This is a genomic window from Kordia zhangzhouensis (assembly GCF_001005305.1).
Lineage (GTDB): Bacteria > Bacteroidota > Bacteroidia > Flavobacteriales > Flavobacteriaceae > Kordia > Kordia zhangzhouensis.
Window position 1 is genome coordinate 57,672 of record NZ_LBMH01000010.1, and the last position, 57,671, is coordinate 115,342.

General features: G+C 33.9%; 48 protein-coding genes (2 of these 48 cut by a window edge). 31 read left to right on the plus strand and 17 right to left on the minus strand.

What is annotated here, in order from left to right; translation table 11 throughout:
- Positions 1-186: the final stretch of an FAD-dependent oxidoreductase gene (locus AA088_RS14195; protein WP_174442406.1), read on the plus strand. The gene continues 417 nt to the left of window position 1, outside the view; 186 of the gene's 603 nt are visible here — the last part of the coding sequence; its start codon lies beyond the left edge, outside the window; it ends in the stop codon at positions 184-186.
- Positions 187-198: 12 nt separating this feature from the next.
- On the opposite strand, the gene AA088_RS14200 is transcribed toward AA088_RS14195, so the two are convergent.
- The 5 genes from AA088_RS14200 to AA088_RS14220 form a co-directional block, all read right to left on the minus strand.
- Positions 199-1,797 carry a S41 family peptidase gene (locus AA088_RS14200; RefSeq protein WP_046745695.1) on the minus strand — a complete coding sequence of 533 codons (1,599 nt, stop codon included), beginning with the start codon at positions 1,795-1,797 and terminating at the stop codon, positions 199-201.
- A 10-nt stretch (positions 1,798-1,807) separates the two neighbouring features.
- The gene (locus tag AA088_RS14205; RefSeq protein ID WP_046745696.1) at positions 1,808-2,242 is read right to left on the minus strand and encodes a deoxycytidylate deaminase; all 435 of its coding nucleotides are present in this window, start codon (positions 2,240-2,242) and stop codon (positions 1,808-1,810) included.
- Positions 2,243-2,378: 136 nt separating this feature from the next.
- Positions 2,379-2,570, minus strand: a complete 192-nt coding sequence (locus tag AA088_RS14210; RefSeq protein WP_046745697.1) for a hypothetical protein — start codon at positions 2,568-2,570, stop codon at positions 2,379-2,381.
- Between the two features lie 53 nt (positions 2,571-2,623).
- Positions 2,624-3,208, minus strand: coding sequence for a HupE/UreJ family protein (locus AA088_RS14215; protein WP_046745698.1), 585 nt, complete (start codon positions 3,206-3,208; stop codon positions 2,624-2,626).
- Positions 3,209-3,264: 56 nt separating this feature from the next.
- Positions 3,265-4,074, minus strand: a complete 810-nt coding sequence (locus AA088_RS14220) for a tellurite resistance TerB family protein (protein ID WP_046745742.1) — start codon at positions 4,072-4,074, stop codon at positions 3,265-3,267.
- A 184-nt stretch (positions 4,075-4,258) separates the two neighbouring features.
- On the opposite strand from AA088_RS14220, the gene AA088_RS14225 reads away from it, so the two are divergent.
- The 3 genes from AA088_RS14225 (at position 4,259) to AA088_RS14235 (ending at position 6,140) form a co-directional block, all read left to right on the plus strand.
- Complete coding sequence (locus AA088_RS14225) at positions 4,259-4,669, plus strand: BrxA/BrxB family bacilliredoxin (RefSeq protein ID WP_046745699.1); 411 nt, start codon at positions 4,259-4,261, stop codon at positions 4,667-4,669.
- Between the two features lie 67 nt (positions 4,670-4,736).
- The gene (locus tag AA088_RS14230; protein ID WP_046745700.1) at positions 4,737-5,483 is read left to right on the plus strand and encodes a 1-acyl-sn-glycerol-3-phosphate acyltransferase; all 747 of its coding nucleotides are present in this window, start codon (positions 4,737-4,739) and stop codon (positions 5,481-5,483) included.
- A 3-nt stretch (positions 5,484-5,486) separates the two neighbouring features.
- Positions 5,487-6,140 (plus strand): HD domain-containing protein, encoded by a 654-nt coding sequence (locus tag AA088_RS14235; RefSeq protein WP_046745701.1) that lies wholly within the window; start codon positions 5,487-5,489, stop codon positions 6,138-6,140.
- Between the two features lie 4 nt (positions 6,141-6,144).
- Here AA088_RS14235 and AA088_RS14240 read toward each other — a convergent pair whose 3' ends face one another.
- Positions 6,145-7,014 (minus strand): AraC family transcriptional regulator, encoded by an 870-nt coding sequence (locus AA088_RS14240; RefSeq protein WP_046745702.1) that lies wholly within the window; start codon positions 7,012-7,014, stop codon positions 6,145-6,147.
- A 204-nt stretch (positions 7,015-7,218) separates the two neighbouring features.
- Between AA088_RS14240 and AA088_RS17765 the strand changes: the two genes are divergently transcribed.
- The gene (locus tag AA088_RS17765; protein WP_052752918.1) at positions 7,219-7,815 is read left to right on the plus strand and encodes a hypothetical protein; all 597 of its coding nucleotides are present in this window, start codon (positions 7,219-7,221) and stop codon (positions 7,813-7,815) included.
- A 65-nt stretch (positions 7,816-7,880) separates the two neighbouring features.
- Here AA088_RS17765 and AA088_RS14250 read toward each other — a convergent pair whose 3' ends face one another.
- On the minus strand, positions 7,881-8,954 hold the full coding sequence (locus AA088_RS14250; protein WP_046745703.1) for a PA0069 family radical SAM protein: 1,074 nt from the start codon (positions 8,952-8,954) through the stop codon (positions 7,881-7,883).
- 165 nt (positions 8,955-9,119) lie between these two features.
- Here AA088_RS14250 and AA088_RS14255 point away from each other — a divergent pair, with 165 nt between their 5' ends.
- Entirely contained in the window at positions 9,120-11,267 is a 2,148-nt protein-coding gene (locus AA088_RS14255; RefSeq protein ID WP_046745704.1) for a S46 family peptidase, read from the plus strand.
- A gap of 274 nt (positions 11,268-11,541) precedes the next feature.
- Positions 11,542-13,221 carry a hypothetical protein gene (locus tag AA088_RS14260; RefSeq protein ID WP_157547242.1) on the plus strand — a complete coding sequence of 560 codons (1,680 nt, stop codon included), beginning with the start codon at positions 11,542-11,544 and terminating at the stop codon, positions 13,219-13,221.
- Positions 13,222-13,314: 93 nt separating this feature from the next.
- Here AA088_RS14260 and AA088_RS14265 read toward each other — a convergent pair whose 3' ends face one another.
- From AA088_RS14265 to AA088_RS14280, 4 genes are read right to left on the minus strand one after another with little or no spacing between them, the layout of a single operon-like run.
- Positions 13,315-14,097: an enoyl-CoA hydratase/isomerase family protein gene (locus AA088_RS14265; protein ID WP_046745706.1), complete on the minus strand. Its 783-nt coding sequence runs from the start codon at positions 14,095-14,097 to the stop codon at positions 13,315-13,317.
- The gene (locus AA088_RS14270) at positions 14,094-15,557 is read right to left on the minus strand and encodes a sensor histidine kinase (RefSeq protein WP_082106774.1); all 1,464 of its coding nucleotides are present in this window, start codon (positions 15,555-15,557) and stop codon (positions 14,094-14,096) included. Before AA088_RS14270 ends, AA088_RS14265 begins: the two co-directional genes overlap by 4 nt.
- 46 nt (positions 15,558-15,603) lie before the next feature.
- Positions 15,604-16,155, minus strand: a complete 552-nt coding sequence (locus tag AA088_RS14275) for a CopD family protein (protein ID WP_046745708.1) — start codon at positions 16,153-16,155, stop codon at positions 15,604-15,606.
- Positions 16,156-19,263 carry a VPS10 domain-containing protein gene (locus AA088_RS14280; RefSeq protein WP_046745709.1) on the minus strand — a complete coding sequence of 1,036 codons (3,108 nt, stop codon included), beginning with the start codon at positions 19,261-19,263 and terminating at the stop codon, positions 16,156-16,158.
- 209 nt (positions 19,264-19,472) lie between these two features.
- Between AA088_RS14280 and AA088_RS17770 the strand changes: the two genes are divergently transcribed.
- Complete coding sequence (locus AA088_RS17770) at positions 19,473-22,937, plus strand: zinc-dependent metalloprotease (protein ID WP_052752919.1); 3,465 nt, start codon at positions 19,473-19,475, stop codon at positions 22,935-22,937.
- Positions 22,938-23,054: 117 nt separating this feature from the next.
- Here AA088_RS17770 and AA088_RS14290 read toward each other — a convergent pair whose 3' ends face one another.
- Together AA088_RS14290 and hemH are read right to left on the minus strand one after the other, a co-directional pair.
- Positions 23,055-24,395 (minus strand): MATE family efflux transporter, encoded by a 1,341-nt coding sequence (locus tag AA088_RS14290; protein ID WP_046745710.1) that lies wholly within the window; start codon positions 24,393-24,395, stop codon positions 23,055-23,057.
- Between the two features lie 4 nt (positions 24,396-24,399).
- Complete coding sequence (gene hemH, locus AA088_RS14295) at positions 24,400-25,437, minus strand: ferrochelatase (RefSeq protein WP_174442407.1); 1,038 nt, start codon at positions 25,435-25,437, stop codon at positions 24,400-24,402.
- Positions 25,438-25,662: 225 nt separating this feature from the next.
- Between hemH and AA088_RS14300 the strand changes: the two genes are divergently transcribed.
- A complete protein-coding gene (locus AA088_RS14300; protein WP_046745711.1) occupies positions 25,663-29,103 on the plus strand; it encodes a TraB/GumN family protein in 3,441 nt (1,146 codons plus the stop codon).
- Positions 29,104-29,119: 16 nt separating this feature from the next.
- Here AA088_RS14300 and AA088_RS14305 read toward each other — a convergent pair whose 3' ends face one another.
- Complete coding sequence (locus AA088_RS14305; protein ID WP_046745712.1) at positions 29,120-30,007, minus strand: helix-turn-helix domain-containing protein; 888 nt, start codon at positions 30,005-30,007, stop codon at positions 29,120-29,122.
- Between the two features lie 204 nt (positions 30,008-30,211).
- Here AA088_RS14305 and hemA point away from each other — a divergent pair, with 204 nt between their 5' ends.
- The 19 genes from hemA to AA088_RS14395 all read left to right on the plus strand — a co-directional run bounded on the left by hemA (position 30,212) and on the right by AA088_RS14395 (position 47,897).
- Complete coding sequence (gene hemA / locus AA088_RS14310; protein WP_046745713.1) at positions 30,212-31,471, plus strand: glutamyl-tRNA reductase; 1,260 nt, start codon at positions 30,212-30,214, stop codon at positions 31,469-31,471.
- Positions 31,468-33,045, plus strand: a complete 1,578-nt coding sequence (gene hemC / locus AA088_RS14315; protein WP_046745714.1) for a hydroxymethylbilane synthase — start codon at positions 31,468-31,470, stop codon at positions 33,043-33,045. Before hemA ends, hemC begins: the two co-directional genes overlap by 4 nt.
- 178 nt (positions 33,046-33,223) lie before the next feature.
- Positions 33,224-34,249 (plus strand): uroporphyrinogen decarboxylase, encoded by a 1,026-nt coding sequence (gene hemE, locus AA088_RS14320; RefSeq protein WP_046745715.1) that lies wholly within the window; start codon positions 33,224-33,226, stop codon positions 34,247-34,249.
- Between the two features lie 256 nt (positions 34,250-34,505).
- Positions 34,506-35,102 (plus strand): porin family protein, encoded by a 597-nt coding sequence (locus AA088_RS14325; RefSeq protein WP_046745716.1) that lies wholly within the window; start codon positions 34,506-34,508, stop codon positions 35,100-35,102.
- A 153-nt stretch (positions 35,103-35,255) separates the two neighbouring features.
- Positions 35,256-35,999: an EI24 domain-containing protein gene (locus AA088_RS14330; RefSeq protein WP_046745717.1), complete on the plus strand. Its 744-nt coding sequence runs from the start codon at positions 35,256-35,258 to the stop codon at positions 35,997-35,999.
- Positions 36,000-36,081: 82 nt separating this feature from the next.
- The gene (locus tag AA088_RS14335; RefSeq protein ID WP_046745718.1) at positions 36,082-36,261 is read left to right on the plus strand and encodes a hypothetical protein; all 180 of its coding nucleotides are present in this window, start codon (positions 36,082-36,084) and stop codon (positions 36,259-36,261) included.
- 99 nt (positions 36,262-36,360) lie between these two features.
- Positions 36,361-37,263, plus strand: coding sequence for an oxygen-dependent coproporphyrinogen oxidase (gene hemF / locus AA088_RS14340; protein ID WP_046745719.1), 903 nt, complete (start codon positions 36,361-36,363; stop codon positions 37,261-37,263).
- 73 nt (positions 37,264-37,336) lie between these two features.
- Positions 37,337-37,768 (plus strand): PaaI family thioesterase, encoded by a 432-nt coding sequence (locus tag AA088_RS14345; protein ID WP_046745720.1) that lies wholly within the window; start codon positions 37,337-37,339, stop codon positions 37,766-37,768.
- A gap of 29 nt (positions 37,769-37,797) precedes the next feature.
- Positions 37,798-39,090, plus strand: coding sequence for an ATP-binding protein (locus AA088_RS14350; protein WP_046745721.1), 1,293 nt, complete (start codon positions 37,798-37,800; stop codon positions 39,088-39,090).
- Positions 39,090-40,316, plus strand: coding sequence for a tetratricopeptide repeat protein (locus AA088_RS14355; RefSeq protein ID WP_046745722.1), 1,227 nt, complete (start codon positions 39,090-39,092; stop codon positions 40,314-40,316). The genes AA088_RS14350 and AA088_RS14355 overlap by 1 nt, the downstream gene beginning before the upstream one ends.
- A 167-nt stretch (positions 40,317-40,483) precedes the next feature.
- Positions 40,484-41,461 carry a porphobilinogen synthase gene (gene hemB, locus AA088_RS14360; RefSeq protein ID WP_046745723.1) on the plus strand — a complete coding sequence of 326 codons (978 nt, stop codon included), beginning with the start codon at positions 40,484-40,486 and terminating at the stop codon, positions 41,459-41,461.
- Between the two features lie 5 nt (positions 41,462-41,466).
- Positions 41,467-41,973, plus strand: coding sequence for a DinB family protein (locus AA088_RS14365; RefSeq protein ID WP_046745724.1), 507 nt, complete (start codon positions 41,467-41,469; stop codon positions 41,971-41,973).
- A 101-nt stretch (positions 41,974-42,074) separates the two neighbouring features.
- Entirely contained in the window at positions 42,075-43,151 is a 1,077-nt protein-coding gene (locus AA088_RS14370; RefSeq protein WP_046745725.1) for a CNNM domain-containing protein, read from the plus strand.
- 181 nt (positions 43,152-43,332) lie between these two features.
- Positions 43,333-43,818, plus strand: coding sequence for a methylated-DNA--[protein]-cysteine S-methyltransferase (locus tag AA088_RS14375; protein WP_046745726.1), 486 nt, complete (start codon positions 43,333-43,335; stop codon positions 43,816-43,818).
- An 89-nt stretch (positions 43,819-43,907) separates the two neighbouring features.
- On the plus strand, positions 43,908-45,596 hold the full coding sequence (locus tag AA088_RS14380) for an AraC family transcriptional regulator (protein WP_162199693.1): 1,689 nt from the start codon (positions 43,908-43,910) through the stop codon (positions 45,594-45,596).
- A gap of 250 nt (positions 45,597-45,846) precedes the next feature.
- Positions 45,847-46,008 (plus strand): hypothetical protein, encoded by a 162-nt coding sequence (locus tag AA088_RS18425; RefSeq protein ID WP_157547244.1) that lies wholly within the window; start codon positions 45,847-45,849, stop codon positions 46,006-46,008.
- 342 nt (positions 46,009-46,350) lie between these two features.
- The gene (locus tag AA088_RS18430) at positions 46,351-46,521 is read left to right on the plus strand and encodes a hypothetical protein (protein ID WP_157547246.1); all 171 of its coding nucleotides are present in this window, start codon (positions 46,351-46,353) and stop codon (positions 46,519-46,521) included.
- Between the two features lie 88 nt (positions 46,522-46,609).
- A complete protein-coding gene (locus AA088_RS14390) occupies positions 46,610-47,134 on the plus strand; it encodes a DUF4442 domain-containing protein (protein WP_046745729.1) in 525 nt (174 codons plus the stop codon).
- Between the two features lie 49 nt (positions 47,135-47,183).
- Positions 47,184-47,897 carry a 3'-5' exonuclease gene (locus AA088_RS14395; RefSeq protein WP_046745730.1) on the plus strand — a complete coding sequence of 238 codons (714 nt, stop codon included), beginning with the start codon at positions 47,184-47,186 and terminating at the stop codon, positions 47,895-47,897.
- 48 nt (positions 47,898-47,945) lie between these two features.
- On the opposite strand, the gene AA088_RS14400 is transcribed toward AA088_RS14395, so the two are convergent.
- The 3 genes from AA088_RS14400 to AA088_RS14410 all read right to left on the minus strand — a co-directional run bounded on the left by AA088_RS14400 (position 47,946) and on the right by AA088_RS14410 (position 54,360).
- Complete coding sequence (locus tag AA088_RS14400; protein ID WP_046745731.1) at positions 47,946-48,674, minus strand: glycosyltransferase family 2 protein; 729 nt, start codon at positions 48,672-48,674, stop codon at positions 47,946-47,948.
- Positions 48,658-50,490: a glycosyltransferase family 39 protein gene (locus AA088_RS14405; RefSeq protein ID WP_046745732.1), complete on the minus strand. Its 1,833-nt coding sequence runs from the start codon at positions 50,488-50,490 to the stop codon at positions 48,658-48,660. Before AA088_RS14405 ends, AA088_RS14400 begins: the two co-directional genes overlap by 17 nt.
- A 117-nt stretch (positions 50,491-50,607) precedes the next feature.
- Positions 50,608-54,360: a S8 family serine peptidase gene (locus tag AA088_RS14410; RefSeq protein ID WP_046745733.1), complete on the minus strand. Its 3,753-nt coding sequence runs from the start codon at positions 54,358-54,360 to the stop codon at positions 50,608-50,610.
- A 254-nt stretch (positions 54,361-54,614) separates the two neighbouring features.
- Here AA088_RS14410 and AA088_RS14415 point away from each other — a divergent pair, with 254 nt between their 5' ends.
- The 3 genes from AA088_RS14415 to AA088_RS14425 form a co-directional block, all read left to right on the plus strand.
- Complete coding sequence (locus AA088_RS14415) at positions 54,615-56,285, plus strand: ABC transporter ATP-binding protein (RefSeq protein WP_046745734.1); 1,671 nt, start codon at positions 54,615-54,617, stop codon at positions 56,283-56,285.
- Positions 56,286-56,394: 109 nt separating this feature from the next.
- On the plus strand, positions 56,395-56,586 hold the full coding sequence (locus AA088_RS14420) for a hypothetical protein (RefSeq protein ID WP_046745735.1): 192 nt from the start codon (positions 56,395-56,397) through the stop codon (positions 56,584-56,586).
- Between the two features lie 102 nt (positions 56,587-56,688).
- On the plus strand, positions 56,689-57,671 hold the 5' portion of the coding sequence (locus AA088_RS14425; RefSeq protein ID WP_046745736.1) for a class I SAM-dependent methyltransferase. It continues 577 nt past the right edge of the window; 983 of the gene's 1,560 nt are visible here — the first part of the coding sequence; its start codon is at positions 56,689-56,691; the stop codon falls past the right edge of the window.

The window sequence follows — 57,671 nt, forward strand, 5'->3', positions numbered from 1 at the left end:
GAAAAGGATCGTGTGTATTTAAAAAACCAAGATCATTTGATTAAAAAAGGGTTGTATGTTTGCGGAACTATTGCTGGTTGGAGGAGTCAATTTGCCATTGCTGCTGGTAGTGGTGCACAAGTAGCTACAGATATTTTAACTCTTTGGAACGATGGAAATCACACGAAAGTACACGATAAAGTGTGATTATTATAAACATTATTTTTCGTGTAATTCTAACACTTTTTTAATCATTTCATCTCCTATGTTGAGCTGTTGTTGATATCCATTGACACCATATAATTGTTCAATATAGATAGCCTTGATATGTCTTTTGATTTGCTCTTCATATTTTTCAATATACATTCTTTGTCCGCGCATTTCACTAAGAAAATCTATATATTCTCTAAGTAACTCGTCACTTATCTCAAAGTTTTCCATAAACTCTTCTTGTGACATATTTTTGTATGTTTTTCGATCTTTATCTAACTTTTGAAAAACAAAATCATCAATATAACCTACGATTTTAGTTCGCAATCCTTTTTCCAACGAAATTTCTTCAGGTGTTTTAGATAGAGGAACAAAAACGTCAGGAATAATTCCGCCACCACCATACACAATTTTTCCTTTAGGTGTTACAAATTTTAGAGAATCTGCTACCTTAATGCTATCAATAGAACGTAACTCTCCAGAGTTGAAACGTTCATAATATTCATCAAAATAGTCTTTATTGCCATTTTTATATGAACGTTGAATTGAACGCCCTGTAGGCGTGTAATAGCGAGAGATTGTTAGTCGGACGACAGAACCATCTCCTAATGGCATAGGACGTTGTACTAATCCCTTTCCAAATGAACGTCTTCCAACAATAACTCCTTTGTCATTATCTTGTAAAGCTCCTGCGATGATTTCACTTGCTGAAGCAGATTTTTCATTGATTAGTACATATATTTCTCCCGATTCGAAATTTCCTTTTTCAGAAGCATAGTATTTTTCAACTTCTCCTTTTTTGTTTTTAGTAAATAGAATAAGTTTTCCATCTTCTAAAAATTCATCTGCTATACTTCTCGTTACATCTAAAATTCCTCCTGGGTTATTGCGTAAATCTAATGTTAAGTTCTTAGCTCCTTTTTGTTGTAATTCTTGTAAAGCTTCATGAAATTCATCGTATGTAGTTTCTGCAAAACGATTAATTTTTATGTACCCTAAATCATCTGTCAGCATATATGCAGCAACCACACTTTTAATAGGTACTTTGGCTCTTTTTAGATTAATTGTAAAGATTTCATCAGTTTGTTTTCGGTAGATTTTTAGATGAACCGAGGTGTTTTGATTTCCTTTTAATTTGGAGATAATTTGTGTATTTCGAAGATGTTTACCATACAACGTATCAGTATCAGCCATCAAAATTCGATCACCTGCTTTGATTCCAGCTGCAATACTTGGACCACCTTCTAACGTTCTAATCACCGTAAGTGTATCATTGACCATATCAAATCGAATACCAACACCCACAAAATCTCCTTGCATATTCTCAGCTACTCTTTTTTCTTCTTCTGAAGGAATATAAACTGAATGCGGATCGAGATTTTCAAGAATATTATTTACCGTAACATCAACAATACTATCTACATCTACATCATCAACATATTCATAGTCAATATAATCTATAAGACGATTGAGTTTGTCTTTACTCGTATTGGATGAAAACAACGTTTCTGGAGTTGCGCTAAAATTTAATTTACCGCCAATAAATACACCTATCGCTACAGCGGCAGCGATAATTACAGGTAATAAATATTGCGTTGTTTTATTCAATTTATATTTTTTATGGACTTTGAAGTATTGGAATGTGTTCTACCTCAACGCCTGCTCTTTTTAAAAATTGTATTCCAGAGTCATCTTTGTATGCATCCACATACACCACTCGTGTAATTCCTGCTTGATGAATCAATTTACTACATTCTTTGCATGGCGACATGGTAATGTACAGCGTAGCTCCAACACATGATTGTGTAGAGGCAGCCACTTTTAAGATTGCATTGGCTTCTGCATGCAATACATACCATTTTGTATAGCCTTCTTCATCTTCACAGAAGTTTTCAAATCCTGAAGGAGTTCCATTATATCCGTCAGAAATAATCATTCTATCTTTTACAATAATCGCACCAACTTGCTTTCGTTGGCAATAGGAGAGTTTTCCCCATTCTTTTGCCATGCGTAAATACGCATGATCGTATTTTACTTGTTTTTGTTTAGGCATGTACAAATTTAACCTTTTTGGAGCGAAAAAAAGCAACCATTATAGTTGCTTCTTATCTCTTCTAGCGAAGATATTGGGTTTCTAATCGATTCACAACCACTTTGCTGTTAATTTTTTACCAAAATTTGAGTGTTTATTATTTAGAATGGCATGGCAAGCAATCTGATTCTTCAGTATCACAATCACATGTATTAAGTCCAGAACAGTCACAAGTTTCTTCACAATCTGAAACAGCAGCTGCTAACCTTCCGCCACGGATATTGTAAAAATTTAACGTTGAGATTTGCTTTTTGTTTAAGCTTAGTTTTAAGATTTCTCTTTTTTTCATGATTTTTAATTTAATGTTTCGTACACTTCTAAACTATTAAAAATCATCGCGAATTACAAAAAGTTTACATCTACAATGTGAATAGCCACACCAAGTACTATCGATGAAATTACCATAATCCAATCTCTTTTTGAGAAGCGAAATACAGTTTGAAATACAAACGACAATACCAACATGACTAGCACTATAATAATTTGCGCAGCTTCTACGCCCAACGCAAACTCTAGCATAGGAAGTAATTTACTTTGTACACCAGAAGTTATGGTTTTGAAATAGTTGGAAAATGCCAGTCCGTGAATTAATCCAAAGAACAACGCTGCAACCAACAATAAAACAAGTTTGGTTTTATTATTACTGTGTTTTCCGGCAGTAAAAATATTGAACAAAGCCGTAACTATGATTGTTATATATACTAATAACTCTGCCAAATTTGCTTTCACAGAAATAACGGCGTAAGTAGATAAAATTAAAGAAATAGTGTGACCTATTGTAAAAATAGTAACTAGCCAAAAAACACGTTTCCAATCTTTGAAAGTGTAGGCTACTGTTAGGACAATTAAGAACAAAATATGATCATATCCGTTTAAGTCTAAAACGTGATTGAGTCCTAATTTAAAATATATCCAAAATTCATTCATTAAGTATAGGTTTAGGTTGGGGTTTGGGTGTTAAACTTACGTTTTATTTATCTTTTTTAAAAACCTCGCTCTTTTTGTAGCTCTTCATAGGCTTTTTGTACTTTTTGAAACTTTGCTTCAGCTCCTTTCACGTGTTCTTCTCCTAAGTGCTGTACTTTGTCAGGATGGTATTTTTTTGCCATTTTACGATACGCTTTTTTTATTTCATTGTTTGTAGCCGATTTGTCAATTTCTAAAATCTTGTATGCGCTATCTACAGGATTGTAAAACATTGCTTTGATTGATTGGAAATCACGATCATTGATATATAAATATCCTGCAATTTTCTCAATTAACTCTACCTCTACCTCATCAACAACTCCATCTGCTTTGGTTACACCAAATAGATAATGTAGTAATTGTAAACGTGATGAGTGATCCATGTACATTTGGATTTGCTGGCAAACTTCACGCGTAGAGATATCTTCCTTTTTTAGCAACCCATTAAACAATTGAAATGCATGATTGGCACGTTCTTTACCGTACATTTTCACAAAATAATCACGCACATAATTTTTTTCGGCTTCTGAAACAACACCATCAGCTTTCATCACAATAGCAGAAAGCACTAATAGACTTACTTCAAAATCACCTGATTTGGTTTGTGAACGTTTCTGTGAAGAAGACACTCGTTTTTTTCTAGTGTCGTATTTAGGTTCGCTACGTTGGTAACGACGTTGTTTGTCTTTTTTTGGCGGTTCGAGTAATAATCCTTTTTCTGTTGCTTTATCAACGGCCGCACCAATGGCAAATCCAATTGCGGCTCCAATCGGTCCTCCTAGTGTCCATCCTAATGCGCCTCCGATCCAGCTTGCAAATCCACTCATATTCTTGTTTTTTACCAAAGATACATTTTCCAAAGAAAAAAATATTCTCGCTCCACATATTTTATAGAAATTATGGCATATACTTTTAAATTTCTTTAACAAAAATCAAAAGCAAATCGTATCATCAAAAAAATTAATAATCCGTATCTTTGCCTCATTAGTAATGAATTAATACAGAAAGATTATGTATCCACCAGAATTGGTAAAACCAATGCGTGAAGACCTCACAGCAGTAGGTTTTGAAGAATTACATACGGTTGAAGCAGTTGAAAACGCTTTAGCAAAAGAAGGAACTACATTGGTAGTTGTAAATTCTGTTTGCGGTTGTGCTGCTGCAAATGCACGACCTGGCGCACGAATGTCTTTAGATAACGATAAAAAACCTGATCATTTAGTGACTGTTTTTGCTGGAGTTGATAGAGAAGCTACAGATAAAGCAAGAAGTTACATGATTCCTTTTCCTCCTTCTTCTCCAAGCATGGCTTTGTTTAAGGACGGACAGTTGGTTCATATGCTGGAACGCCACCATATTGAAGGAAGACCTGCAGAAATGATTGCAGAAAATCTAAAAGATGCGTACAACGAAAATTGTTAAGTCGTACTTTTAAAAATTAATATAAAACCACGCATTGTCGTGGTTTTGTTTTTTACTTTTGTAGTATATGGCAAAGTTTTTTTCATACATTTTAACTCCTATTTATTTTTTATTTTTTGGGCTTTTGTTAGTAATTTTTCATGGAGTTCAATGGCTCTTTTTAAAAATAGGAGGCCGTAAAGGGCATCAAATAAGTGTCAATGCGTTGCAATATTCTTTGATGCGTTGTCACAATATTTTAGGAACGCGTCACACTTTAAGAAACCCTTATAAATTAGACAAGAATCGTCCGGTAATTATTGTTTCCAATCATCAAAGCATGAATGATATTCCGCCACTTATTTGGCTATTTAGGAGGCACTATCCCAAATTTATTAGCAAAAAAGAGTTAGGTAAAGGAATTCCAAGTATTTCTTTTAATTTACGACATAGCGGTGCAGCGCTGATTGATCGAAAAGATGCCAGACAAGCCATTGCTGAGATTACACGTTTTGCTAAGCTGATTCATGAAAACAACTATGCAGGTATTATTTTTCCAGAAGGTACACGTAGCCGAACTGGCATTCCAAAACCCTTTAAAACAAAAGGATTGGAAGTGCTTTTTAAGTACATTCCAGACGCACAAATTGTTCCTGTAACTATCAATAATTCATGGAAAACAACCAAATATGGCAAATTTCCATTCGGGTTGGGTGCACACATTAAAGTAGAAGCACACAAACCTCTACAGCTTCGTGATTATCCTAAGGAAAAACGCACTGAACTTATCCAACAACTTGAAAAAACTATTACAGAACACGTAGTGATTGATTAGCAAATGAAAAAAACTCAAATTATTGACAAAACGATTGCTTTTGTCAAAGAAACTTTGAAAAATGCAGAAGGTGGTCACGATTGGTTTCACATTGAACGCGTGTATAAAAACGCATTGTTGATTGCGAAAGAGGAAGATGTGGACGAGTTTATTGTTAGTTTGGGTGCATTATTACACGATATTGCTGATGCTAAATTTCATAACGGTGACGAAACTGTCGGACCGAAAGTAGCTCGTGAATTTTTGGAAAGTATTGATGTTTCTGAAAAAGTGATTTTACACGTAAAAAACATCATAGAGAATATTTCTTTTAAAGGAGGAAATTTTGACCAAGCATTTCGTTCAACTGAATTGGATGTTATTCAAGATGCAGATCGTTTGGATGCACTTGGCGCTATTGGAATTGCACGTTGTTTTAATTATGGCGGATTTAAAGATCGTAAAATCTATGATCCTCAAATTGCACCAAAACTGAACATGACCAAAGAAGAATATAAAGCTTCTACAGCTCCTACTATCAATCATTTTTACGAAAAATTATTGTTACTGAAAGACAAAATGAATACGAAAACTGGTCGAAAAATTGCCCTAGAGCGTCATGAGTTTATGGAACAGTTTCTTGCTCAGTTTTATGCAGAATGGAATGGTGAAAAGTAACTTGTTATTGAATCATTAGCTTCATTTCGCTGCGGTATTTGGACGCGCTTTTTCCTGTAATCTCTTTAAAGAGTTTGTTAAAATGTGAAAAATTATTGAATCCGCTTTCATAGCAAATATCTGTAATACTACTTTGACTTTCTAACAACAATTTAGTTGCATATACTACTCTATATTCATTAACGAGTTTGGTAAATGTTTTTCCTGTTACTCTTTTAAAATAACGGCAAAACGCCGGAACCGTCATATTTACTTCTTCTGCAATTTCATCCAACGTAATAGCTCGTTGAAAATTATTATTGATGTATTTAAAAATCGTATCAATCTTTATACTGTCTTGTGCTTGAGTTTCAAAAGCAAACCCATCTGCGTTAAGCAATTCATAATCTTCTGCCAATGCAAGCATATGAAGAATTTCTAGCAATTTAATAACACGTTTAAAACCTGCATGTTTGGGTAATTTTTCTATTTTAGGACCTACAATTCGTTTTGTTTCTGGTTTAAATCGAATTCCTTTTTTAGCTTTTTCCAAAAGCAAAACAATATCTTTCATTTCAGGCAAATCGTAGAATTCTTTTCCTAAAAAATCTGCTTTAAACTGAATTAATGTTTCTTTTCCTTTAGAAGTCAATCGATCTGCAAAACCATTGTGTGGCAAATTTGCTCCAATAAGAATTAATTGACTGTTATTGAAATATGACAAATGATTCCCTATGTGACACTTTCCTTTTCCTTTATTGACATACACCAACTCTAATTCGGGATGAAAATGCCAAAATGCCAATCCTCGTTTTCGTTTCTTGGTGTTTTGTGCTACAAAAATTGAATTGCCAAATTCAGGTGTAATTTTTTCGTATGTAGGTTTGGTATGCATCGTTACTTATTCTCTATACAAAAATACTGTAATATAAAACTGAAAATCTATATTCAATTACCCTAATTGTATAGTATATTAACAATATATGGCGCACAATATTTAATAACAGTTAAAATACTATACAAATTAGCCAAAATAGCTGTTTTTATCTTTTTTACACTACCGTAGATTTGTTTCGTGAACTTTTTAAAACAAAATGTCATGAAAAAAAGAATTCAAAAACTAGTATGCTTGCTACTTTTGGCAATAAACATGGTAAGTTATGCAAGCCATTCGTATGTACCAAGCACTAAAAAGACACCTACCATTGTTTCATTTAACAATGTTAAAAAAGGACATCAATTAATTATTAAAGATGCAAATCTATTAATTCTTTACAAAGAGTCTATTCAGAAAAACGGAGACTATTCTAAAGGATTCGATTTGACATCTCTACCAGATGGCACTTATTATTTTGAATTGGATAAAGATGTAGAAATTTGCGTAATTCCATTTACAGTCAATGCAAATCAAGTGACTTTTGAAAAGGAAAAGGAAACAATTATTTACAAACCAACCGTTCGATTGGATGGTCGTTATTTATATGTTTCAAGACTTTCATTAGATACACAACCTCTAAAGGTTGAATTGCATTATCGTGAATCATCGCAATACGAAAAAACCTTACTTTTTTCAGAAGAAATAAAAAATAAAAAGATTTTTGAACGCATTTATGAACTCTCCAAAGAGAAAAAAGGAGAGTACATTTTACTATTTAAAAGTCAAGGAAGAGAGTTTATCAATAAATTAACGTATTAGTCTATTCAGCTAATTAATTGGGGAAAAGCGCAGTTATCTTGAAAAAGATGCTGCGTTTTTTAATTTTAAAACAAAGAATATTGTCCACTTTTGTATTGTTCATGCAAAGATGTATTGAGAGAAGGCATTTTTGCATTTTTAAAATATTTGAGCCGAGCAATATGAATTAAATTCCGAATCTGTTCTGCAATTTTTCCTTCACCTCGCATTCGATATCCATAACGACTGTCATTTAGTGTTCCTCCGTGACAACTTTCTATTTGATGTAACACTTTTTCAGCACGATCAGGCATCGTTTTCCGAATCCAATCTGCAAAGATTTCTCCTATTGCACCATTTAACCGAACAATTGTAAAAGCTATAGAAGTTGCTCCTAATTCTGAAACTTTTTTAGCCAACGGTAAAATTTCATGACTATTAATTGACGGGATAATTGGTGCTAACATCACATTTACAGGAATTCCATTGTTTGCTAGTATTTCGACTGCTTCTAGCCGTTTTTGAATGGTTGTCGTTCTTGGTTCAAGTACACGACGTGTTTCTTCTGATAGGGAAGTAATTGAAATATTAACTCCTACCAAATTATCTTTTGCCAATTCCTTTAAAATATCCAAGTCTCGAAGAATCAATGCATTTTTTGTAATGATTGCTACTGGATGTTTGTAAGCAAGAAATATTTGAAGTAAACTTCGTGTAATTTTTAATTCCTTTTCTAGCGGTTGATAACAATCGGTATTTCCTGAAAGTACAATTGGGCAAGCTTTCCAATTCTTATTTTTGAGTTTTTCTTCTAATAATTGGGCTGCGTTTTGTTTGATTAAAATTGTTCGTTCAAAATCCAACCCTGCACTAAAGCCCCAATATTCATGACTATTTCTTGCATAACAATAAATACAACCATGTTCACAACCTTGATAAGGGTTGAGAGAATATTCCATTCCCACATCAGGACTTGTTACTTTATTAACAATTGTTTTAGGAAATACATTGATATAATTCGTTTTATTTTTATCAGCCGTTTCCCCTTCTTTCCGACAATATTCTAAAAAATCTGAACGCACTTCATGAGTATGCTCCAAAAAACGATTGTGCACATTTTTTTGTGCACCTCTTCCATTTATTTTTATAGAATCTTTCAATTTTAATTACTCCTTTTCAGCAAAAATAAATTTCATTAAAGTCGCCAATGGTAAATCAATAAACTTTATACTGCAACTACGGGAAAATCTCAAGTGTACATCTCTCCTCATTAACTATTAAAAAGAAGCAATTTTTAATATCTTTAGCCTCAAAATATTTTATCAATGAAGAAAATCTTTCTAAGTATGATTGTATGCATTTTCATGATGCCTACAAGTTCTAAAGCCAATGAAGGCATGTGGTTCTTAATGTTTATTGACAGACTGAATCACAGAGATATGCAAAAAATGGGGTTACAATTAACCGCCGAAGAAATTTATAGCATTAATAACAATAGTTTAAAGGATGCAATTGTACAGTTTAATGGTGGCTGTACTGCAAGTATCATTTCCAATCAAGGATTAGTACTTACAAACCACCACTGTGGATATGACGCCATTGCAGAGTTGTCTACAGAAGAGAAAAATCTATTAAAAAATGGTTTTTGGGCGAAAAATTTTGAAGAAGAATTAAAACCAGAAAGTCTATACGTTCGTTTTTTTGTTCGAATGGATGATGTAAGTGAGCGAATTTTATCAAAAGTAAATGATAGTATGACTGAAAAAGATCGTGAAGCAGCGATCAACAAGGAAATTGCCTTAATTGAACAAGAAAATAACGAAGGAGGAAAATATACTGTTTCTGTCCGTTCATTCTTTCAAGGAAATGAGTTTTACTATTTTGTGTATGAAGATTATAAAGATGTTCGCTTGGTTGGAACGCCAACCGAAAGTATAGGAAAGTTTGGTGGCGATACTGACAATTGGGAATGGCCACGTCACACAGGAGATTTCTCATTATTTAGAGTGTATACCGACAAAGACGGAAATGCCGCAAATTACTCTAAAGAAAATATCCCAATGAAGCCTAAAAAGCACTTAGCTGTCAATTTAGAAGGTGTAAAAGAAAATGATTTTGCCATGATTTTAGGATATCCTGGAAGAACCAATCGTTGGATGCCTGCAGAAGGAATTGCGCAAAATGTAAACTACGCATATCCTGCATGGGTTGAAGCTTCAAAAACAAGCATGGATGCCATGAAAAAACATATGAATAAAAGTGAAGATGTAAACTTAAAATATGCTTCTGATTATGCTGGAATTGCCAACTATTGGAAAAACAGGCAAGGAATGATTGATGCTTTGACCAAACACAAAACTGCTGATAAAAAACGTGCCTTGGAGAAGAAGTTTGAACGATGGGCAAATAAAAAAGCAAATCGTGCTGAGTATGGAAATGTTATTAAAGACATTAACAATTACTATGCATTGACTAATGATAAATCACGCCACGATAATTATTTAATAGGAATCTTGCGCGGAAGTAACTTTGCAGTTTCGCCTCTACGAATTGGAAGAAATTTACAATACTATATAGAACAAAATAAAGCTAAGCGTGAAGAAATACGCCCAAGAATTCAAGGGTTAATTGATGAGACATTCAAAAATGCGTATATGCCTTTAGAAAAAGATGTACTTGCAGCTCAATTAAAATTATATGTTGAAAAAGCTGGGTATGAATTGCCTGAATTGGTAAAGCAAATTAGCGCAGAAACTAACAATGACTTTGATTCATATGTAGATGCAATTTTTGAATTAAGTTTATTCACATCTAAAGAACGTTTGGAAGCATTTTTACAATATCCAAACAAAGCTCTTTTAGAAAATGATCCATTATTCTTGTTGTCTTCAGTGTTAATTGCGAGGTATAGAGAACAACCTGAGGCAATTGCTGAAGCTAAGGAAGCTTATGACAAAGCTTACAGAAAACTTGTAAAAGGATTGCGAGAATCGAAACTAAGTAAAATTCAATATCCTGATGCAAACTCTACGTTGCGCTTAACATACGGAAAAGTGGTGGCGCTCCCAAAAGATGACAGAAACGATGCTAAAATTAACAATTATACAACCATGAAGGGTATGATTGCTAAATACAAGCCAAACGATGATGAATTTGATTTGCCAACAGAGATTTTAGACTTGTATAAAAAGAAAGATTTTGGTCAATATGCTGACAAACAAGGATACATGCCAGTAAACTTTTTGACAAATAATGATATTACTGGAGGAAACTCTGGGTCACCTGTCCTAAATGGAAAAGGAGAATTAATTGGATTAGCCTTTGATGGTAACATTGAAGCTATGGCTGGAGATGTAATTTTTGACGACCAGTTGCAACGTACAATCAATGTAGACATTCGCTATGTACTTTGGTTAGTTGATAAATTATCTGGCGCAGAAAATATTGTAAAGGAATTGACTATTAAAAAATAATTACTACTTGGTTAATCCTAATGTAAGTTAGGGTTTTTAACTAAAAGAATAGATCCAGAGAGTTTGACTCTCTGGATTTTTTTTGTTTATAAATTACCTAAACTTCTCTTTTTTCAAAAAAAACTTCAAAACTGGGTAATGAAACTTCAATACAAACCCATACTTATAAAATCGATTTTTTTACAGCTCTTACTTGATCATTTTGAGCTACAATCATGAAACCAAAAAGTAAATTAATTAAATCAAAAAAATTATGCCAATAAAAAACAAAATCTTGTCAATTTTAATAATAAGTCTACTACTGTTCACAGGCTGTAAAAACGATGACTACATCGAGGAACAATCTGAAAATTCGGGACTTGTTCAAAAATCAGGTGGAAGCAGTTATACCTTGTGTGGAAAATCAATTCTAAAGTTTAATACTCTAGATCAAGTTCAAAACACACATAGAAATTTATACAACAATTATTATACTGCTGGAGAAGATTTGGACGTACTCATTGCTTATGAAATGTCTAAAGGCTTATATTCTCTACGAAAAAAAGAAGAAGATATGGATGAAGGTATTATTCCTGACGATCCAGATTTTGATACGTTTGATTACACGTTTGACACTATTTTTGAATCCATGCTAAATCAGGACGGAATGATTATTATTGAAGATTATCTGTATTTGTGGAGTGATGGTTGTGTAGTTGTTCGTGTAAAACCAGCAAATTGTAAAAATTATGAAGAACTATTGAGTTTACATGAACTTGTAAAAAGAGGACAATTAAAAGATAGTGAACTATCTTATTATGTGAACAACGTAGGTGTTGAAATGATTAATATTTGTGACGATCCAAGATATGATTTTGAAAGTATCAGTGAAACTGGAGTAGATGTAGATAACAGTCATGATTACTCAGGTGATGATAGAGAAATGGGGTGTGGCTATGAATCTGTGATTTCTTATGAAATTTTAGAGCACAATGGTGATGATAAGATTATCAAACTAAAAATTAATGCCTATTCAATTTCTCCTATTGGGATTGATCCAACCTACTTTACCTACTTAGATAACTCAGACACTTTTACAAGTGTAACGATTAAGGAAAATAGTTTAGGATTAGGTGAAATGCTTTGGCCAGAAAACTTTGGATATGTTGGCGAATGGTTTGTCGTAGAAATAGATTACTCAACCATGGATACAACTCCTATTGCTAATTTTAGATTGTATGGATTTGTGTCATTACTCACTCCAAATGGTTGTGACGATACAGATACTTTAGATGTAAACTTAGAATGCCCTATAGGAATTTCTAAAAAACCTGTAGATGCTGATAGTGGTTTATGGGAGTTTTCTGTAGAAGGTATAGATCATTTAACAGAGTCTTATTCGATAGAATGGACCTTTGCAGGAGACGGTATTGCTACTACTTTAATTGTGTATGATGCTAGTGGCGCTAACAACATATTTCCAACACCTTGCGAATCAAGAAGTTTTGGCGTTTCTGCATTTATAAGCAGCAGCGAATCAATATGTAAAAATCAACTTTCAACAAGTATTAACTCCGGAGGTTATTGCAGTAGGTCAAATATATCTGAAGCTAGTCCTAAAGGCGTTAAACATGGCGGAAAAAGAGTTCGATGTAAAATAAAAGTAAAAAGGCGAGCCGATATTTTTGGAGGTGAAACTATTTGTAAGAATAAAATTAAGAATAGAAAAAAAGCTATAAAATCTATTAATTCTAGTGGAGGACTACTGCAAATTTCGGGACTTGACTGCATTCCTGTTGATATCACAACCATAATGCCTCCAATATCACAAGATTCAGAAACAAAAAAGAAATTAGTTCAAAAAGAAAATGCTGGATTTGCACGAGTAGATTTGACAAACCCATATTCTGTAAATTTTACAATCAGTACAGGATACACGCATACACTCTCATATTATTATCCTTGTTCCGAATAATTTTTGGCTATCTATAAATTGTTTAACACAAAAAAATCCTGCTTGGTTAAGCAGGATTTTTTATGTTGTCTTATTTATCAATACGTTGAATTGCTACTTTCCAGGAAAATCAGCTTGACGTTTTTCTAAAAATGCAGTTGTTCCTTCTTTAAAGTCGTCTGTTCCAAAACAGTTTCCAAATTCTTCAATTTCCACTTCATATCCGTTTTTTCCATCAATATATTTTGCATTTACTGCTTTAATTGCACCACGAATGGCAACAAGAGAGTTTCGGGTAATTTTTGCAGCTAATTTGTTTGCCAACGGAAGTAATTCTTCTTGTGTTGTAACATGGTTTACCAATCCGCATTGTTTTGCTTCTTCTGCTCCAATCATTGCTGCCGTCATAATCATTTCCATAGCTTTTCCTTTCCCTACTAATTGTGGCAAACGTTGCGTGCCTCCATATCCAGGAATTACTCCTAAAGATACTTCAGGAAGTCCCATTTTAGCATTATCACTCGCAATTCTAAAATGAGCAGCCATAGCTAGTTCTAATCCACCTCCAAGGGCAAAACCATTAACCGCAGCAATTACAGGTGTTTCTAAGTTTTGAACATAATCAAACAATAATTCTTGTCCTTGTGCTGCCAATTTACCTCCTTCTTCAACAGAAAAATCAGCAAACTCACTAATATCCGCCCCTGCCACAAAGGCCTTTTCTCCGCTTCCTGTTAAAATAATCACTTTTACAGCATGGTCTGCATTCAAAGTACTAAAAGCATCATGTAGTTCTTGAATAGTTTCTCTATTTAAAGCGTTTAATTTTTTTGGGCGATTGATTGTAATTGTAGCGATAGGATGTTGTTGTTCTACTAAGATGTTTTGATAGTTCATGATTCGTTAGATTTTGGAAAAGATACTGTAAAAACTGTGCCTTTGTTCAATTTTGACGTAAAGGTAATACTTCCTTTGAAAGTTTCCACGATATTTTTAACCATTCCTAAACCAAGTCCCATTCCGCTTGTTTTAGTCGTGAATTTAGGTTCAAAAATCTTGTCTACATTATCTTCAGAAATTCCAACTCCATTATCTGTAACGGTAATTAAGACATTGTTTTTATATTCAAAAACACGCACATCAATTTTTGGAGTTCTATTTTCTGGAATGGCTTGAATGGCATTTTTAACTAGGTTAGTAATAACCCGTATGAGTTGTGTACGATCAAATTTAGCAATGATTTCTTCTTTATCGTAAGAATAATTAATATAATCTTCATTAAAAATATCCATCGCCAAACGGGTAATTTCAACTACATTCAGTGTTTCACTTTGTTGAGCCGGCATTTTAGCAAAGTTTGAAAAAGCCGACGCAATACTACTCATCGTGTCAATTTGCTGAATGAGTGTTTTTGTGTATTCATCAACTTTTTGATGAATGTTTGGATCATTGGGATCAAATTTTCGCTGAAAACTTTGCACACTCAAACGCATTGGTGTTAATGGGTTTTTAATTTCGTGTGCAACTTGTTTAGCCATTTCACGCCATGCTTGCTCTCGCTCACTTTTAGCCAATTTTACGGCACTCTCTTCCAACTCGTCAATCATTCCATTGTATGCCGTAATTAAGTTAAAAATTTCTTCTCCAACCTCTTCTACAATAATTTTTTCGTTACGCTGGTTGAAACGTGTTTGATCTAATTTTTCTCCAATCCTTTTTAGAGAACGTGTGATATATCTGGAAATAAAATACGCAAAAATAATAGCTACTATCAGCATAACTACATACGTATAGCCTAAGCGCATTAAAAATTCACGTAATTCTCTTTCAAAAGTATTGTCAACTTCAAATTGCAGATTGATTATTCCTAACGGTTTCGATTTAGGATCGAGAATAACACTATAAAATGATTGATATTCTTTTCCATTAGAAATTACAGTATCTGCACTGTAATCTTTATCAGCATTACTTTGAATTCCGTTTAGTACTTCCGCAGGCAAGCACTCAATAATTTCTTCACTACGAATTGAAGTATCTGATGTAATGATAAAACCTCCTTCTAAATCGTACAAATTGATCATCAAATTATGAATGTTAGCAATTTTGTAGATTTCATCTTTAAAGATTAATCGCAAGTTTTTCTCATTGACGATATATGTCGTTTCAAAGTTGATTAAATTTTTTACATGTGTTGCTACTTGTTCTTTCTTACGTTTGAGTCGTCGATCATGATATTCTCTTGATTGTTCTTCGTATTGAAAAATGGTCACCAAGGCAATCAAAATAGAAGCTACTAGAATCAATAGAATCATGTAGGCAAATATTCGTGATCGTAATGAAAGTCTTGCTGGTTTCATGAATGTTTTTTATTTGCTAGGCTTTTGAACAAGAATCAAGCCAATATCACGCTCCAGGGTTTTTCTCGCGGATGCGTTTGTAAATTTTAAATCCAAGCATGAGCAAGATGCCCAGCACAAAGATTCCTATTACACCAAAAATCCAGTTAATAGTACTTTTTAATATTACCAAAAATACTACTGCAAAAAGGATAAACGTCGCTCCTTCATTCCACAAACGCATAAAATTAGAACTGTAGCGTACATCGTCGTTTTGCAACTGTTTGTACATTTGATGCGTTTTAAGTTGATATACATATAAGAGTACAACAAAAGTAAGCTTAACATGCATCCATCCTTGTTCGAGCCAATACGGATTGATGATGAGCAACCAAACCGCAAAGATTGTTGCCAAAACCGTTGAAGGTATGGTAATAATATTCCACAAGCGTTTTGCCATGAGCTTGAGTTGCTTTCCTAGAATTTCTTTTTCAGGTGATGGCTTGTGAAAAGCTTCGATTTGGTATACAAATAATCGAGGAATGTAAAAAAGTCCTGCAAACCATGTCACTACAAAAATTAAATGCAGTGACTTTATGTAATTATAATATTCTCCCATTTAGTCTTCTATGAACAAATAGTTGAGTTTTTTAGCATTAAATGCTTCATTAAACGCTTTAATTTCTGTGTCGACTAAGGTATTAAAAGTGTTCAATTCTTTGTTAATTTTTTGTGTCAATTCGTTCTTTACAGCTATATCTTGTGCAGTTGGAGCAAAATCGCCCATACTTACTAGTGAATTTAAGTGCCCTAATTTGTTAGTGAGTCGAATTGGAAAATTCAACGGATCTTGTCCACTACGATTTTTAGTTTGATACAAAGCCTCTTCAATTTCGGTAAATTGTTTTTTCAAAGCATTGGCTTTTTCAACTAGTTCTTTTACATTTTCATCTTCTTTGTATTGAGTAGCAAACGCACTTAGTTTTGTATTAATTTTACGAATTTTTTTGATTGATTTATGCGCTTTGTCCATAGTAGCATTCACATCTTTGATGAAATCGAATTGCTTTTGCATATCAGCCAAGGTGCTTTCTGCTCTTGGATCTGCTAGAATAGTAAATGGCTTTATGATTTCAACTGCATCTTGCCCTTCCTTTTTTATGGTTAATTTCACTTTATATTCGCCAGGAACAGCTTTTGGACCATTTAAACTTGCCCACCATAAAATCATGCCTTTTAAACGCTCTGTTCCTGTGTACATCATGTCCCACAAAAACATATTGGCTCCTTTTTCTACTTTCAGTTTATCTTTTTCTTTATTTTTAGTACTGAATGTTTTGATAACATCGCCATTGGCTTCCATATAACTCAATGACACCTCATCTTTTTCGTCGTAATCGTTCAAATAGAAATACGTTATCACACCATTGGGATGATTCGTTCCTTCCGTTTTACTTCCTTTTTGAGAATTGCCACGCATTCTATAACTGTCTTTTGGTGTGTACAAAATATGTGTGTCTTTCGCACGATTGTATTGTTGATGAATCACGGTTAAATCATCTATAATCCACACACTTCTTCCTTGTGTAGCTACGATTAAATTGTTGTTTTTTACAGCTAAATCAGTAATAGGAACTATGGGAAGATTTAGCTGAAACGATTGCCAATTTTTTCCATCATTGAATGAAATATACATCCCTGTTTCTGTTCCAGCATATAATAATCCTTTATGTTTTGGGTCTTCACGCAATACACGAGTAAAGTGTTCAGCGTCAATTCCTTTTGTAATTTTTGTCCAAGACTTCCCATAATCTGTTGTTTTATAGATGTACGGAGAAAAATCACCTGTTTTGTATTTCGTTCCAGCAACATAACATGTTCCTGCGTCAAAAGCACTTGGTTCAATGCTGTTAATCATCATCCACTCTGGCATTCCTTTTGGCGTGACATTTTCCCAAGTTAGTCCGCCATTTTGCGTAATGTGAATCAATCCGTCGTCGCTTCCTACCCACAACAATCCTTCTTTCAAAGGTGATTCTTGGGCAGCAAATATGGTACAGTAGTATTCTACGGAAGTGTTGTCTTGCGTAATCGGTCCACCAGAAGATTTGAGTTTTTCGGAATCATTTCTGGTTAAATCTGGACTGATAATTTCCCACGATTGTCCTTCGTTTTCCGTCACATGCACTTGATTTGAAAAGGTGTATAATCGATTTGGATTGTGTTTTGAAAAGATAATAGGGAAATTCCACTGAAAACGATATTTCATACCTTCTGCTCCATGTCCCATAGGGTTGTCTGGCCATACATTGATTGCCCTTACCGTTCCTGTTTTGTGATTCACTCGTGTTAAAAAGCCATCATAACTTCCACCATACACAATATCATTGTCTTTAGGATCAACAGCAATATGTGCTGATTCACCACCAGCCGTACTTTCCCAATCGTCTTCGGTAATTGCCCAACCGTCCGTACGATGCGGAATTCGAATGGTAGAATTGTCTTGTTGCGCTACATAAATTCTGTATGGAAAGCTGTTATCAGTCGTGACGCGGTAAAATTGTGATGTTGGTTGATTGTGATAAGTACTCCATGTTTCCCCACCATCATACGTTACTTGCGCGCCGCCATCATCACCGATAATCATTCGTTTCGGATTTTCGGGTGCAATCCACAAATCGTGATGGTCGCCGTGTGGAGCGTTGTAGGTACTGAATGTTTTTCCGCCATCCGTACTTTTATGATAACGAACGTTTAGTACATAAACGATATCTTCGTTTTCGGTGTCAGCATATACACGTGTGTAATACCAAGCACGCTGACGTAATTTGCGCTCGCTGTTAACTTGTGTCCACGTTTCGCCACCATCTTCGCTGCGGTACAAACCTCCTTTGTCTTTGTTTTCTACAATTGCCCATACACGTTGATTATTCAAAGGAGAAACCGTAACTCCAATTATGCCAAGCGTGTCTGTTGGAAAACCTTGATTTTTTGAGATTTCCGTCCACGTTTCGCCGCTATCAGTACTTTTCCATAGTGCAGAACCTTCGCCACCAGAACTCAAACTATAGGGAGTTCTGCGAACACGCCAAGTAGACGCATATAAAATTCTGGGATTGGTTGGATCTATCAGTAAATCAACTACACCAGCATCTGCATTGGCAAATAGTGTTTTTCTCCATGTTTTTCCTCCGTCGATACTTTTGTAAACACCTCTGTCTTCAGATGATTTGTAGATGTTTCCCATCACGCCAGCATATACAATATCGGGATTTGTAGGATGTATTACCATTCTAGGAATATGTCTTGAGTTTTCTAGCCCTGAAAAAATCCATGTCTTTCCGGCATCGACACTTTTCCAAACTCCGTATCCAGAAGATACATTACCTCGTACAGTTTTTTCACCACCGCCTACATATATAACATTTGAATCGCTTTTAGAAACAGTTATTGAGCCAATGCTTCCACCAAAAAAACCATCAGAAATGTTTTCCCAAGTTCTTCCTCCTGTTGTTGTTTTCCAAATTCCTCCACCAGTAGCTCCAAAGTAAAATAAATTTGGTTTATTAGGAACACCTGTCACTGCGGCACTTCTCCCTCCTCGAAAAGGACCTATAAGTCTGTATTCTAAATTTTTATAATACGCTTCTTCAAAATCTTGCGCTTGTGCTTCATTCTGGTTACTAAAGGCGAGAAATAATACTAATAATATGGTCTTAATTCGCATGAGTAAAGATTGGTTTGGTTTTAGCTACTAAAATACGGATTATTCTTCTTGATTATGCGTTTTACACTTTTTTTGACTTTCCTCTATCTGAATAGCTAATTGTTTTGGGTAACAAAATTTGCTTTTAGAGTCTTCTTCATAAACCACTAAATAATGGCGGATTCCGAAAAGCCAATACAAATAGAGTAGGAAAACCAAACTTTAACAATATGAAAAAATACTTTTACTTAATTGTATTTATGCTCTTTAGTTTGAATGGTTTTAGTCAAGTAAATCCACAAAACTATTGGCAGGATACTCAAAAACCAACTATTATTAAACAGCAAAACTCGGCACCAACCAATGCTAGAGTATTGAAACTAAATGAACCTGCATTAAAAAATGAACTTAAAAGCCTAAGGGAAGCTCCAAGAGGTCAAAAAATAATACTTAGCATTCCGCTTCCAAATTCGGGAATGGAAACCTTCGAAGTTCAATATTTTCCAATCATGGAAGAAAAATTAGCTGCAAAATTTCCAGAAATTCATTCATACAAAGGAGTTAGTATGGACGATTCAAACAAAACAATCGCTTTTGGATTTACACAAAAAGGATTTCATGCACAAATTTTGGGTGGAAAGACAATTTTGATAGATCCGATTTCAAAAATTGAAATATCTGACTATTATCAAGTGTATTTTAAGCAAGATACACCTATTCAGAAGAATTTTTCCTGCGACTATGAAAATATTCCTTCTTTTAAAGATAAGCCTACCGATGGCTCTCCAGAAATAGATTTGGGCGATTGCCAAATTAGAACTTTTAGGTTAGCAGTTGCTTGTACTGGTGAATATGCACAATATCACGGAGGGACTGTTGCAGATGCAATGGCTGCTATTAATGTAACGATGACGAGAGTTAATGGAATATACAACCGTGAATTGGCAGTACATATGATTTTAGTTAGTGATAATGATGACATTATTTATACAAATGCTGCTACAGATCCTTATACAAACTCCAATGTATCAACTATGCTGGACGAAAATCAATCTAATATTAATAGTGAAATTGGAAATAGTAATTATGATATTGGACATGTATTTGCTCAAGGTGCTGATAACGGAATTGCTAGAAGGAGTTCCGTTTGTCAAGGTAGCCATAAAGCTAAGGGAGCAACAAGTTTAGTTGATCCTATCGGTGATGTGTTTGATGTAGATTATGTAAGCCATGAAATGGGACATCAATTTGGAGCAAACCATACACAAAATAATAATTGCAATAGAAATAATGCAACGGCAGTAGAGCCTGGTAGCGCCTCCACAATTATGGGATATGCTGGAATTTGCGCACCAAATGTACAAGCAAATAGCGATGATTATTTTCATACTATAAGTATTGAAGAAATGTATGATAATATGATTAGCGGAAATAGTACTTGTGGTTCTCTTATCAACTCTAATAATTCTAATCCAACAGCAAACGCAGGAATTAACAGAACCATTCCAAGATCAACGCCATTTTTCCTAACAGGAGAAGCATCAGAAGCTTCTAGTTACGCTTGGGAACAAATAGATAATGAAACTGGCACAATGCCACCAGCAACTACAAACACGCAAGGACCAATGTTTCGATCAATACAACCATTGGCAACCGAAACACGTTTCTTTCCTAATTTACCAGCCGTTTTAAATGGCACAACTCCAACATGGGAAGTTTTACCAAGTGTTGGACGTGTAATGGATTTTGCATTTACCGTGAGAGATAACAGATTTGGTTGGGGATGCCAAGCGGTAGATGAAATGAGAGTCACTACCGATGGAGGATCTGGACCATTTTTGGTTACCTCTCAATCTGGAAGTCAAACCTGGGCACAAGGAACCACACAAACCGTGACATGGGATGTTGCCAATACTAACACAGCACCTGTAAGTTGTGGAAACGTTGATATTCTTTTATCTACTGATGGTGGATTTACATGGGATATTGTTTTGGCTGAAAATACTCCAAACGATGGATCTCAAGACATTACCGTTCCAGGCGAATACACTTCTAACGGACGAATTATTGTGAGATGTTCTGATAATATTTTTTACAATGTATCACAAGGTGTCGTAACGGTAACGCCACCGCCGTGTGATATTACCGATTCTCCAAATTTTGAAATAGATGTAATTTGTGATAACGGCACGTGGAAAGTATCGGTGCAAGCATTAGACTTAGACCCTCAAAACCATTGGTGGGGCTTATATGAAACAGATACACAAGGAGAAGTTGAAGATATCAACACAATTGATGGACCAATTGGTGGAATTCAAAGTGGTGAAACTGCTAATTTTAACTGGTTAGACCTATCTAAAAGATACTATATAAAACATGGTATCTGGACAGATGGTTGTTATGGTTGGAGAGAAGATAGAGTTGCTGTTGAGCCTTTTTATGTAGAACCTGCAGATTTCCACTTAGAAGATGAAAATGATATAGACAAAGATGTTTTTTGCATTGGTGAGGATATTTGGGCAGATGGAAATGCAACTATAGGAGAAGGAAGATATAATATTCATGCATGGAGAGTTGTAAACGGGCAAAAGCAATGGTTTGGCTCCATTGGCTGGTTTTATGGAAATATGACTGAAGTTAATATTACTGAAGAGTTTGCTTCTTTAGATACTCCAAAATATTTTACAGAAGGAGAATATATTCTTACAATTGCATTTGCGAATCTTAGTGAGTGTAAAGTTTGGACACCTGTAGAAAAATCATTTAAAGTACAGTGCTGTGATGATTTTATAAAAGCCAATTTCTTCCTTGATATTAATCATATAGACGAACAAAATTACACACTATCGGCAGTAAATTATGACACATATTCTAGTGCTTTTCAACATGAATGGTACATATTAAGTAGTCCAAATTTAACTGGCGGACCATATACTCCAGAGAGTTATCAAATAGGTGAAAACTTCTCATTTAATGCCGAATACGGAAAATGTTATTTTGTAGTACACAAAGTAATTTCAGATTGTGGAGAAGTTTGTTACGGCCGCAGTATTTGTCAATCACAACGTTCTGAAGATATGAAAAGTGATTGTGAAGTATGTGGCGAAATAAGTTGTGATATATTAGACCAATGGTGGCCGCCGTGTAGTGACGTCATCGCTCCTACAAATGTACAAGTGTCAGGCAATACCGTAACTTGGGATCCTGTTCCTGGAGCTATTGGTTATATAGTTGAACCAGCTAAATTTTGGCCAGTAGATTGTAGATGTGACAATCCAGTTTCGATAGTTCCTGTAGAAACTACAGAGACTAGTGTATCCCTATCTTTACCAAATCGTGGTTGTACAGTTGTTACAGTACGGGCTATTTGTAGTGAAAGTGTGAGTTCTCAACCTTCTAATCTTGTTTGCGTTAATGGAACTCGAAAAGAAGTTAAACTCCAAGAAGTTGAAGTTTCACCTAATCCAAATAATGGTGACATGACTTTTAAAATCAACACTTCAGAAACAATTCCTGTAGTGATTGAAGTTCGAAATTTTTACGGTGTAATCATTCACAATACGAACATAAAAGTAACAGCGAATATCACAGAATCCATTCAATGGAATGCAACTGGCAAACTATCAAGCGGAATCTATTTTGTAACATTTAGAACAGGCGATGAAGTGATTACCAAAAAAGTAATAGTACAATAATAATTCTGTTTCGCTAACATGCGACACATGTTTTTAACATAACAATTAATAAAGATAACTCAACTGTCTGAAAAGATTCTACTTTAACTTTTCAGACAGTTTTTTTAATAGAATAATTTATTTTAATGTACGTTTCACTTCACGATTCAAATACCAACCAGTAACAATCGTTGCAAGTAAATCTGCTATAGGAAAAGAAATCCAAACTCCTAAAATTCCAAAATAGGCAGGCAAAATTAAAATTAATGGAATGAGAAAAAAACCTTGTTTGGTAAGCGTCAACAATAAAGCAGGAATTGCCTTGCCTATGGCTTGAAAATAACCAGCTCCTATCATTTGAACTGCAATCAAAGGAGTTACAAGGAATACCCAACGTAAGGCGTTTGGTGTATCTCTGATTACCATTTCATCATTCGTAAAAATTGCGGTAATTTGTTCAGGAAATGTCATAATAACAGCAAATATAAGTAAGGCAAGAGTGGTTCCGTACTTAATAGAAATAGTAATACTTTCTCGAACACGCAAAAGCTTTTCTGCTCCATAATTATAACCTGCAATCGGCAGAAACCCTTGTGTGATACCCATAACGGGAAATAACGCCAGCATTAACATTCTACTAATGATACCATACATAGCTACAGATGTTTCTCCTCCGTATGTAAATAATGTATGATTAAGTATGATTGATAAAATACTAACCATTCCTTGCCTCGCTAAAGTAACTCCTCCCAATTCTGTAATTTCTCGAACAATAGTGTGTTTCAGCTTAAAACAGTGTAATTGTATTTTAAGTTCGCTATGCTTAGAAAAGAAAAACCAATAAATAAAAACAAAGCAAATAAAGTACGAAATAGATGTTGCCCACGCCGCACCAGCCATGCCCATATCTAATACATTGATAAAAATGTAATCAAAAAGAATATTTCCAATGGCAGGAAGAATCAAAGCTACCATAGCAAATTTAGGCTTCCCTTCTGCCCGCACTACTGGATTTCCTGTCATACAAAGTGCTAAAAAAGGAATGCAATACATGACTATGACATAGTAAATCTCTGCGGGTGCCAAAATTGCTCCTTTTGCGCCAAAAAGAGCCAATGCTTCTTCCTTAAAAATAAGTCCAATAACAACAAAGAAAACTGCCAATCCGAGAGATAATACAATCTGATTTCCAAATGTTTGTTGTGCTTTCTCATAATTATCAGCTCCCAAAGCTCTAGAAATGATTGATGCTCCTCCTACTCCAATTGCCATACCAATGGACGCAATTAAAAAAGTAAGAGGTACTACAACAGTAATCGCAGCAATTGCCATTGAACCAATCCATTGACCTACAAAAATAGTATCAACAACCATATTCAACGACATGACCAAAATTCCAATAGACGCTGGCAATGCTTGCGCTATTAGTAGTTTTCCAATTGACTCAGTTCCTAATTCGGCAGATCTACGCTGAGTCATTACATTAGGTAGTTACCTGATTGTCAGAAGTAACACTCCATTCATTAATCCACCGTGTCATTACTTTAACCCATGCATCATCATCATTTAAACAAGGAACATGCTTGTAATGCTCTCCTCCAGCTTCTTTAAACTCTTCTTCTCCTTCCATTGCGATTTCTTCAAGCGTCTCTAAACAATCTGCAACAAATGCAGGTGTAATTACCACCAAATTCTTTTTTCCTTCTTCGGGAAAACGCTCAAATTCTTTATCTGTGTAAGGTTTTAACCAAGGATCTCCTCCCAAACGCGACTGAAATGAATCACTATATTTTCCTTCCGGTAGTTCCAAATATTCGGCTACTTTTTTTGTAGTTTCAAAACATTGATGACGATAACAAAATTTATGTGCTTCTGACGGTGTATTGCAACAACTTCCGTCTATTTTGCAATGTGACTTTGTTGGATCTGTTTTACGAATATGTCTTTCAGGAATTCCATGATATGAAAAGAGAATATGGTCATAATCCACATCTTTTATATGATTCTTTATTTTTTCAGAAAGTACTCGGATATAATCTGGATGATTGTAAAAAGAAGGCATAATAGTCAATTCCATATGAGGAAAATACTTCTGTTGCTCTTCTTGTGTCTTTACAATCACTGTTTCTGTTGAAGACATTGCGTAATGCGGATATAAAGGTACTACTAAAACCTCATCAACACCTTTATCATGTAATTCTTGCAATCCTTTTTTGATACTCATAGAACCATAGCGCATTCCTAGGGCTACTGGAACTTTAGCTCGCTCTTGAATTTTTTCTTGAAAACGCTCCGAAATAATAATTAAAGGAGATCCTTCCTCCCACCAAATTTTTTGATACGCTTTTGCTGATTTTTTTGGTCGTGTATTTAAAATAATTCCTTTAACCAAAAACCAACGCAACCACTGAGGAACATCAATAACACGCTCATCCATTAAGAATTCTGCTAAATATTTTTTTACATCTTTCGGATTGGGACTATCAGGCGAACCCAGATTGATTAATAATACACCTTTCATCAGTTTATTTTTTGTATGCTTTTTCAAGATTTTTTTAAGAAACACAAAAATACGACTCTATGTTCAATTAACAGGTAAGCAATCATAGGAAATCTCTATTCACTCATTCATAAATCGTTTTTACGCATTATGATTCTATTAACAAGATAACATTCATATCTTTAGTACATTGTAAGCCTTTACCGATTATATTATACCCGTTTTTTAAAAAAATTTACTTTTTTCATGAGAGTTTATATTTCAGTTTTATTCCTTTTTTGCGCTTCCTATCTTTTATCACAAGAAAACAAACAGAGTCTTTTATGGCAAATTTCTGGAAACGGCATGAACAAACCATCTTATCTATATGGTACGATGCATGTGAGTAAAAAAGTTGCTTTTCGTTTGGATGATGTTTTCTTTAAAGCTCTGAATGAAGCAGAAACTGTAGCTTTAGAATCCGATCCTTCTACTTGGTTGGCATACAATTACGAAAGTACCAATAATTTTTCAGGGAAAAGTTTTCGACACGGCTCCCGTTTTTATGATTGGAACTTTAATCCGCAATTTTCCAAAAAAGATATTATTCGTGGTATTATCCGTTTTGACAATGGAATTATCAATGGATATTTATACCGAAAACATGCAGGTGCTGATGACTTTGAAGAAGAAACCTATTTAGACATGTTTATTTATCAAGCAGGGAAAAAAAATCAAAAACCAATTATTAGCCTTGAAAATATTGCTGAAGCTAATTACTTAACTTCACGTGCTGCTTATAATATTAGAAAGAAAAAACCAGACGAATGGATTCAAAAGTTTTTTAAGAAAAAAAACAAATATAACTTTCAAGAAGATGTATACAGAGACCGAAACATCGAATTACTTGACTCTATAGGTGCTGCTTTAAATACAGAACATTACAGAGAGCACATGCTTTTTAAACGCAATGAAAATATGGTGCGTGTTATGGATTCATTAATGCAACACAAAACCGTTTTTGCTGGTGTTGGAGCAGCACACCTAGCAGGCGAAAAAGGCATGCTACAAATGTTGAAAGATAAAGGATATTCTGTAAAACCTCTAACCTCACCACAAACTGATTTTGCTCAAAAAGCAAAAACCGAACTCGAAGATTTGTATGTAAAACCTGTTTTAAACACTTACAGTACTCCGGATAGATTTATCTCATTAAAAGCGTTCGATAAACTTAGAGAGTTTGTATATAAAGAACAAAAGTTTTACTTAGCTCCAGATATGACTAATGGGGCTTATTTGACTATTACTCGACTGAATACATATGATCATTTTCCGAGTGAAGAAAAAATAACACTCCAAGAAATTGATCCGTTATTATATGAAGATATTCCTGGAGACATCATTTCTAAAGAAAAAATTACGGAACCCTATCCAGGATTTAGCATTATTAATAAAACTAAAAAAGGCGATTATCAAAAGTATCATATCTACAAAACGCCTTTGGAAATAATCATTATTAAATTTGCTGGAAAAAAAGATTTTGTTCTAAAGTATGAAGCTGAAATTTTTGATTCGATATCATTTCGAAAAGCTTCTAACGAAATGACTACCTATACTTCTGAATATGACAAATATTCTTTTAAATTTCCTGCTACTTATATTTCTGACAATACTGAAAACGCAGGCAACAAATTGGTACAAGCTGCTATAAATGAAGAATACTACTTCTTTAAAGAAGTTTTTAATAATGATACTGATTATATTGAAGAAGATGCGTTTGAAGCACAATACATTCACGATAACTTTTATAAAAACTTAAAACTTGTCAAACAAAGTGGTACATTTATTTCCTCTCCTTACAAAAGTTACGAATCAGTTGCTTTGATTGATTCTACTACTCAAGAAAAATTACATTTAAAAACAATTATTAAAGACGAAAGTTATTATTTGCTAGGTTTTGTTGGTAAAGATTCTAAGAAAGCTTCAGCATATTTTAATTCGTTCCAGCTTAAAAATCCCACTTATAAAAAGTTCACAACAGTAGTTGACACATCGTTGCATTTTTCAGTATTGACCAATACCAAACAACCTTTTTCTAGATCGTATAGGTCAAATTTTGGTCATGAAAAGAAGCCTTATGACCAAGAAAAAAAATACATTTCGTACACTTCCAAAAGTAATGAAAGAGTCTCTGTATATCGCTTAAAATATCACGATTTACAAATGTTCCATACTATTGACAGTATTTGGAACTCCTTAGAACGTTCCTATCAACAAAACTTTATTGTTGAACACAAAACGGCAACTCAAAAAGGCACTGTTTATTATAGTACATTTATTCTTAAAGATACTGCCAGCGCTAAACGTATTTATAGAAAAAACATTCTCAAAAAAGGAGTGCTTTTTTCCCTCTCTACACTAGAAGATTCTATCGCTGAGCATTCTGATTTTGTAAAAAACTTTTATGAAACTTTTACTCCTTTAGATACATTACTTGGTAAAGATGTTTTTATGGACAAGACAGCTATTTTCTTTGAAGGAATTAAGAATAATGATAGCATTGTATTAAAATCGTACGAACGGATTAAATTTACAGACACACATGTTCAAAAAATCATTCACTTACTCCAAACGTATGAATTCCCAGAAGATAGAGAAGAAATAAAAAACTATTTAATTACATCATTAGGGAAACTTAAAGGAGATGAAATTCGTCCATTTTTAAAACAATTATATCAAGAAGCATACGATAAGCCACACACTCAAATAGCCGTATTAAAAACCTTATTACAACAAAAAGACAAAGCTTCTCATTCCTTAGTACTTGAATTGCTTGATAAAGATTTTCCATTAGATAGCAGACGTATCAATAGATTGTTTGCCTCCACAAAAAAAGATTTAGCTCTCAAGAAAAATCTGTTCCCTGAACTTTTAAACTATTCCAGCATTCAGGAATACAAATTGCCGATATACAGATTACTTACACAGCTAGTAGATAGCAATTTCGTAAAGCCAAAAATGTATAAACGCTATAAAAATCAATTAGTTAATGATGCCAAAATTGAGATTAAGCGTAATTTAGGAAAATCTTCCTATGATATTCATAGTAGTAAATCGTTAGAAAATTATGTAAAACTGTTATTTCCATATCGAAAAGAGAAGAATGTGAATGATTTTTTTGACAAGCTTATCAAAACAGAAGCCAGATCAGCTTTAACAATGTATTTAACATTATTAGCAGCTCACAAAGAATCAATCCCACAAACATTAAAAGACAAAACGATATTTAATGAAAAAGCATTGGCTGCTACTTTGTGGAAATTAGCAGAAAAAGACTTATTACATATGGTTCCAGATTCATTAAAAACGCAGCAAAATTATGCAAAATCAGGATTGATAAGTCGCTTAGGAATTGACACCAAAAAAGATAATATTACATTTCTAAAATCTGAAAATGTAAGCAATGAAGATGGAGATATTACCATCTATTTTTTCAAAGTAACCAAAGAAAGCCGTTACAGTAGCGGATCTCGTTTATATTTTGCTGCATTTTTAGACAAACCAACATTAAATACAAAAATCTACACAATATCAAAAAATTACAGAGGCATTCAGATGTTTGGAGATGAAATAGATGATGATACTTTACACAATGCAATCGAACTTGTAACTTACAAAAACCGAAAGCGAATCAGTGGAAAAAGATAGTCGTTGAAACTATTTATTAACTAACACTTGCTTGAATATACTTTTTAGGCGTAGTTCCATATTTCTTTTTAAAAGCTGCAATAAAATGACTTGCCGTGCTGTAGCCAACTTTCAATCCGACTTCGTTCACGTTGTAACTTCCCGATTCTAATAGTTTCCGGGCATATTCCATTTTATAATCAAACAAAAAGCTAAATACCGAATCGCCATATATTTGCTTAAAGCCTTCTTTCAATTTCTTGATATTCAATCCAACTTCGTTTGCCAACTCTTGTAATCCTGGCGGTTCAGCCATATTAGCAATCACGATATCCTTGGCACGACGAATTTTAAGAACATTGTCTTCATCAACCAAAAAAGGACATTGTTCAACATCAGCATCTTCACTACGATTAAAATACAGACTCAACAACTCATACGCCTTTCCTTTTAAGTATAATTTTTTGATAGAATCGTGCATATTATAATTAATCATTTGATTCAATACAACCGCCATCATCGGTGTAATTTTTTTATTATCATAATACTTCTTATCCTTCTTATCGGCATTCAAAAAATGAATATAATTTGCTTCCGTTGAAAATAAAGAGTGAAACTTTTTAATTGGCAGTAATACCGAAATCAACCATGTTTTTGGCTGAATATCAACATTAATAGGTAAATCTGTTTGTGGATTGTACAACAATAATGCGTGTTCATCTAATACATCAAAAGAATAACGACCATTATTAAAATTGAACTTACATTTTCCTTTTATGCAAAAATGAAACTGAATAAAACTACTATCAATTTCACGGATTAATTGTTGTGTATTGTTACTATCGTTTTGAAAAGTAACGATATAAAATCCATCCTCTATTTGAGTTTCTAGTAAAGTTCCTTGAGCGATATTTTTTTCTTGCATAAACAGCGATACTTACGAGTGTTTTATTTAGAATCATTCTATGTTAAATACAATAAAAACACTCATTTTGCAGTAAATTTAAAACATTTCGAAAGTTTTTGAAATGAATTGTAGCTAAAAAACTTAGAGCGATATAAAAAGTCCTTTAAGCGTTATTTTTATTTATGGTTGAATGATACTTTTGTTAACGATTTTAGAATCCCCATGAAGCAATACAATATTTCAAAACATAATTCATTCTACTGTGTCGGCATGAGCTATCAAAAAGCAGATGCACAGATACGTGGAAAATTTAGTTTATCAGATACCGCAAAAGCTTCCATCCTATCTACCATCAAAGATACAGAAATTGGTGACGGAGCATTAATCATATCTACGTGTAATCGTACAGAAATTTATGGTTTTGCCCAACATCCGTTTCAGTTAATCAAGCTACTATGTGATAACTCTAATGGTACTGTAGAAGAGTTTCAAGAAGTGGCTTATGTTTACAAAAACAAAGAAGCTATTTCACACTTATTTAAAGTAGGTACTGGATTAGACAGTCAAATATTGGGAGATTTTGAAATTATTTCTCAGATTCGCAAAGGATGTAAAGAATCGCAAGAAATTGGATTAGTGAATGGTTTTATGGAGCGTTTGGTCAATGCTGTAATTACTGCTAGCAAACGAATTAAAAATGAAACCGAGATATCTTCTGGAGCAACTTCGGTTGCATTTGCCTCTGTACAATACATCTTAACAAATGTACCTAACATGTCCGAAAAGAACATTTTACTTTTCGGAACAGGAAAAATAGGGCGAAACACTTGTGAAAACTTAGTAAAGCATACTAAGAACAATCATATCACGCTAATCAATCGTACCAAAGATAAAGCTGAAAAAATTGCAGGTAAATTTAATTTAACTGTAAAAGATTATTCTGCTCTCAATGAGGAAATCTTAAACACGGATGTGTTAATTGTGGCTACTGGAGCACAAACACCTACTGTGTCAAAAAAAGATCTTCCAACTACCAAAGAATTACTTGTTTTAGATTTGTCAATACCAGAAAATGTTTCTCGTGATGTAAAAGAGCTTGACAATGTAACATTAGTACATTTAGATGTATTATCACAAATTACAGATGAAACTCTAGAACGTCGTAAAGCACACATTCCAAAAGCAGAAGCCATCATTGATGAAGTGAAAAAAGAATTCATTGCTTGGTTAGAAACACGTAAATTTGCGCCCACAATTAAAGCATTGAAGCAAAAACTTACTGCCATCAAAAATGCTGAGCTTGATTTTCAGCGAAAAAAAATCAGTGACTTCGACGAAACGCAAGCAGAAATCATTAGCAACAGAATTATTCAAAAAATAACTACACAATTCGCCAATCATCTTAAAGATGAAAATACAACTTCTGAAGAAAGTGTAGCACTGATACAAAAAGTATTTCAATTGGAAAATAACTCCATATGAGTAAACGCATCAGAATCGGGACTAGAGATAGTGAACTCGCATTGTGGCAAGCTAAAGTTGTACAAGAACAACTTGAACATTTAGGTCATCAAACTGAATTAGTACCCGTAAAATCTACTGGAGATCTTGTTTTAGACAAGCCCTTATATGAACTCGGAATTACAGGAATATTTACACGTACGCTTGACATAGCCATGCTCAATAACGATATCGATATTGCTGTACATTCACTAAAAGATGTTCCGACAGTTTTACCAAAAGGTATTATTCAAGCCGCAGTTTTAAAACGTGGTAATGTACGTGATACGCTCGTTTTTAAGAAAAATGAAGAATTTTTGTCGCAACGCAATGCCGTAATTGCTACCGGAAGTCTACGCAGAAAAGCACAATGGCTTAACCGCTATCCAACACATACTATTGAAGATCTTCGTGGAAATGTAAATACGCGTCTCCAAAAACTAAAAGATACTCAACATTGGAATGGAGCTATTTTTGCTGCCGCAGGATTAGGACGTATTGGACTACGACCAGAAGAAGCTGTCAATCTTGATTGGATGATTCCAGCACCAGCTCAAGGAGCTATCATGATTACAGCTTTAGAAGAAAATGAAGAAATACGAGCTATCTGCGCAGAAATTAACCATGAAGAAACAGAAATTTGCACATCAATTGAACGCAAATTTTTAAACTTACTTGAAGGCGGTTGTACTGCTCCAATTGGTGCTATTGCCAAAATAAAAGATGACGTTGTAACACTTGAAGGTGTATTACTGAGTACTGATGGAACAAAACGTATTTACGTAAAACGCTATGAAAAAGTAGGAGAACATCACGATTTGGCAAAATACTGTTCTGATTATATTATTGACCGTGGAGGAAAACGCTTGATGGACGATATTAAAAATTCAGGCAAACAAATCAATGTGTATTCTACCAAACTATTAACAGAAACACAACGACAACTTTTCAACGAAGGAATTTTTACGGAAAGTAGTGATTTCATCAAAATCAGCACCAACCGAATCAAGCCACAAGTTGTTCGTAAGCCAATAAAAAATGTAATCATTACCAGCAAAAATGCTGTTGCAGCACTATTGGAAAACTTTTCTCCTGCAGAGTTACAATTTGAAAATATTTATTGTGTTGGTCGTAGAACTAAAAAACTGATTGAACAAAAAATTGGTCCAGTAGTCAAATCTGCTCGCAACTCAAAACAACTTGCTCATTATTTAGTAGAATACATAGAAGGAACCGAAGTAACTTATTTTTGTAGTGACATTCGGCTAGATGCATTGCCTAAAATACTAGAAGAAAATCATATTCATGTAGAAGAAATATGTGCCTACAAAACTATTTTGGATGCAGAGAAATTACAAGATAGTATTGAAGGAGTAATGTTTTACAGCCCATCTACCGTACAAAGTTATATCTCAGCAAATAAAGCACAAGGTATAGCCTTTTGTATTGGAGAAACTACTGCAAAAGAAGCAAAACAATATTTTGAAGACGTACGAATCGCCAAAGTACCAACCGTTGAAAGTGTCATCGAATTGGTGAATGAACACTACCTATAAGGTGCAAATGGGTTTTAGTTATTAAAACCCTTAACCATCGGGTTGTTTGTTGTTTTTAAAATAAGAGTTATATATAAAGGTACATCCGTTAATTATCATCTATAAAAAACTAGGGATATAAAAATCATTAACGGATTAATTAAAAAAAAGCTAAAAGCAAATAGCCAAAAGCTAGAACATGATAAAAAACGATTTATTTTTAAGAGCCTTAAAAGGAGAAACGGTAGAGCGTCCACCTGTATGGATGATGCGCCAAGCGGGAAGATATTTACCAGAGTTTATGGAAATCAAAAAAAAGTATGATTTCTTTACACGTTGTCAAACGCCTGAATTGGCCAGTGAAATTACTGTACAACCCATTCGTCGTTATGGTATGGACGCTGCAATTTTGTTTTCAGATATTTTGGTGATTCCTCAAGCCATGAACATCGAAGTACAAATGAAACCAAACTTCGGTCCGTATTTACCAAATCCTGTACGATCACAAAAAGATGTAGACAATGTAATTGTGCCTGATGTTACTGTAGAATTAGAGTATGTCTATAAGGCAATTAAAGCCACAAAAGAGTTGCTAAACGATGAAATTCCACTAATCGGTTTTGCTGGTTCGCCGTGGACAATTCTATGTTATTGTGTGCAAGGACAGGGTAGCAAAAATTTTGACAAAGCCAAAAAATTCTGCTTTACCAATCCAATAGCAGCGCATCAACTCTTGCAAAAAATTACAGATACCACAATTGCTTATCTAAAAGAAAAAGTAAAAGCTGGTGTCAATGCGGTGCAAGTGTTTGACTCTTGGGGAGGCATGTTGTCTCCAACTGATTATCAAGAATTTTCTTGGAAATACATCAATCAAATTATTGATGCATTAAAAGATGACGCACCAGTTATTGCCTTTGGAAAAGGTTGCTGGTTTGCTCTTCATGAAATGTCACAATCCAACGCATCAGCTTTAGGCGTTGATTGGACATGCTCTGCACGAAATGCTCGTTATTTAACTGGTGGCAATATTACACTACAAGGAAATTTTGATCCAACTCGATTGTATTCGCCACCGGCAGAAATTAAAAAAATGGTGCATCAAATGATTAATGAATTTGGTAAAGACAAATATATTGTAAACCTTGGTCATGGAATTTTACCAGACATTCCTCTCGAAAATGCCAAAGCATTTATTGACGCAGTAAAAGAGTATAGAGCATAAATACACTTCGTTTCTACTTCGTAAATACATTATAAAATAAATCCGTTGTTTCTATAATAACAAACAACGGATTTTTCTATATGTATATATTTCCTTTACACCTTCTAAAAATCCAAAATGGTAACTAAATCGTAAATAAGGTACAAATTCTACGCAAATGAGTTAACACGTATTTTTCATTCATAATACTTTTACAATCATATTTTAATCCATGTTTAGGATAGCATTCAAAATATAACTTTAAAAACAATAACACATGAAAAAACTAGTCTTATTATTTGGAATCTTATTAATGGCTTTTCAGGCAGGAAATGCACAAGACGCAACATCTAGAACCGCCAATGTTGGTATAAAAGGCGGATACAACTTAGCAGCTGTAAGTTTAGACGATGATGATAATGCAGACACAGGAAATCGTAGTGGTTTTCATATTGGTGTTTATGGCGAATCGTTTTTAAATCAGAACATTTCCCTGCAACTAGAACTTTTATATTCACAACAAGGATACGAAATCGAAGCAAATGGAGGAACTTTTACGCAAAAACTCGATTATATCAACTTGCCATTGATGTTGAAAGGATACTTGGCAGATAGTTTTTTCCTAGAAGTTGGTCCACAAATTGGTGTAGCGATTTCACATAAAGAAGAGTTTGATAGTAATTTTAACCTATTTGATACTTCACAAGAATTTGAACCCAATAGTTTTGATTACGGAGTTAACTTCGGTGCTGGATTCAAGACTGGTACAGGAATTTCATTTAGTGCTCGTTATCATTTAGGGTTAGGTGATATATACGACGATGGAAGTCCAAAAAATAGAGTTTGGTTATTCTCTGTTGGATTTGACTTATAACTAACATAAAAAACTATTATTCAAACTACCATTCGCAAACTCTGAGTGGTAGTTTTTTATTTTTGAACATCTTTCATTAAAAAAGAAAGGCTAGTTTATGCAAATCAACAGTATCGGCAATCAATTATATAGATTTATTGTACTTTTACTACTATGATGAAAGACATTTACAACGGAATTCAAGCTTACTTTTCAGCCTATTCATTATTGAATACGCTCAATTTGTGGCGATTTTTTGCCATTCCTATCCTAATCAGCTTCATTTTAGGAATTATCATTATGATTACTGCGTATGGGTTTTCAGATAATATTGGCGATTATATTGCAGGTGTTTGGTCGTTTTCGTGGGGAAAACAAACCTTTACTACTATTAGTCATGTAATTGGAGGGTTAATTGTAATTGCTTTTGGATTGGTTATTTTTAAACATACATTGATGGCTGTTGCTTCTCCTTTTATGACGCCCATTTCCGAAAAAATTGAATATTATTATACTGGAAACTTACGAAAACCTAATGTAGGATTAAGAGCACAGACCTCAGTATTGGCAAGAAGTATTAGACTTAATGTTAGAAATCTAATTGTAGAAATCCTATGGATTATTCCATTTTTCATCTTCAGTTTTATTCCTGTAATTGGTATTATATTTCCCATATTAATTTTTTTAGTACAGGCATATTACGCTGGTTTTGGAAGCATGGATTATACACTAGAACGCTATTTTCCATACAAACAAAGTGTAGCTTTTGTTCGTAAACATCGTGGTCTTGCCATTGGAAATGGTATTGTATTTATGCTCATCCTCTTGATTCCTGTAATTGGAATTTTGATTGTGCTACCACTATCTGTGACTGCTTCAACGGTAACAACTCTCAAAAAATTACACCCTCCATCATAAGAAAATTATTTTCTAAACTTTAGTGTAAAACATAACTTATCACTTTTAGTTAGCTTTCCCTTTTAACTAAAATCATAAGAATATGAAAAAAAACAATGTAAAATTGACATTCAGCAAGCACACTGTTGCCTCATTAGAAGACATCCTTGGAGGACTTCGTTCAGAAACCTCGTATAGTTGTCCTGGTGACCAATGCTTAACGAATGCTAAAACCTGTGCTCAAAATGGACCTTGCGAACATACTATAGGACAAGGACAATAGTACAACCCAAAAAAGAAGTCAGTAATGGCTTCTTTTTATACCTGCTTATTTTAATCTTTCTCTTTTAACAAGTACCTTTGTGATATTCAATTGAACATCATGAAAGACCTTTTTCTTAACTACATACATCAGTTACAAGATACAATCACTTCCACACTCGAAAAAATTGACGGAAAAGCCAAATTTCAAGAAGATCTTTGGAATCGCCCAGAAGGTGGTGGTGGACGTACACGAGTAATTGAAAATGGTGCTATATTTGAAAAAGGAGGTGTAAATATTTCTGCTGTTCATGGCGAGTTGCCACAGGCTTTACGAGAAAATTTTAACGTTGAACAAGGCGATTTTTTTGCTTGCGGATTAAGCCTTGTATTACATCCAAAAAATCCTTTTATACCAACAGTTCATGCCAATTGGCGTTATTTTGAAATGTATGATGCCGAAGGAAATATTGTGACACAATGGTTTGGTGGCGGACAAGATTTAACACCGTATTATCTTTTTGAAGAAGATGCCAAACACTTCCATTCTGTGTGTAAAACTGCGTGTGATAAACATGATTCAACATTCTATCCGAAATTCAAAAAAACATGCGATGAATATTTTTGGAATACACACCGCAACGAAGCACGTGGCGTTGGTGGATTATTCTTTGATTATTTAAAAAGAACTGAAAAATTCTCCATGCGTAATCGTTATGATTTTGTCACTGAAATTGGTAATAGTTTCTTAAAAAGTTATGTGCCAATAGTAGAGCTCCGCAAAAATATGGAATACACACAAGCGCATAAAGATTGGCAAGAAATACGTCGTGGTCGCTATGTAGAGTTTAACTTGGTTCATGATAGAGGAACGTTGTTTGGACTCAAAACCAATGGTCGTATTGAAAGTATTTTGATGAGCTTACCCCCTGTAGTACAATGGAAATATGATCATCATCCTGCCGAGGGAAGCGAAGAAGCAAAACTAATTGAAGTATTAAAAACTCCGAAAAATTGGATATAACAATTATCTAATATCTTCTGAAAAGCTCTTCTTTTTTAGAAAAACTGTTCCAAAAAATCATTAATTTTAATTTATGGAACACTACCGAAAATTAGAGCGTATGTACTTGGCATCCAATGTAAATACGCAACTCTATGAAACCACCAAAATCACTATTAAAGAAGAAACTGCAACCATAAGTATTGTTGTTGATTCCAAATATTTTCATGCGTTAGGAGCCATTCATGGTTCAGTGTATTTCAAACTGTTGGACGATGCGGCTTTTTTTGCTGTCAATTCAATCGTAAAAGACGCCTTTGTCTTAACAACTTCCTTCAACATTAATATTACACGTCCTGTAAGTCACGGAAAAATAACTGCATATGGAAAGATTAAATTCAAATCTCGTAATTTATTTGTGGCAGAAAGCACATTGGTAGATGAAAAAGAACGTGAAATTGCGTTTGGAACAGGTAATTTTACCAAAAGTCGTGTATCTCTTAGCGAAGAAATCGGTTATCGATAAAAGTTTATATCTTTAAAAAAATCGAACACATGTTAGAAAGTTTATTAGAAGCCTTACAATTTTCCCCTAATAATATTCCACTCAAACTTCAAATTGCCAAACTATATATGCAGCAAGGAAGTTATGCAGAAGCGGAGCAACAACTCATTGAAATTATAGATTTAGACGGAACATATATTGAGGCAAAATACGAGTTAGCAACCTGTTTTTACAAACAACAAAAAAGTACCGCCGCAGAAGTTTTATTGGAAGAAATCATAAAAATTCGTCCAGAACTAAAATATCTTGAATTATTGTGTTACTGTCAAATTAGTCAAGAAAATTACAGTGATGCACAGGAAACTTATAAAGAATTACTAGAGCAATATGACGATTATGAAAATGAAGATTTTGATAATGCACTAAAAGTAAACACAACTCGCGAACCAGATTTTATAGACGAAGATGGCTTGTCATTCCTTAAAAAGCCAACAATCAATTTTGCTAGTATTGGCGGCATGGACGACATTAAAAAGGAGATTGACCTAAAAATCATCAAACCACTCGAACATAAAGATTTGTACAAGGCTTACGGCAAAAAAATTGGCGGTGGTATTTTATTATATGGACCTCCTGGATGCGGAAAAACACACATTGCACGTGCTACTGCTGGCGAAATCAATGCAAATTTTATCAGTGTCGGAATCAACGATATTTTAGACATGTGGATTGGTAGCTCAGAAAAGAATCTTCATGAAATCTTTGAGACAGCTCGAGAAAACACACCTTGTGTTATTTTTATTGATGAAATAGATGCGCTTGGTGCCAATAGAAATGACATCAACAAAACGTCTGGAAGGTCTGTAATCAACCAATTTTTAGCTGAATTAGACGGAATTGATGCTGATAATGACGGAATTTTAATCCTAGGAGCTACCAATGCACCATGGCATTTAGATCCTGCTTTTCGTCGTCCTGGACGATTTGATCGAATTATTTTTGTATCACCTCCAGATGTAACAGCAAAAGCTGCTATTTTCCAAATTCATCTAAAAGATAAACCAACAGAAACCATTGATTATATGGCATTGGCTAAAGCTGCCAAAGAGTTTTCTGGAGCCGATATCCAAGCTGCTATTGATATGGCAATTGAATCAAAACTAGAAGATTCTTTCAAAGACGGTATTCCTAAACCTTTACGTACAAAAGATATTTTAAAAGTGATAAAAAAAATAAAGCCAAGTACCAAAGAATGGTTTATATCTTCTAAAAATTATGCGTTATATGCCAATGATAGTGGATTATACGATGATATTTTAGCATACTTAAAAATCAAAAAATAATGGAGTCAACAAATCATCAACGAGGAATACAATTATTTGAGCTAGGACGATTTCAAGAAGCCATTACTTACTTGCAAAAAGCTGTTGCTGAAAGCCCTTACACTTATACCAGTAAATACTATTTGTCACTCTGCTTCTTTAATATTGGCAATTACAAAAAATCTTCAGAAATTGTTGATGCATTGTTACAAGAAACACCAAATGAAGCCAATCTTTTCTTTTTAAAAGCTCAAATTGCTTCACGATTAGACAATGTAAAAGAGGCACTATCTCTAATTAACAAAAGTATCGAAATGTATCCTTACGAGGCAGATTATTTTGGCTTTAAAGGTGCTTTATTAATGGATTTAAAAAAGTTTGAAGATGCTTTATATTTTGTCAATGAAGGACTTCAACTAGATCCCAAAAATGCTACATGTTTAAATATTCGTGCACGTTTGCTAACCAAATTGAATCGAAAAGAAGAAGCGGCAGAAACCGTTGAACATATTTTATATGACAATGCCGAAGACGATTATGCACATGCTAATGTAGGTTGGGTTGCCTTAGAAAATGGAGATACACAAAAGGCATTACAACATTTCAAACAAGCTTTACAACTTAATCCAAATATGGCTTATGCTCGTGAAGGAATGGCTACTGCAATCAAATCTAAAAATTTCTTTTACAAGTGGTATCTCAAATATGCTTTTTGGATAAGCAAGCAATCTTCTAGAAATCAATGGGTTTTTATAATTGGATTGTATATAGCTTATCGAATTGGAATTTCTGTATTACGAGCTTCAGAATTAAAATTTTTAGTTATTCCATTAGTTATCGTGTATTTAGTATTTGTTCTAGGTGGATGGATTATGGAGTCGCTCTCCAACACCATCTTATTAGCAGATTCCTATGGTAAATATTTGCTCACAGATGATGAAAAATACAGCGGATATACCTTTGGCGGATTAGTTCTTGGAGGTGTACTAGGTGTAATCATATTTTTTATAAGTAACAATCCGTTGTTTATGCTATTAGGATTTACTTGTTTTTGTACTTTACTTCCTCTACCTGGCTCCTTCTTACAAAATTCTAAAAAAGCTAAAACGATAGGGCTTATGTATGGTATTGCAATGCTATGTGTAGGATTTTTGGGAATGTTCTTTACCAACGATGTGTTTCTTGTAGGCGGAATTGTTTTAGGAATGATGGTTATTTATACATGGGTTTTTAATTTTATTTCATAATCTTTTAGCTTGATATAAGTTTGATTATAAATACTGTTGATTACATTTATTCGTTCTTAAAATCAAGCATATTACAATAAAGCTATATCAAACCTATCTTATATATTAATCATATAGCTTTCGCCTGAATATTTGCTATCTTTGTACAACTTTTCAAAAACAACAATATGTTCCCACTTCGACGCAACAGACGTTTACGTACCAATGCAGCTATACGCGGCTTGGTAAGAGAAAATACGATAAGTGCCAATGATTTTTTAGTCCCTCTTTTTGTGGTAGAAGGTAAAGGCATAAAAGAAGAGATTCCATCCATGCCCAATTACTATCGACACAGTTTAGATACTTTAGTCAATGAGTTAAAATTATTGTGGAGTCTAGGTTTGCGTTCAGTTTTACTTTTTGTAAAAGTGCCAGACAATTTGAAAGATAACAAAGGGACGGAAGCACTCAATCCAAACGGTTTAATGCAACGCGCTATTAAAACCATTAAAAATACTTGTCCAGAAATGATTGTGATGACGGATGTTGCTCTTGATCCGTATTCTTCATTTGGGCATGATGGAATTGTAAGTGAAGGAAAAATTATCAATGATGATACCGTAGAAGTATTGGCAGAGATGAGTGTATCTCATGCTGAAGCTGGTGCCGACTTTGTCGCTCCAAGTGACATGATGGATGGACGAATTGTAAGTATTCGTGAAGCACTAGAAGATGAAAACTTCACTGATGTGGGCATTATGAGCTATAGTGCCAAATATGCATCCGCATTTTATGGTCCATTCCGCGATGCATTAGATTCTGCACCTGGTTTTGGTGATAAAAAAACCTATCAAATGGATCCTGCAAATCGCTACGAGGCTATGCGCGAAACAGAAATGGATATTGACGAAGGTGCAGATATAGTAATGGTTAAACCTGGCATGGCTTATTTAGATATTGTTCGCGAAGTCAAAAATGAATTTGATGTCCCTGTAGCAGTATATCAAGTAAGTGGTGAATATGCAATGATTAAAGCAGCTGCAGAAAAAGGTTGGTTAGATCACGATCAAGTAATGCTAGAATCAATCATGGCGTTTAAGCGTGCTGGTGCTGATATAATTGCTAGTTACTTTGCTAAAGATGTGATTCAGTTACTGTCTAAATAAAATTTATGAAAAAATACGTTTTAGTACTTACACTACTTGTTTCCTTATTGGCAAATGCCCAAGACACACCAATTACTGCTTTTTTAGAAAAATGGGAAAACTCTAAAAATTATTTGGTTGAAATGGCAGAATTGATGCCAGAAGATGCGTACGATTATAAACCTACAGAACGTCAAAAAACGTTTCGAGAGCAACTCATACACATCAAACAAAATATGGATTGGTTAAGTACCACATACTTTTCTGTCGAAAAAAAGAAAACAAAGGAAGGAACACTAACCACCAAAGCTGATATTATAGCTGCACTAAAAGCTTCTTTTACGCAAACATCAACAATGGTAAAAACTGCGAAGGAAAGTGATTTAAAAGAAATTGTAGAATTCTTTGCCGGACCGAAAACGAAACTGCAAATTTTAAATTTACTGCAAGACCACGTTACGCATCACAGAGGGCAATTGATTGTATATTTAAACTTAAATAACATTGAACCACCTAGATACAGAGGTTGGTAATACAACCAGCGAAAAGACAAAACTTTTAAGATTCCAACAACTTATCTCAAAAATTGAGCAAAATATTAACTAAATTCGCTGAATACAATTTTTAAACACTCATGACATTACTAATATTTTACGGGGTTATTTCTATTTTCTTCTCGTTTCTATGTTCCATTTTGGAAGCTGTATTACTAAGTGTAACACCAACATTTGTAAATATTAAGAAAAAAGAAGGAAAACCTTATGCTACAGATTTGCAAGAATTGAAAAGAGATGTAGACAAACCACTAATTGCTATTCTTACATTAAACACTATTGCACACACTGTAGGAGCTATCTTGGTGGGTGCAGAAGCAAAAAAACTATTTAGTGACGAAGGATATGGTGTATTCATTGTATCTTCAATAATGACTATCTTAATTTTAGTTGCCTCTGAAATTATACCAAAAACGATTGGAGCTATGTACTGGAGACAATTGGCAAACTTCACTACAAAGACACTTAAAATAATGGTTGTATTACTAAAATATACCGGAATCTTGTGGACACTTCAACTGTTTACAAAAATTATAGGTAGTAAAGGTCATGGCGAAAGTATTTTGAGTCGTGAAGATTTTAGTGCAATGACACAAATTGCTACAGATAAAGGTGTTTTTCAAGAGTCTGAAAGTAAAGTAATCCGAAACTTATTAGGTTTTAAAGATATATTGGTAAAAGATGTAATGACTCCGCGATCTGTATTAAAAATAGATTCGGCCAACAAGCCTATCCAGCAGTTTTATGAAGAAAATCCAGATTTAAAATTTTCTCGTATTCCAATTCATGGAGAAAATCCTGATGACATATCTGGTTATATTTTAAAAGACAAAATGATGGAAGCGATTATTCACGGAAAAGGTGAAGAGCCATTATCATCTATCAAACGAGAATTGTTAGTTACTGACCGAAATTTGCCCATCCCTGAGTTATTCGAAAAACTTATTGAAGAACGTGAACACATTGCTTTGGTGGTGGATGAATACGGATCGGTAAGTGGCCTAGTGAGTCAAGAAGATGTTATTGAAACTTTATTAGGTTTGGAAATTATGGATGAAAGTGACAACGTTGCTGATTTACAACAATTGGCACGTAAAAGTTGGGAAAACAGAGCTAAAAAATTAGGGCTGATTGAAAAAAATAACCCAGAAGAATAAATTCTCTGGGCCATTTTTACATTGGTAAATTTTTACTCAAATCACCAACTACTAACAACTTTCTTTTTGTGCATGACACCATCGGTTAACAATAATTATTCATGCATAACAAATCTAAAAAAAAAATGCATTTCATCTGTAATTATAATCTTTTTATCGATGAAATATACCATTTTGCCCGATGAATCTACATACAATCCATACTAAAACACCTTTAGGCGTTGCCAGAATTATCTCTAGCAGTAGCGCTATTTGTGAAATTTCGGTACTAGATGACGATTCGGTTATTAAAAATTCGGAAGAAATTCCGCAAGTCCTCCATGATTGCGTGTTACAATTACAGGAATATTTTGAAGGAAAGCGTATTCAGTTTGAACTTCCTTTGGCACCTCAAGGAACCGATTTTCAGCAAAAAGTTTGGAAAGAATTGCTAAAAATTCATTTCGGAAAAACCTGTTCCTATTTAGAACTTTCCAAAAAATTGGGCGATGTAAAAGCAATCAGAGCTGTAGCGGCTGCCAATGGAAAAAATCCGTTGTGGATTGTTGTTCCGTGTCATCGCGTTATTGGAAGTGATGGTTCGCTCACAGGATATGCAGGTGGATTGTGGCGAAAAAAATGGTTACTTGATCATGAAAATCCTGTAAAGCAACAATCTCTTTTTTAAAAGTTGAAATGATAGCATCTCATAAAAAAATTCATTTTCTCCTATTGAAAATATTTTTGTGCTTTTTCATTACTGCAAATGCTCAAAACTTGCAAAACCATTCGAATTTCAGCAAGTTTTCCACATCTGATCTTAAAGATAGTATTGTTCATACTATTGAGAAAAATGCTTTAGCGACACAACCTTTTGCCAATGAATACCTAAAAAGAGCTGAAAAATCAAAAAACATATATACTGTATATGAAGCGTATCAATTTCTAGGAAGAATTAATTACCATCTTAAAAATTACACAAAAGCAAATGCATACTATGATCAAGCAATAAGCGCACTCAAAACACAATATCATGTATATCCGAAAGAGGTTGTTTTTTTATTAAAGCAAAAAGGACAAAGCTTTTTAGATACACAACAAATTGATTCGTCGTACTACTGCTATTCAAAAGCATTAGATACATTAAAAAAATATCGTTTAAATGATTTACTAGTTTCTATTCGGTCAAATATTGCTATGATAAAATCTGAGATTTCAGATTATAGAGAAGCTTTACACCTACATCAACAAAATTTAAAATTTCTAAAAAGGACCAATCCTGAAAACTATTCTTCCTATAACAAATATGATGTAGCGTATATAGCAACTTTGTTAAACATTGCCACTGCGCATAGAAGATTAAAAAACCTTGATAGCGCCAATATCTATAATGTTGAAGCTTTAAAGCGCAATCAACAAATATTAGATCACGAAAAATTAGCTCCTCAAATTAAAAGTATTCAGCATAAGTTAAAAGGTCATTTGTTAACCAACCAAGGAATTATTTCTTTTCTCAGCAAAAAATTTGATGAATCTTTATTGCATTTTAAAGCTGCTAAAAATATACAAGACTCACTTAAAATTCATAGCTTTTCTTTAGAGTGTGATCTTTATAAAGGCAAAAACTACTTAATGAAGCAAGAGTATGATACCGCCATTTATTTTGGAAAAAAAGCCATCAAAGGATTTGAAAAAAAATACCAATTTTCTTCCACTAGAAATTTACTAGATGCATACCTGCTTTTAAGCAATTGTTATAAGAAAAAAGAAGACTATAAAAATGCTAATTTTTACTATGAAAAATACCGACAACGGTATGAACAAGTGTTAGATCCGCAAAAAATACATGTGCTAAATAGTATAGAGAATGAGTATAAATCTAGTTTTTTAAAAAAGAGCAATAAAGTACTCGAAAAGAAATCTTTCTTCTTATTGTTAATTGCCATTTTATTGCTGACTACCCTGCTTTTAGGGTATTTTTTGTATAAAAGAAAAGCCTATAAAAACAAAAAAGCTTTTGAGACACTGATGCTTAAAATAAAGCAATTAGAAAGTCGTAAAAAAGAAAACAAAGTTAGTACTAACAAACATTCATCATTACAAATAGATGAGAAAACAGTTCATATCATTTTAGAAAAATTGTCTCGTCTAGAAGATAATTATTTCTTTTTAGATAATTCGTATGATTTGAGTGCAACAGCTCAAAAGGTAGGAACTAATACAACATATCTATCTGCTGTCATAAATCACTATAAAGGCAAAAACTTTAAAGAATATATGAATGAATTAAAAATTAATCATGCCTTACTAACTTTAAAAGAAAACGCTACCTACAGAAAATATGCAATTAGTGCATTGGCTATAGAATTCGGATACAATAGTACGTTAACTTTTACTAGAGCCTTCAAAAAATACTCTGGTCTTAATCCTTCAGAGTACATTCAAAACTTGAATAAAAGCATTTAAGATAAACCTGCGTTATACAATATAACAGAGTTTTCTACATAAAATAACTGCTCTCTTTGCTAAAAAACACTTCTTATAAGCATGTAAAAGCTGCTTCTTAAAAAACTATGAGCGTTCTTTTCAACTAAACCGTATTACTCTATTTTGGTATAGCAATACCTACATCATTTTATAAAATGATAGACCTCTTATTTGGAAAAAGTAAACAAGCATCATTAATTTATATTCATTATTAACATTAATATGAAACATGATGAAAAACATTGAAAACACTAAGCTCACATTAAAAAAGCTATCATTAAACAAAAACGTAATTATACAATTTGATTCTATCAAAGGAGGTTCAGAATTTAATACTCTTCTTCCTAGTCATCAAAGTTTAAATCAAGAAACTTGCCCTCAAGATTTGTAGCTTTTCATTTTATAAAATGATAGTAGCAGCCCTTTTTTCATGCCCTTTTTTAGTTTCAATACGAGTAAGTTTGAACCATGTTTAACGCATTAAAACAATTCTCAAATGAAAAAAAAGAGTTTTAAAAATTTAGAATTACAGAAGACCATTGTTTCCAGCTTTAAAGAAACTGCTGTAGGTGGAAAAAATAATACAGATATTCTATGTATTTCTGTTGATATTCTTTGTAAAAGTCGGGATATCAATTGTCCATCTAAAGATATTCTATGTGAAACAAAACATGTTCCCTGTGTCACAGACTTTTGTTATTAATCAAATTATTCATCTTTAAATTTTAAAATCATGAAAAAAGGAACAACAAAGAAAATCAATTTAAGAAAGTTAACGATTGCAAAAGTTGATGCTAAAAAAATCCAACACATTCAAGGAGGATTAGTATCAATTGTAAACACGTGGTGTGCAAGTGACCATACAAGGTGTGGAACACAATGTCATATGCAAAATGAGAATTAAGATTTTTAACTTCTTATTATTTTTAAACCACCTCTTATTTCGAGGTGGTTTTTTTATCTTTATTTTTTGCAATCGTAAGTTATCAAGAATGTATAGACAGTTACAAAAAATACTAGTAAAGTTTTTGCCTATTTCTACCATTTATAAGTACGGCTTTAACTTATCGCCCATGTATCGCCGCACTACTGCTCGTGTTGTTCACATTAGCGACGACCTTAAAAAAGTGACTATTAAAGTGCCTATAAGCTATAAAAATAAGAATTATGTAGGTGCCATTTTTGGCGGAAGTATGTTTGCTGCAACAGACCCTATTTACATGACACAATTAATGCAAATTTTGGGAAACGACTATGTGGTTTGGGATAAAGCTGCAACAATTAACTACAAACGACCTGCCAAAGAAAATTTATTTTGTGATTTTACTTTTCATGAAGAAGAAATTGAATCAATTCGAGAGCAAATTGTAGAAAATCATGAAATGACCATTGAAAAAACGACTTTTTTGAAAAACCATGATGGACAGAATTTTGCGGAAGTAATTAAAACGCTGTATATTGCTGATAAGAACTTTTATAAAGAAAAACTTAAAAAGCGATTAAAAAGCACATCTTAATTAGTACACTGCCTATTTTTCACTCACAAACGTACTAAAACAAAGATTTATGCTACAAAAATTGAATTTAACACATGTATTGTTTCTAGATATTGAAACAGTTCCTGAATATCCTCACTTTGACAATTTAGATGACGAAGAGAAACTTTTGTGGGAACAAAAAACAACCTATCAGCGTAAAGATGAATTTTCTCCAGAAGAATTTTATGATCGAGCAGGCATTTGGGCAGAATTTGGTAAAATTATCTGCATATCTGTAGGCTATTTTGCAAATAAAGGAGATATTCGTCAATTTCGAACAACTTCTTTTCACGGAGAAGAAGAAAAATTACTTCGTGAATTCAAGTCTTTACTCGAATCACATTTTGACAGACCTCATCATGTCTTATGCGCTCATAATGGAAAGGAATTTGACTTCCCTTATATAGCTCGCCGTATGATTATTCATCGTATTTCTTTACCTCACAAACTGAATTTATTTGGCAAAAAACCTTGGGAGATTCCTCATCTTGACACAATGGAGCTATGGAAATTTGGCGATTATAAACATTATACTTCATTACGTCTCATGACTAAAATTTTAGGAATTCCATCGCCTAAAGATGATATTGATGGTAGTCAGGTACGTACTGTTTATTATGAAGAACAAGACATAGATCGAATTATTTCTTATTGTGAAAAAGACGTGATTGCAATAGCACAAATTCTTCTTCGCTTACGAAATGATGCCTTGCTGGAGGAAAACGAAATTTTACATGTTTAAAACTACGTTTTATCAAATTCCAACATAATTTTCCATCATTTTTTAAGTTTAATTCATTCGGAATAATCCGTACTTAAGAATGCAATAAATAGCTCTAACAGCATCTTTCCAACCTATTTTTTTACCTTCATGATAATCTCGTCCGTAATAAGAAATTGAAACTTCTTTCAACCGAACGCCATGTATACGAGAAAGTTTTGCGGTAACTTCAGGTTCAAATCCGAAACGTTGTTCTGTAAGCGTTATCGATTGTATAATTTCTATTGTAAACAGCTTATAACACGTTTCCATATCAGTGAGCTTAAACCCAGTAACCATATTAGATAAGATAGTCAACGATTTATTACCTATATACTGCCAAAAGAAAAGCTTTTTACGTGACTTTCCGTCAAAAAAACGAGAACCATATACTACGTTTGCTTCATTTTGCAAAATAGGTTCTAAAAGCACATTATATTCATTAGGATCATATTCTAAATCAGCATCTTGAACAATCAAAAAATCACCTGTGGCATGACTAATCCCTGTTTGAATTGATGCACCTTTTCCTTTATTTTTTATATGTTCATAAAAATGGATGGTTACAAACGAGTTTTCTTTTATAAAATGATGTATCAACTGTTGGGAGTCATCCGTAGAGCAATCGTCAACAATGATTAATTCTTTTTGAATATTATTAAGTAACTGAACGGCAATTATTTTTTCTAAAATCATCAAAACCGTTGCCGATTCATTATAAACAGGAATGATTATGGAAAGTTTAGTTGGTTTTATCATTCCCTTGAACTTTTTGGTTGTTCGCATACATGCTTACTTCAATTACTTGTCCATTAGCATCTTTTTTAATGACTTCTCCTTCTAATTTTCCTTGTTTCCAAGTTCCAGAAAGTGATTCTCCATTCTGAAAATACACGGTTCCTTTTCCATGACGTACATCATCCTTCCAATAGCCTTCATACTTTTGCCCATCTTCCCAAACATATATGCCATAGCCGTTTCGCATATCATCTTTCCAGCTACCCGAATAACCAAATTCAGGTGTAAACTTCATTAAATATGTATTAGGATTGGAAAGTTCTTTTATAACTTTAAACTTATTAGGATATCGATCAATTGCAGGAACCAAATATCGAGCCGTAGAAGAATAGCCTAATTGTTCTACAACTACATACGTTACATTTTTGGCTTTCAGATGCTCTAGTAATGCCTCTTTATTGGTTGTTTTAGGATAATTTGTTACGTATTTTTTTGAGAATAAATAGAATAAGCCTTCTTTCCGTACACAAGTAACTGTTTCACTAGGAGCTTGATCACGAACCCAAGTTGCAAGCTCAAAATAATTTTTATAATTAGCTGCATACGTTTCTATAGCTTGGGTATGTAATTTTTGTATCGAAGTAACTCCGTATAGAAAAATCCAAACGCTTACAAGTAGAGATACTAAAATAGGCAATACTATTTTCTGTTTTTTAGGGATTATTTGAACTGTTATCCACTTTAAAAAAGTAATCGTTCCTACTACAAATAAAAAAAGCAAACACGGAATAAGTGGCAATATAAATCGTACACCATACCAAACACTTGGCCACAGCAACAATAAGGAAACAAATGTTACTATGTATACTGCAATGAAAGCTCTAAATTTAGGAAGTTTTAAAATCCCAATTGTAATTCCAGTTATTAATATAAATCCTATGAGCCATGCTGTAAAAGAAGTGTCACTTCCGGTGTATATACTATCTACATTCGTAGCCATGCTCGAAGGAATTTCTTTGGTGATATACCGTTCAAAATTTATAAAAACTCTTTCGAGTAAATCTGTAAAACCCATTGTACCAAGTTCAGGTTTATATGGGTTTTTTAATACTAACTGATTTAGATACGAATTTCCCATAGTGTTTTGACTTCGCCACCACCAAGGAAAGTAGAGAATTATACAACTACCTATAAAAGTCAATGCATATTTCCACTGTTTTTGTACTACTAGAAAAAAAGCGATACTAGCAATGAGCGCTAACCCTGTAGAGCGAATATAAAATGTGAACATGACACATAGGGTTAGTGCTATAAATACTGTATTGGTATATATTTTTTTTGAAAAATCAACCGTAAAGAATAGCCACAGAGATACTAATGAAAAAAATAAAAAAGGCATTTCACTCATCATAATCGTTGTGTATCCTACTAAATGATAATTCATCAGTACTAACAAACAACTTACAAAAGCTATGTGATTATTTGCGGTGAGTTTTATTATTATAAAAAAGAGCAACAATACTGCTCCAATAAAGAAAATTCCATTGGCTATTTTGATTGTAACTATATCATCACCCAAAATACGTGATATACCAGCTATCAGTAAAGGATAACCTGGCGGATAATGATAATGAGCCTCTTTTTCCTGATGATGAATATTAGTATAACCTGCTCCATCAGCGAGTGCGTTACCTAAAATATAATAGCTTGCATTGTCCCCAACCAAACTTACTTTTGAATCAAAAATAAACGTATACACACATCCAAACGTTAGCACCAAGATGATGATATATAGAATCTTGATTGGTTTTTGCTCAGTTGAAGAAGAATGTATCATATACTAATAATAATTCGCCGTTCGAATATAAGAATATTATTATTAGAAATTATTTGCATATAAAAAAGCTCAAGCAATATTGCTTGAGCTTTTAAGCACTCTAAAATTTATCAATTATTATTGCTTGATGAATCTCTTAGTTACTGTTTGTGATTCAGCATTTATTTGAATCATATACACACCACTTCGCAATGAAGAAACATCAACAGTTCTAGCAGTTAAGTTTCCTTTTGCTACTTGTTGTCCCATCATATTAGTGATTGTATAACTTGCATTTTCTTGAGAAGTTGTAACATTTAATACGCCTCCTTTTACAGGGTTTGGATAAATTTGAACTTCAAAAGCTGATTGTGTATCAATAGCTGTAGTTGCATATCTTATGTCATCAGTCGTTGCATTTGTCGTTGCTGTTAAGCAGAAGTTTGTTGTATCTGATGATGTAAATGATCCTCCAGAAGCTAACGTTGCTCCTGTATCATTATTTGTTAAGGTAAATGAACCATTTCCATACGTACAACAGATTCCGTCACCATAAGTATCTGTAATAGTGAAATCATAACATCCATCATCCAAACATCCAACTGCAATATTCAAAGTAGAGCCATCTGCTTGAGAGCCATAAGTTCCACCAGAAGCTACTACTTGTCCACCACTATTCGTAATTTGCCATGCAGTTTCTTCTGGGTAATTATCAAAAGTGATTGATAAAGACACATTTGAACATGATGGTCCACTTCCTCCACTTGTGGTAAGGCTTACATCATCAATTGCGATATCTGCTTGCCAAGTAGAGCCTGTAACTCTGTTGAAACGAAGTTGAACAGTTCCTCCTACATATGCAGATAAGTCAACACTTGCAGATAACCATGAGTTTCCTTTGTTTCCAGATTCACTCCATAATGAAGTCCAAGTTGCTCCATCATCATCGCTTGCTTCTAAAGCAATTGTTCCCATATCAGCTGCTCCATACATGTGATATTTGAACGCAAAAGTTGCTTGTGTTTCTCCACTAAGATCAAAACATGGCGAATTTAAAATTGCTTGCTTATTTGGATATCCTGTACCACTTCCCGAAGCTTCAACATACACATAGTAAGTTCCTTGTGAAGCACTTGAAGGTCCAGTACTACCAGAAGGTGTTCCTGAAGCATCTATAGTCCAATCAATATCATCTGCCGAAGATTGTGACCATGCTCCTAACGTATTTTCAAATCCTTCACTATAAGGGAAAGAAGATATTCCACTTGTACAACCGCCTGTAGCTGGTGCCGTAACAATAACTGTTCTAGACACTTGAGTTGCAGCGTTTCCTGCAGCATCACTTACATTATAGTTAAGCGTATAAGTTCCTTCTACAGAAGTATTTACAGAGCCTGTTACAACAATATTAGATGTAAGATCTCCATCAATATTATCGGTCGCTGTAGCTCCTGGATCTGTAAATGAATCTCCTACTGTTAAATTGATTGTTGCAGCTCCATTTAATGTAATAACTGGAGCAACCGTATCAACAACACCTGCAGTGATATTTACAGTATAATCTTCTACTTCTCCATAAGAGAATGATTCACATGCTGTTGGCACACCATTATATTTCATAGAAACACGCATACGAGTAGCTCCATTAGTTGCAGAAGAAGGCACTGTAAACGATCCACTTACAGGTGTTGTTTGTGTAGCTGCCTGTGTCCAAACTTGCTCTCCAGCATCACTAAAATCACCATCTTGGTTATAATCGATCCAAACACTATATCCTTCGCTATATGTGGTTCCTGTCCAAGTTGGTGTAATTGTAATGGTATGCGATTGATTTTTTGTTAATGAAGTAGATTCTGAAGTATGATCTCCATAACCTCCTGATGAAGCTCCTGAGCTGTGATCTAACGTTCCTAATTGTACTCTGCCAATATACTCATCAGCAACACTATTTCCATTAGAAGCACAATAATTTAATTGGAACTCAGTAGTTGTAAAGTTAACAGAAGTACTATATGATGAATTTCCACTAGTACATTTACTGCGCACCTGCACTTCATACTGTGTAGTAGCAGACAATCCACTTAAAGTAGTAGAAGTTCCTGTAACTGCATTGGTAATCCAAGAAGTAGTTCCTACCTGACGATATCTTACATCATAAGTAGCACCAGGAACTGCTGTCCAAGAAACCGTTGCTTCTGAGTCAGTTACTCCAGATGTAGATACTCCTGTTGGCGTAGTAGCATTACATACTACAGGTGTTCCTGATAATCCAGTAACAATTAAAGAAAAGTTTTGGCTTCCTCCTACTAAAGAACCCTTGTGTGTTACCGTAATAGTATACGTTCCTGAAGCTCCTGAAATATCAACTCTTTCGTAAGGATCTACAGTATTGTCTCCTACTCCATTTGTCGTTACACCAGTTAACCTCCACGGACTATACGTAGTTCCTCCTTGAGTTACTCTAATATCTAGGTCATTTACTAATACTGCTGTAGATGAGTTTGTCGCTGTAGTTGCTGTTCCTGGTCGATCTGTCCAAGAAATAGATGCTAACAATGGACTTACACCATCAGAATCAACTGTAACTGTATATGATTGACCAGAAGTTAAGGTTAGCTCTTCAATTTTAGATTCGTTTCCGTTATTAGTAATTGTTTCTGCGGCACGCTTTGCATTTAATAATCCCCAACCAAAAATAGCATCAGGTCCATTAGACCCAGCATCATCTGCGGTATGTAATGCCAACCCTTTTAAAGTTGCAGCACGCATATACGAACCATTCGTATTATTAGCATGTTGTTGTAACAATAATAAAGAACCCGCAACATTAGGCGATGCCATTGATGTTCCTGTGATTGAATTATACGCTGTATCACTCGTTTCATATGTAGAATATACAGAAGTTCCATTTCCTGTAATATCAGGCTTGATACGATAATCATCTGTTGGTCCTTCACTACTAGAACTATTAATAGATACCGAAACTAGGTTTCCACTTCCATCAATATTAGCATCTTGCGCATTAGCAACAACTAAGTTATTTTTTGCTGTTGAATGCCCTGTTAATTTATCATAAGAGCTATTTCCATCTAAAGGACTTCCATTATAGCTATTTTGGTTTCCGTCGTTACCTGCAGCAACTACCATCAAATAGTTTGGCGCATTAAAAAGAATTTCGTCCCAATCTCTTGATTCGTCAATATAAGCTCCAAAATAATAATCAGGAACAAGATCTCCTCTAAAACCATAAGAGTGATTTGAGATTAACATTCCGCTAGACGCTTCAGCAGTAGCTTCAGCTTTATCACTGTTCCAGTCATAACCTACTGCGCTTGCATGTGGTGCCATTCCTTTTGCATTGGCAACTACTCCAGATGCCATAATAGTCCCTGTTACGTGAGCCGAATGGTAATTTAATGATCCGGAGTCACCCGCAGAAAATCGATTGGTTCCTCCTGGTCCATCATATTCTTGGTGAGATGCTCTAGCAATTCCCCCATCCCATACATGGGCAGTCATGTTTTGTCCCATAAGGTTCAATCCTAATCCGCCACCTGCATTTAAGTAGTTCGTTCTTGTAGAACGCGCAGCATCAACATTGAAAGTCGTGTAGTAAATAGGTTGACCATCTGCCGTTACTTTTTGTAATTCAATAAGAGTTCCGTCTGGTAAGGTTTTTTTTATGTCCCAACCATTTTGCTGTGCAAGTCGAATCGCATTTTGCTTTTCTTGAGCTTGTACAGCTGTAAATTTGTTTTGTAATGTTCCTAGCTGTTGTACATCATACTGACTTACAATTTTTTGCTTTTCAGCGTCAGTTTGTCCAAATGTACTTTGCGCAAAAAACATTCCGAAGGCGAGTAGCCCCATAGAAAAGTACTTGTTTTTCATGTGCTAATTTGGTGTTAGTTAATTAATTTTTTAATGAAAAAGAACTGTATAAATAATATGTAGTTTAGGTGAATTATACATATCATTATTTGTTTATTATTGATTAATTTTCATTAATTCGTCGCAAAAGTGTTAATTTTTTATTAATATTTTAAATGTTTTGCAAATTTTTCGATGAATTACACTTTTTTATACTAATTTTTTAATCACCAACTTATTCAATGTAATTCATTTCAAAAGCGTAATTTTGAATCATGAGTAAATTACTAGAGATTAAAAATTTACGTGTTTCTTTTAAAGGAAATGAAGTCATCCATGGAGTTTCATATACATTACAACAAAATGAAATTCTAGGAATTGTTGGCGAGTCGGGAAGTGGAAAATCTGTATCTTCTCTTGCCGTATTGGGTTTATTGCCTAAAAAAAATGTAAAAATCTCAGGCGAAATACTATATGAAGGAAAAAATCTAGCCTCTCTTTCTAATAAAGCTTTTCAGCACTTGCGTGGAAATGAAATATCGATGATTTTCCAAGAACCAATGAGCTCACTCAATCCTTCAATGACGTGTGGAAAACAGGTAGAAGAAGTTCTTTTACAACATAAAATATGTTCAAAAAAAGAAGTCAAAACAACTGTTTTATCCTTATTCGAAAAAGTAAAACTCCCTAGAGTTTCGCAAATGTACCGTTCGTATCCTCATCAATTGAGTGGTGGGCAAAAACAACGCATAATGATTGCGATGGCTATTGCCTGCAAACCCAAACTCCTTATTGCAGATGAACCTACAACAGCCTTGGATGTAACTGTTCAAAAAGAAATCATCCATTTATTAAAACACTTGCAGCAAGAAACTCAAATGGGTATTATTTTTATATCGCATGATTTATCACTTGTAAGTGAAATAGCTGATAAAATAGTCGTTATGTATCAAGGAAATATTGTAGAAAAAGGAAACACAACTACAATTTTTCATACACCACAACATACGTATACCAAAGCACTATTGCAATCTAAACCTTCTTTAGAAGTTCGGTTGAAAAAACTACCTACAATTCAAGATGCTTTAAACGGAACTATTTCTACTGAGGTTGTTTCTGCAGATGAGCGTGCAAAACGCCATGCCAAACTATATGAAAAACCTCCTTTACTCGAAGTGCGAAATGTATCAAAGTCATTTTACAGCAAAGCAGGTATTTTTGGAAAATCTACAGAAGTGAAAGCTGTAAACAATGTGAGTTTTTCTTTATATGAAGGAGAAACTTTAGGGCTAGTTGGTGAATCTGGCTGTGGAAAATCTACTTTAGGAAATACTATTTTACAACTTCACAAAGCTTCTGAAGGGCAAATTTTATATAAAGGTGTTGATATTACCAAATTAGCAACAGATCAGATTAGAAATTTACGCAAAGAAATCCAGATTATCTTTCAAGATCCGTTTGCCTCACTTAATCCACGTATTCCTATTGGTGCTGCAATTTTAGAACCTATGAAAGTACATGGATTATATGCAACCAATTCTGAGCGGAAAGAAAAAGTATTAGAATTATTGGAACGCGTTGGTTTGGATGCTTCACATTATGGAAAATATCCACACGAGTTTTCAGGAGGCCAACGGCAACGAGTTGGTATTGCACGAACCATTGCACTTCAACCTAAGCTTATTATTTGTGACGAATCGGTTTCTGCATTAGATATATCTGTGCAAGCGCAAGTGTTAAATTTACTAAATGAGCTTAAAGATAATTTTGGTTTTACCTACATTTTTATTTCACACGATTTAGCGGTGGTGAAGTATATTTCAGATCAATTGTTGGTCATGAATGCTGGACAAATGGAAGAACTAGGAGAAGCTGATGCTATATATGCGCATCCTAAATCATCTTACACTCAAAAATTAATTGATGCGATTCCGAAGGGAATCTAATTTTACCTTTTTCTATTATAGCAATTCAAAACTGCTTTTCGGAAATTCAATCTTCTATATCACTCTTGCATTACTTAACTTGAGGATATAAATAGTAAAACGTTATATCATGAAAAAACAAACATTGAAAAATTTATCGTTACATAAAAAAACAATTTCTAGTTTAAAGATGTTACAAAACATAAACGGAGGGGAAGATTCTTTTTGGCCAGAAACCGTAAAGTTTTGTCCTATTCCTCCAAAACCCGAACCTCTGCCTCCCACTAAATTCCCAGGAGACGTATGTGATGTGAATGGTTAGTACATAATTTAGTATACAACCTTTTTTAAAAGAACTGAAGAAACAAATTCTTCAGTTCTTTTTCTTTTCTGCTGTATTTGAAAATTCCTTATATTTAGTAATATGAGCTTGACCAGAGAACAAAAGCGCGCCTTTCGATCCTTATTATTTAAACATCAAGATGGAATTGCTATTACGGCTTCAATTTCTGTACTGGAAAAATATGGCGTTTTTGATTATTTGGCGCGTGCAACGTCTACTACTCTAGGAAAGATTATTGAAAATTTTCCACCGTTTCACGCAGGATATTTAAATATTTCTCTTCGTAGTTTAGCATCACAAGGCATTTTAAAGTATACCGTCACAAATGATGAAGTACGTATTGAAATCACTCCTAAGTTTCAAGATTTTCAGCAACACATAGTGCATTATATACATTTTAATCGTCTTTTTGACTACTATTACAACTTGTTACAAGCGTCTTTTCAGTTTCCATTACCCAAAATAGATACTTTAATTGAGTATGCAGAATACTGGTTTACAACCAAAGAGAAATTGAAAAATGACTTGTATTTTCAACAAGAAGTTTCTTCTCATTTGGAAGGCGTTTTAGTAGCGCCTTTGTTGGTGTATTTGGGATATCATGCTGATTTAAAAAATGTAACGTCTACAACTTTTTTGGAAGATATATCACTTCAAAAAGTGTTACAATTATTGGAACTTCATGATGGTAATAATTTTACGGCAAAAGGAGTGTTTTTAATTACTAAGAGCTATGCGTATGGCGTAACTACCTCATATATACCCATTATGCGTCATACTGAAACCTATTTGACAGGTGATTTTTTACCCTTTTTCCAACAGGATTCTTTAGGAAATGAACAACACGTATTTCGCGGTATTAATGTGTGGGGAAGCGGCGGCTCACATGCTACATATTTCAATAAGTTTGATGCTGTTTTAATTGATATTTTTAATAAGCCTCTCGCAAAACAACCCAAAGGAATTATTGATGTTGGCTGTGGGAATGGTGCGTTATTGGAGCATATTTTTGATTTGATATGGAATCATACCACGCGAAGAAATGATTTAGAAACGAATCAATT

Coding starts and splice junctions, on each gene's coding strand:
- AA088_RS14395 (WP_046745730.1), top strand. CDS start 47,184: ATGCTACAAAAATTGAATTTAACACATGTATTGTTTCTAGATATTGAA.
- AA088_RS14205 (WP_046745696.1), bottom strand. CDS start 2,242: ATGCCTAAACAAAAACAAGTAAAATACGATCATGCGTATTTACGCATG.
- AA088_RS14335 (WP_046745718.1), top strand. CDS start 36,082: ATGAAAAAAAACAATGTAAAATTGACATTCAGCAAGCACACTGTTGCC.
- AA088_RS14420 (WP_046745735.1), top strand. CDS start 56,395: ATGAAAAAACAAACATTGAAAAATTTATCGTTACATAAAAAAACAATT.
- AA088_RS14305 (WP_046745712.1), bottom strand. CDS start 30,007: ATGCAAGAAAAAAATATCGCTCAAGGAACTTTACTAGAAACTCAAATA.
- AA088_RS14415 (WP_046745734.1), top strand. CDS start 54,615: ATGAGTAAATTACTAGAGATTAAAAATTTACGTGTTTCTTTTAAAGGA.
- AA088_RS14280 (WP_046745709.1), bottom strand. CDS start 19,263: ATGCGAATTAAGACCATATTATTAGTATTATTTCTCGCCTTTAGTAAC.
- AA088_RS18425 (WP_157547244.1), top strand. CDS start 45,847: ATGATGAAAAACATTGAAAACACTAAGCTCACATTAAAAAAGCTATCA.
- hemA (WP_046745713.1), top strand. CDS start 30,212: ATGAAGCAATACAATATTTCAAAACATAATTCATTCTACTGTGTCGGC.
- AA088_RS17765 (WP_052752918.1), top strand. CDS start 7,219: ATGAAAAAAAGAATTCAAAAACTAGTATGCTTGCTACTTTTGGCAATA.
- AA088_RS14365 (WP_046745724.1), top strand. CDS start 41,467: ATGAAAAAATACGTTTTAGTACTTACACTACTTGTTTCCTTATTGGCA.
- AA088_RS14290 (WP_046745710.1), bottom strand. CDS start 24,395: ATGACTCAGCGTAGATCTGCCGAATTAGGAACTGAGTCAATTGGAAAA.
- AA088_RS14255 (WP_046745704.1), top strand. CDS start 9,120: ATGAAGAAAATCTTTCTAAGTATGATTGTATGCATTTTCATGATGCCT.
- AA088_RS14275 (WP_046745708.1), bottom strand. CDS start 16,155: ATGGGAGAATATTATAATTACATAAAGTCACTGCATTTAATTTTTGTA.
- AA088_RS14220 (WP_046745742.1), bottom strand. CDS start 4,074: ATGAGTGGATTTGCAAGCTGGATCGGAGGCGCATTAGGATGGACACTA.
- hemH (WP_174442407.1), bottom strand. CDS start 25,437: ATGAAAGGTGTATTATTAATCAATCTGGGTTCGCCTGATAGTCCCAAT.
- AA088_RS14400 (WP_046745731.1), bottom strand. CDS start 48,674: ATGATAAAACCAACTAAACTTTCCATAATCATTCCTGTTTATAATGAA.
- AA088_RS14370 (WP_046745725.1), top strand. CDS start 42,075: ATGACATTACTAATATTTTACGGGGTTATTTCTATTTTCTTCTCGTTT.
- AA088_RS14230 (WP_046745700.1), top strand. CDS start 4,737: ATGGCAAAGTTTTTTTCATACATTTTAACTCCTATTTATTTTTTATTT.
- hemC (WP_046745714.1), top strand. CDS start 31,468: ATGAGTAAACGCATCAGAATCGGGACTAGAGATAGTGAACTCGCATTG.
- AA088_RS14210 (WP_046745697.1), bottom strand. CDS start 2,570: ATGAAAAAAAGAGAAATCTTAAAACTAAGCTTAAACAAAAAGCAAATC.
- hemE (WP_046745715.1), top strand. CDS start 33,224: ATGATAAAAAACGATTTATTTTTAAGAGCCTTAAAAGGAGAAACGGTA.
- AA088_RS14225 (WP_046745699.1), top strand. CDS start 4,259: ATGTATCCACCAGAATTGGTAAAACCAATGCGTGAAGACCTCACAGCA.
- AA088_RS14410 (WP_046745733.1), bottom strand. CDS start 54,360: ATGAAAAACAAGTACTTTTCTATGGGGCTACTCGCCTTCGGAATGTTT.
- AA088_RS14235 (WP_046745701.1), top strand. CDS start 5,487: ATGAAAAAAACTCAAATTATTGACAAAACGATTGCTTTTGTCAAAGAA.
- AA088_RS14325 (WP_046745716.1), top strand. CDS start 34,506: ATGAAAAAACTAGTCTTATTATTTGGAATCTTATTAATGGCTTTTCAG.
- AA088_RS14355 (WP_046745722.1), top strand. CDS start 39,090: ATGGAGTCAACAAATCATCAACGAGGAATACAATTATTTGAGCTAGGA.
- AA088_RS14215 (WP_046745698.1), bottom strand. CDS start 3,208: ATGAATGAATTTTGGATATATTTTAAATTAGGACTCAATCACGTTTTA.
- hemB (WP_046745723.1), top strand. CDS start 40,484: ATGTTCCCACTTCGACGCAACAGACGTTTACGTACCAATGCAGCTATA.
- AA088_RS14300 (WP_046745711.1), top strand. CDS start 25,663: ATGAGAGTTTATATTTCAGTTTTATTCCTTTTTTGCGCTTCCTATCTT.
- hemF (WP_046745719.1), top strand. CDS start 36,361: ATGAAAGACCTTTTTCTTAACTACATACATCAGTTACAAGATACAATC.
- AA088_RS14240 (WP_046745702.1), bottom strand. CDS start 7,014: ATGCATACCAAACCTACATACGAAAAAATTACACCTGAATTTGGCAAT.
- AA088_RS14345 (WP_046745720.1), top strand. CDS start 37,337: ATGGAACACTACCGAAAATTAGAGCGTATGTACTTGGCATCCAATGTA.
- AA088_RS14330 (WP_046745717.1), top strand. CDS start 35,256: ATGATGAAAGACATTTACAACGGAATTCAAGCTTACTTTTCAGCCTAT.
- AA088_RS14265 (WP_046745706.1), bottom strand. CDS start 14,097: ATGAACTATCAAAACATCTTAGTAGAACAACAACATCCTATCGCTACA.
- AA088_RS14270 (WP_082106774.1), bottom strand. CDS start 15,557: ATGAAACCAGCAAGACTTTCATTACGATCACGAATATTTGCCTACATG.
- AA088_RS14350 (WP_046745721.1), top strand. CDS start 37,798: ATGTTAGAAAGTTTATTAGAAGCCTTACAATTTTCCCCTAATAATATT.
- AA088_RS18430 (WP_157547246.1), top strand. CDS start 46,351: ATGAAAAAAGGAACAACAAAGAAAATCAATTTAAGAAAGTTAACGATT.
- AA088_RS14375 (WP_046745726.1), top strand. CDS start 43,333: ATGAATCTACATACAATCCATACTAAAACACCTTTAGGCGTTGCCAGA.
- AA088_RS14405 (WP_046745732.1), bottom strand. CDS start 50,490: ATGATACATTCTTCTTCAACTGAGCAAAAACCAATCAAGATTCTATAT.
- AA088_RS17770 (WP_052752919.1), top strand. CDS start 19,473: ATGAAAAAATACTTTTACTTAATTGTATTTATGCTCTTTAGTTTGAAT.
- AA088_RS14390 (WP_046745729.1), top strand. CDS start 46,610: ATGTATAGACAGTTACAAAAAATACTAGTAAAGTTTTTGCCTATTTCT.